This is a genomic window from Alteromonas macleodii ATCC 27126, from assembly GCF_000172635.2.
GTDB classification, from domain to species: Bacteria; Pseudomonadota; Gammaproteobacteria; order Enterobacterales; family Alteromonadaceae; genus Alteromonas; species Alteromonas macleodii.
This window is the reverse complement of record NC_018632.1, coordinates 1-57,671: the sequence shown is the minus strand read 5'-3', so window position 1 is coordinate 57,671 and position 57,671 is coordinate 1. Positions and strand designations below refer to the sequence as shown.

The window sequence follows — 57,671 nt, the reverse complement described above, 5'->3', positions numbered from 1 at the left end:
ACCAGAGGTAGTTACAGTAACAGTTTCGGTTGTACCTACGCACACACCATCAACGATTTGGTCGTCACCTTCACAAGTAGGTTGACCTGGAGTAGTGCCGCCATTTCCTGGTGCATCAGCAGAGTTGTTGTTTACAACACCCGCAACGATACCCGCAACAACAACACCAGACGCGATCATACCGCCGCTTACGCCGCCGATGCCAGTAGTACCACTACCACCTTCACCGTCTTGTGCGTTAACGCCTGCAACCATAGTTGCAGCTGCAAATAATGCAATGATTGACTTCTTCATAACAGTCCTTTAATAAAATAACCCACTAAATCCTATGCTAAATCATTTTCAACCATTTGACTAGATTATAATCGACAAATGACTTAGATTTCTTATCTTAACAAGCCTCGCTGTGCGAATGAAACAGTTTCTTTATCACCAACCACAAAATGATCTAAAACTGGCACATCGATCGACGCCATTGCGCTTTTGATCTCTGCGGTTAATCTTATATCCGCATGACTAGGCTCAGCAACGCCTGAAGGATGATTATGAACCAAAATGATCGCGGCTGCATTATCGATCATTACTTGTTTGATCAATTCTCTTGGATAGACCGCTGCACTGTTTATCGTACCGTTAAACATAGTGCGAAAAGCAATAAGCTGATGTTGGCTATCAAGCATTAAAAGCGCGAACTTCTCACGTTCACAGTCTCTTAGCTTTGCCTGTAGATAACGTTTAGTATCATCTACATTATTAAAAACGTCCTGACGCTTCAGCTTTATTTCCAAATTGCGTTTAAATATTTCAAAGCCCGCCTGAAACTGCGCATACTTGCACGGTCCAACTCCCGTTATTTTGGCAAACCGTTCTTTCGTTGCTGTTACCACACCCCGTAAGCAGCCTAGCTCGTTGAGAAGTTCATGTGCAACAGACACAGCGCTTTTTCCTTTCACACCTTTTCCCAGCAAGACAGCGATGAGTTCAGCATCACTTAAGCTTTCAGCCCCGTGCTGCAATAATTTTTCTCTTGGCCTTTCATTCTTTGGCCATACTTTTATCGACATTCATCTAGCCCGACTATTCTATAAAAGGTTGTTTATAGATGAATGGTGACAAAGAAACGACTGTATAAAAGGCGGGTTTATTATTGATTTTTGACACCTGTAGGCACTGTTTACATGCCACTGTCGAAACAAGACCTACTTTCGTTCAGCTATCCGATTTTTTGTCACCATGGTAGGCTAACGCTAATTTCGAGATTTTGTGTTCTTCTATGTCTATTGCTAATAAAAATATTTTGCTAGGTGTTACTGGCGGGATTGCCGCTTATAAAGCACCTGATCTTGTGCGCAAGCTTACTGCGTTAGGCGCAAACGTGCGTGTGGTTCTAACAGACTCTGCCGCAGAGTTCGTTAGTTCATTATCACTTCAGGCTGTGTCAGGAAATCCAGTGCATCGCCAGCTGCTTGATCCTGCTGCTGAAGCCGCAATGGGGCATATTGAATTGGCAAAGTGGGCTGATATCCTACTTGTTGCCCCCGCAACCGCAAACACCATTGCTAAGCTTGCTCACGGTATGGCAGATGACTTGCTGACTACACTGTACCTTGCAACAACAGCGAAACTCTTTATTGCTCCTGCCATGAATCAACAAATGTGGAAAGCGGTAGCAACAAAGCGCAACATCGATATTTTAAAAGAGCACGGCGTAACCTTTATTGGCCCGGCAAGTGGTGAACAAGCCTGTGGCGATGTGGGTTCAGGTCGAATGGTTGAGCCTGTTGATATTGCCAATGTAATAAATGACGCAGAGAGAGACGCTTTATCCCTTTCTTCGTCGCTAAAGGCGTTATCGGGAAAGAATATTACGATAACAGCGGGACCAACCAGAGAGCCTTTGGACCCTGTACGATATATTTCAAATCACAGCTCAGGAAAGATGGGGTTTGCCATCGCTCAGGCAGCAGCACTCGCGGGGGCAAATGTAACCTTAGTGGCAGGTCCTGTGTCGCTTGAAACGCCCGAACGCTGTGACCGTATTAATGTCACTACCGCAGATGAAATGCTTAATACTTGTCAAACGCTTAAAGCCTCCACAGATATATTTATTAGTACGGCTGCTGTAGCAGATTACAAGGCCGTGAGCGTTGCCGACAATAAAATTAAGAAAACCGGTGATGAGTTAACACTTACTTTTGTTAAAAACCCTGATATTCTAGCAACCATATCCACCAGCCAAGACAGACCATTTTGTGTGGGCTTTGCGGCCGAAAGCCAAAATGTAGAAGATTATGCGCGTTCGAAGCTAGCCAAAAAGAAGCTAGACATGATTGCGGCTAACGATATTACTGCCGAGGGTCTGGGGTTTAACAGTGATAAAAATGCACTGCACGTAATATGGCAAGATGGTGATAAACGATTACCTGCAACCAGTAAAAGCGAGTTAGCGGGTCAATTACTTGCACTTATTGCAGAGCGCTACGCTTTAAACAATAAAAACTAACAGATGCTTATTAAGTGTCGATAATAAAAACGATAAATATAAACGCTTTGGTGTAAGCCAACTTAACATGGAGCCCGAGTTGCTATAACTCGGTAGCGGAGGAAATACTTTCGTCATGCCTGCTGTCAAAAAAACAAATCGCAGAGCTCAAATTCTGCAAGCACTTGCTGGAATGTTAGAAACCAGCCCAGGTCAACGTATCACTACTGCTAAATTAGCGGAAAAAGTGGGAGTGTCTGAAGCGGCACTTTACCGTCACTTTCCAAGTAAAGCGCGAATGTTTGAAGGGCTTATCGAGTTTATTGAAGAAACACTTTTCACGCGCATCAATAAGATTGTGAATGAAGAGAAAGACTCGCTTACGCGTTGTCAGCTTATTCTTCATCTTATTTTGGGCTTTGCTGAGAAGAACCCGGGTATTACTCGAATATTAAATGGTGATGCGTTAATGGGTGAACAAGACCGGTTGCGCGCGCGCATAGCAAAGCTTTTCGAGCGTTTAGAAACGCAGCTTAAACAAGTGCTAAGAGAGCGCAAGCTACGCGAAGGTAAAACCCTTTCTGCAGATGAAGCGATTATCGCCAACATGATGATTTGCTATACCGATGGCCGTATTAATGGCTTTATCCGCAGTGGATTTACGCGTAAGCCAACTGAGCAGTTCAATGAACAATGGGCTGCTTTCAAGCAAATGTTTGTTTAGAACCCAATTAAGTTACGACTAAGGCGCTTTCAAGCGCCTTTTTTCTTGCTTGTTCCCATCCTATATTGCATTGACACCTTTCAAAATTAATGTGAAAAGTGTGATGAAATCAAATAGCTGCCGAGCTCAGCCCTCAGCGTTCCAACATGCACATAATTCATTATTTCAGTCACTGTCCGTAAGCTACAGGCACAAAAAAAGCAGCATAAAAATGCTGCTTTTTAATGTTTAATAAATATGGACTTACTTGCTAAACGTGTTTCCAAAGAAATCGCCGTCGTTCCACTTAGGCTTGTTCTTTTGGTTTGCTAGTGTCCAACCAATTTGCGCGTTAACCTTGGTGAAAGTCTCTGCCGCATTCCAGTTGAATGGCTGGTTAATGTCGTCGCTAGGCTTATGGTAGTGCGTAGATAAGAACTGACCAAACACCTTGCTGCCATCTACGTTAGGATCTTTAGACTTCAGACCCGGCACCATAAACACTGAAGGCACACCTTGCTTTACAAACGCATAGTGATCTGAGCGAGTGAATAACGCTTGCTCAGGCCATGGGTCAGGGCTTAGTTCAATGTTGGCATTCGCCGCCGCTTTTTCCACTGACTCTTGCAAATCACTGTGGTTCGCGCCAAACGCAATAACGTCTGCAAACTCGTAAGTCAAAATTGGCATATCTAGATTTACGTTCGCCACCATTGAAGTAACCGGTACAGTTGGATTACGAGCAAAATAGTCTGCACCTAGCAGGCCCTTCTCTTCACCCGTTACCGATACGAACAGAATTGAGCGCTTTGGCTTTTCTTCCATTTCGCTAAACAGGCGTGCAGTTTCTAACATCACTGACGTACCAGACGCATTGTCCATGGCGCCATTGTTAATGTTGTCTTTCTTTACGGTCTTGGCAAAACCAATATGGTCAGAGTGAGCAGAGAAAACCACATACTCGTTTTTAAGCTCTGGGTCAGAACCTTCAAGTACACCCACAACATTTGGGCTAGTGATGGTGTCGTGTACGCTCGTCTTACTGATATCAACCACACCGTTTAACGCAAAGCCTTGCGGTACTTTGTCGGCTTCAAGCTGTGCATAAACGTCATCAAGGCTCTTTTCTGCGCCTTCAAATAACTTACGCGCAGCGCCTTCACTCATGTAAGCGCCACCTTTAAGCTGAGAAAAGCTGTTTGCAGGCTGACCACTGTCGTCTAACCATGCCATACGCGGCGTATGGATGTAGTTCAAACGGCTTTGATAAGGGCGTACCTTTTCATTTTTAGGCGTTGTGATAGTGATCATGCCAATAGCGCCATTGTCTACCGCATACTTTTGCTTTTGATAGCCAGACGCAAAGTGAGCGCCCTCTTCTGATGGAAAGTCGCTTGGCTTACCAGCAAGCGCTACAACAACCTTACCTTTTACATCTAAGTCTTTGTAATCGTTGTGAGATAGCTCATCAGCCACAATGCCGTAGCCCACAAAGACCATTTCACCTTTTACATTAGCCTCAGTGCTAAGCAAGCTCGGGCTAGCTAGATATTCTTTCGGGTAGTCAAAATCGACGGTTTCGCCGTTTTGCGTGAAAGTAAACTTGGGAGACTCTTGAACCAGATTCGCTTTGCGAAACGCTACGTTTTGCATGTAGCCGTCTGTACCCGCTGGCTTCAAACCATATTTAGCAAATTCGGTCGCAATATATAGCGCCGCAATTTCATGGCCACGAGAGCCCGTGTCACGACCTTCAAGCAAATCATCTGCTAGGAAAAACAGGTGCGATTTGATTCGCTGTGTATCAGGGTTAAAAGCATTGTCTGTCGATGCGTGGTTATGGGCAGTAGCAGCAAAGGTCATTGCTGTCATTGCACTACCTATAAGGAGTTTTTTTATCATTCTAATTTCACCATATAACTAAGTGTGCATCATGGTAACGCAGTTAATAGGCGGAATACCATTAAACTGCTTACGTTTACCATGTGTTTCCTACCGTTGCTCGCATTTTATGAGCAAGGTAAAATTGCCAGTCGCATGCCGGCTCAGCTTCCGGGTGTTTTTATATTTTTTTAGTGAAGAGCAGCATCTATGTCAAAAGACGACATTCTTTACCGCGTTCAGTTCATCAGCAACGGTGAGCGCTATGAGTTATACGTGAAAAGCCTTATGCAGGGCGCTTTGTTTGGCTTTATCGAGATAGGTGACTTTGTGTGGGATACTCACACAAGTGTTGTTGTAGACCCTAGTCATGAAAGATTGAAAACCGAATTTTCTGAAGTAACAAAAACTTATGTACCGATACACAACATTTTGCGCATTGACGCCGTAAATAAAAAAGGTTCAGCCAAAATTACTAAATTAGAAAATAAATCTGATAAAGTAACTGCTTTCCCTAGTCCAATATATACACCAACGAAAGAGTAACCGCCGGGTCATTCCGGTGAAGGTTGCCGGAGACCCTTATGTATCGCTATGTTTTAGCAGCATTATTATTTATTTGCAGCGTTAGCTCATCTGCAAAGGACCTTAACGATGAAAGCTTGTATCAACTACTTGATGACATTTGGCAATACGAGCTTTCGGTTTCCCCGCTTCTAGCTTCTCGCGAAGGCGATACTTCACTCGCTCACGTATTACCAGACAACTCACCCAAAGCCCTGAAAGCGCAAAATGAACAATGGCGTACTTTTCAAAAGGCCTTAAGTCAGTATAAAAAAGAAGACATCTCTACTGATGCTTATATTGCCTTGCTGATGCAACAATATCGTTTAGCTAACTATGTGGACGAATATACGTATCGCGCGTATTTAGTGCCTATCAATTCAGAATATGGCTTTCACGGTGCAATGGCCTCGCTTCCTAATTTATCCACCTTTAAGCGCGTAGAAGATTATCAGGCCTACATTAGCCGCCTAAATGCGCTTAAGCCTTATTTTGACCAACAAATTGCGTATATGAAACAGGCGCTAAAAGAAGGCTACACGCAGCCTAAAGTCGTGCTGAAAGGGTTTGAGAACTCGGTGGCGTCATACATTGTTGAAAATGCCGAGGACAGTGGCTTTTATTCTCCATTTACCCGCTTTCCAGAGTACTTTACTGCCGAGCAAAAATCAGCGCTAACGGAGCAAGGCAAGGCTGCCATAACCAGCAGCGTATTGCCTGCGTATCAAATGTTCTACGACTTCATGGTAGATGAATACATTCCTAATGCCCGTGAAGATATTGCCGCGAATAACTGGCCTGATGGCGTTGCGTATTACGCCAATAGAGCCAAGCATTACACCACCACGGATATGACGCCTCAGGAAATCCATGATTTAGGGTTGTCTGAAGTAAAACGCATTCGCGCGCAAATGCGGCAAATTGTGGATGAGCTTGGCTTTGATGGCGACATTAACGACTTCATTGCGTTTTTACGCGAAGACCCGCAATTCTATGCCACCAGCGCTGAAGATTTACTAAAAGAGGCGTCGTTCATTGCAAAGAAAATGGACGCAAAGCTTCCTTCGCTCTTTGAGTATCTGCCAAGAACGCCTTACGGTGTAGCGCCTGTACCAGACGCTATCGCGCCCAAATATACAACGGGCCGTTACATTCATCCTAGCCGCGATGATCAGCCAGGATATTACTGGGTAAACACGTATGCCCTCGATAAGCGCCCTTTGTATGCATTGCCTGCACTGACCTTGCACGAAGCAGTGCCTGGCCACCATCTTCAAATATCGTTGGCAGCAGAGCTTGAAGACTTACCTATGGTACGTCGTAACACCTATATTTCAGCGTTTGGTGAAGGCTGGGGTCTGTACTCTGAGTTCTTAGGTATTGAAGCAGGTATTTATGAAACGCCGTACGACAACTTCGGTCGTTTAAGCTACGAAATGTGGCGAGCATGTCGTTTGGTTGTGGATACCGGTATGCACACGATGGGCTGGAGCCGTCAACAAGCGGTTGATTATATGATGGAAAATACCGCGCTTTCAGAGCACAACGTAAATACTGAAATAGACCGCTATATCTCTTGGCCAGCGCAAGCCTTGTCTTACAAGATTGGTGAAATCAAAATTAAAGGCCTTCGCAAGAAAGCAGAAGAAGCGTTAGGAGAGCGTTTTGACGTGCGCAAATTCCACCGTGCCGTGTTAGAAAACGGCTCAGTTCCACTGTTTATCTTGGAGCAAAATATCAACACGTTTATAGAAGAACAAAAGGCACAGTAAACATGATCGTTGCATTTGGTGTTATTGGATTACTTATCCTGTTTTTAATTTACTTTGTGCTGCGAGCGCAGAACTTACAGAAAGAGCTGGCGCTGTTGCGCCACTCAAATAAGCAGACCAGTAATAAGGTTACGTATGCTTACCGCAACCTTGTTCTTGTTACAGATGCGTTGGAAAAAAACCTTACTGCTCGTATTGAAAGTGCCTATAAAAGTCGCCTTATCGACCAAACTCAATACAATGCGCTGCACCCACTTATGCGCAACTTTTCAACTATTGTCATGACCTGTTGTGAAAAAGGAATGTCATTTGAGGAATCGTTAAATAAAGTGCTGCTTAATGAAGAAGTGACGCTTGAGGAAATTCGTGAAGTGGTAAAGGCTCTACCTAGCAACGTTCGCATGGTGTGGGCAAAAAATACCGCAGATGGATTTATTGCTTTTTGCCAAACCGTTACAGCAACAGTAAGCGGCACGACAGCAAAGGCTCAAAAAGAACTATCATCTGAAGAGTAACATTTTACTCTGTGTCTCTCGTTAGCGCTGATGCAGCGCTAACTGTACAACAGGGTCGCCCGCTTTGCTATGTAGTAAGGTCAGCGACCCTAGCCATGTTCCTACACTTTTAAAAGTTTAATCTTTTTACCTTTCCAAACTAATCAGTAAGTTAGCGCTTAAAACAACAAGCCAAAAACCTTTTGTCTTGAAAAGGGTTATTGCTGCACTATAATACTGTATAAAAATACAGTTTATTTTGAGTGCCATGAATAAATCGTTATCCGTGCTTAATAACCACCCGCATATTTGGCGGGCCAGAGATCAGAGACAAAGTGAAACCAAGTTTTCACTGGGTTTTCCGCGTCTGGATAAAGCACTTAACGGTGGCGTTACATCTACAGGTCTTGTCCGTATCTCTTCGTTAACCGGCATGGGTGAACTTTCACTCTTTAAACAGGTTATATGCCAACACCGTACGCATAAGCTGGTGGTATTTATTAACCCTCCCGGGCTACTACAGTCGCCGTGGTTAGAAAACTTGGGGCTTAAAGCGCAACAAGTGCTGGTAGTAAAACCAAGTTCTGAACAAGAGTCTTTGTGGGCAGCAGAGCAATGTTTAAAAAGTACGGCTTGCCATTGCGTAGTGCTGTGGAGTAATGCTGTAAATCAAAAAGAAGCGCGACGCCTGCAGGTAGCGGCAACGCATAATGATGCGCTGTGCTTGCTGTATACTCCACCGCAACAGCAGGCCTCACAGTTAGGTTACCCAAAGGCTAACATGGGGAGCGATTCACAAGCCAACCTGACGAATGAAAGCGACAGTGCATTACCCATTACTTTGGATATCGCGCTAAAGGGTAAACCCCACGCTTTGGCGGTGAACATACGCAAGCAGCGTCATGGGTGGCCCAAAGATAACATTGTTATTTCCCATCGGTGGACCCCCGACAATCACGCCATTAAATGGGCCATGGCACACAACACGCTTTCCGATCAGGCATTACACTCTGTGAGCTAATGATGCTGTGGGCTTATATTTACTGCTATCAACTAACTTTAGACAGCCATATCAAAGCGGCTAGAAGTAAGCGTGCACATAGCCAATTGCCGAAGCACGAAACTAACAACCAGTATTCAGCGTTAGCGTCGAATACTCCCGTTGCAGTGTACTGCAGTAAAACAAACAAAATTACGCAGTGTAATGATATTGCGAAAAAAGAAGGCATTGAAATTGGGCATGGGCTAGCCCAAGCAGCGGCGTTATGCCCTTACGTGCATATTCTGCCTTTCAGTGAAGAAGCCGAAAAGCATATGCTGACGCAGTTAGCCCATCGGCTTTATCCACTGGCTTCTGATATCGTATTAGACAACCACATTCACTCAAATAGTTTCAGCGGTCTGGCAGTAAGGCTAGATAACCTAACTCATTACTATGGCGGTCATAAGCCACTGTGGAAAACTTTAACCCAAGCTCTGGCAGAAGCAGATATTCGTTATCATTTTGCTAGCGCATGGACAATTGAGGCCGCAAAAGTATTAGCGCTTCATAAATTTAATACCCACTTACATACACCCGATGACATAAAAAAAGCGCTAAGTACGTGCCCGCTTTCTATTACGGCTCTATCCCCTAAAGTCATTGACTCGTTGGCAAGGGTGGGCGTTTCCTGCGTACAACAGCTACTGGCCATGCCGGTACAAGAACTGGGTCGGCGCTTTGATAATAACACTATTATGTATCTTACTGCGTTAAGGGGAGAAACCTTTCCACGCGTTACGTTATTTAGGCCTTTGGAGCACTTCGATAACTTTATCTTATTGCCTTTTGATATTGAAAACACGCAGCATCTAACCCCTTTTGTCACCCAACAGTTTGAGCATTTGTCTCACTATTTACGGGCAAGAAACTTATATACATCCAGCATCAGTGTACATATTCATTTCAGAGAAGCACCTGTAATGGATATTAATATACGTTCGGCACTGCCTCAGTCCTCAGTACAAAGTTGGCTGCCCTTGTTTAGTCTTAAAACTGAGAATCTGGTGTTGCCTGAGCCAGCCACAGCCATTGCGCTTACCTGTCAGCAATTTGAAGAAATGGATACGCAGAATGGCGACTTTTTTAGCGACAGATTTAACGATATTGCACAAAAGCAATTAATTGGGCGCTTAAACGCGAAGCTAGGCGATAACAGTACGTTTCAACCTCGCGCTGCCGACAGCCATCAGTTTGAATATATGACAGTGACAGAGTCGAGCACCGGTAACTGTGCCGGTAATTACGCTTATAGCAGTGACATTACGCCCACCTTCACCTTTGATGTACCTAAACCGCTTATTCAGGCTACCCAAATTTGCTTTGGCCCCGTGCGATTACACAGCGAGTGGTGGCATGACAGCCCAACAAAGCGCGATTATTTCATCGCCCAAACTGAGCAATGCGTAAGGCTTTTAGTGTTTAAAGATGAAGAGAGCCGCTGGTGGGTGCAGGGCCTTTTTTGCTAGCGGTATGCGGTTAAAGAAAAAGGTAAAGGCAATATCATGAAATACAGTGAGCTCTTTTGCCAAAGCAATTATAGTTTTCTTTGCGGTGCCTCTTCCCCCGCAGAGCTTGTTACCACGGCTTCTTTCCTTGGTTACGACGCACTTGCCATTACCGATGAATGCTCAGTAGCGGGAGTGGTACGGGCTTTCGACGAAATTAAGCATCAGGGCCTACCGATTACGCTTATTGTGGGTAGTTACTTTGTATTTGATGACACTTTATCTTTTGTGCTGTTGTGCCCGAACAAAGCGGCCTATAGCGAACTATGCCGAATTATTACTAACGCGAGGCGTCGCTCTGATAAAGGTGAATACCAACTAGCTGAGTGGGACTTGCGTACCATTCGCCATTGCAAATTCATTTGGCTACCAAGCGGCAAAGAAGCTAAAGACAAGCATTGGGCTGAATGGCTGCAAAAACACCCTAGTATTGATGCCTATATTGGCGCTCAGCGCCTATTAGACGGAAGGGATCACCACAGGTTTGCGCATTACAATCATCTGCAGTCTGCCTATCCTTTTCCTGTTATTGCCTGTACAGGTGTACTCATGCATCACGCTGACAGACTGCCGCTTCAACATGTATTGCATGCTATTAACGTGCATACCAGTGTAGACAAAATAGGTCGGGATGCGTTGAGTAATGCAGAGCGTAGTCTGCGAACCGTACAAAAAATTAAGAAGCTTTACCCTGAGAAATGGATTGCCAATACCAATGCCCTTGCTCACGCTTTCACATTTTCTTTAGAAGAGCTGCGCTACCACTATCCTGCGGAGCTTGTACCTGAAGGGTATACGCCCACTTCGTATTTGCGGGAACGTGTAGAGGCCGGTATAAAAGTGCGCTTTCCTGAAGGTATAACCCCTGATATTCGCCAAACCATAGAAAAAGAACTTACGCTTATTGACGAGCAAGAGTATGAGTATTTCTTTTTAACCATTTACGACATTGTTCAGTTTGCCAAGCGACAACGTATTTTGTATCAAGGGCGCGGCTCTGCGGCCAACTCGGTAGTGTGCTATTGCTTGGAAATAACCGCAGTAGACCCAAGGCAAATAAGTGTGCTGTTCGAGCGCTTTATTTCCAAAGAGCGTAACGAACCGCCAGATATTGATGTGGATTTTGAGCATCAACGCCGTGAAGAGGTCATCCAATACATTTATCAAAAGTACGGCCGGGAAAGAACCGCTATCGCGGCTACGGTTATTTGCTATCGCTTTAAGTCGGCTTTTAAAGATGTGGGCAAGGCGCTGGGCTTTAGCGAATCACAGCTTGATTTTGTGGTAAAGCAGATTAATCGCCGAGACAGCGTTATTCCGTGGAAATCTCAGCTGGCGGGGCTTGGGCTAAACCCTAAAGAGCCTAGGGTGCAGCAGTTAATTACCCTTACCGAAGCTTTACTGGGCACGCCCCGACATTTGTCGCAACATGTAGGCGGTTTTGTTATTAGCGCAGGGCCGCTCTACGATCTTGTTCCTGTTGAGAACGCCGCGATGGAAGAGCGTACTATTATTCAGTGGGATAAGGACGACATTGAAACCTTAGGCCTTTTAAAAGTGGATGTACTGGCGCTTGGGATGTTGAGCGCTATACGTCGTGCATTCTCTCTTATCAATAAACAATACCCTGTTGAAACCAGTATTCCGTTCATTACTAAGCTCGGAGATGACAAACAGGTTTTCGATATGATTTGTCGGGCCGATACGGTAGGCGTTTTTCAAATAGAATCACGGGCTCAGATGTCTATGCTGCCAAGGCTAAAACCTCGTCGCTATTACGATTTGGTCGTACAAATAGCCATTGTACGGCCAGGTCCGATTCAGGGTGATATGGTCCACCCTTATTTGATACGCCGACACGGCAACGAAACCATTAGCTACCCATCTAAAGATGTGGAGAAAGTTCTGTCTCGCACCATGGGCGTGCCTATCTTTCAAGAGCAAGTGATTCAGCTTGCTATGGTTGCAGCAGGCTTTAGTGGCGGAGAAGCGGACCAGCTGCGGCGGGCTATGGCGAGCTGGAAAAAGGACGGCAGAATTTTTGAATTCAGAGACAAGCTTATTAAAGGTATGACGGACAAAGGCTATGACAGTACGTTCGCCCACAACTTATTTGAACAAATAAAAGGCTTTGCAGGTTACGGCTTTCCTGAATCTCACTCAGCGTCTTTTGCCGTATTAGCTTATGTATCTTGCTGGTTGAAGTTTTACTTTCCCGTTGAGTTTTACGTAGCGCTGTTAAATAGTTGGCCCATGGGGTTTTATTCCCCGTCCCAATTAGTTCAAGACGCTAAGCGTCATCACATACGGGTAGAAGCGCCCTGTGTTAACCAGTCTGACGTTGAGCATTCTCTGGTGGTACAAGGCCAAGAAAAATACATTCAGCTTGGCCTTAAGCTCATTAAAGGCTTAAGTGAAGCATCGTCTCAGCTTATCGTGGAAAACCGCTCAGATAAGGGCTATACCAATGTTGAACAATTACAGCAGCTATCACTTAAAAGTAATGAACTAGAGGCACTGGCTAGCGCCGATGCCCTTCGCACTATTTCAGGCAATCGATATGAAACTCGCTGGCGAATTATGGATACTCAAACGCGTTTACCACTGTTTGATACTGACGATTTTTATGCAGATAAAAATGCCACACCACTGGATGCTGCACCGACCGAGGCAGAAAACTTACTTGAAGACTATGCCTCAACCGGCTTATCAGTAAATAACCACCCTATTTCTTTACTCAAGAAGCAGCATAAGCTTAAAGACATAAGCTGGTCCAATTCACTTAAAGACAAGACCAATAAATCTGTTGTAAAAGTGCTTGGCGCAGTAACAGGTCGTCAAGCACCAGGCACTGCCGCAGGTGTTACCTTTCTGACTTTGGAAGATGATATAGGCAATATGAACGTTGTGGTGTGGCAAGCTACCGCTCGTGCTCAGCAACAAACATTCTTAAAAGCTAAACTGTTACAGGTAAATGGTATTATTGAACGCTCCAAAGAGGGAGTTATTCATATCATCGCAGGTAAGCTTATTGATCGGACGCCGTGGCTCGAAAAGCTGTCATTAAGTTCAAGAGATTTTCACTGAATATTTTACACCCGCAAAACGATAAATTATGGTGTATAGATACGCGACTTATTTTTGTATTAAAAAACTTCCTCTCAAGGAAATGCTTCAAAGATAATTTATTTGTATATTGTAAATTGCTGTAGTCATTTGGAGTTTAGAATGATGCGATGTATTGGGCTTTTCATTGGCTGTTTGTTTAGCCTTAATATTTATGCAGATAAATATGTGATTGGCGCACAAAACTTAGCTTATTTCCCCCATTACGATTTTGCATCATCAACAGATAAAGGGGTTGCCTGGTCAATTTTAGAAGCTTTTTCTGAAGCTTCGGGACACGAGTTTGTGTATTTAAGCTTGCCTATAAGACGGCTTCAACTCGAGTTAGTTAAAGGTAATGTTGACTTTGTATACCCTGATAATAGAGGCTGGTATAACAGCATTACCACTTCAAATGACAAGTACTTTTCCCTCCCATTAACCAGCGCAGTAACGGGGACAATTGTAAAACGACAGAACGCTGGGAAAGGCATCGAAAAGATAAAAAACCTCGCTATGCCGTTAGGCTTTACACCGGTAAATTGGCAAGAAAGAATAGACACTCAACGTACCCAAATAACTTGGGTTACGGATATTCAACAAGGCTTGGCGCTTTTGTACCAAGCACGTGTAGACGGGTTAGATTTAGAGTATTTCGTTAGCCAGCGATCTGCTCCTCTATCATATGAGCAAGATGCATTTACTTTAGATTTGACGCTTCCACATAATGAAATTCCTTTTTCCCTATCTACGCTTTATCATCAAGACATTATTAGTGAACTTAATAAGTTCATATCCTCAAATCCAGAATTAATTGATAGTATAAAAACAAAATACGGAATAACCCCTTTCGAGCAGTTGTCTCAGAAGCTTTTGATAGAACAAGGATTGAAAATTGAAGAGGTTTGGAAATAGTATTCGTCGCTTTGTGCAAATGGTTGTACTACCAGTTGCATGCACACTTTCAAGTCCTTTTGTTTCAGCCGACACCTATATCGTAGGCGCTCAAAATATTGAATATTATCCGTATTACAACTTTTCATCGGATCATGAAAAGGGGTTGGGTTGGGCTATTCTTGAAGCATTCTCAAAGCAAAGCGGACATCGCTTTGTATACTTGAGCATGCCAGTTAAACGCCTTCAGATAGAATTGAAAAAAGGCAATGTAGACTTTGTCTTTCCTGATAACGCCAGATGGTATGATCAAATAACCCATAGCCTTAACAAAGTATATTCTGAACCTCTGGCAGAAACATTCGCCGTGACTTTGGTTAAAACAGATAACCTTGGTAAAGGAATTACTCATATAACAAAACTTGCCACGCCAGACGGATTTTCCCCTGTAAAGTGGGAACAGCAAATTAAGAACGGTACCGTTAAGGTAACAGGCGTAAACAGTATTTATGATGGGCTTAACCTTCTACAGAGCGATAAAGTAGATGCTTTAGATGTGGAATATAATGCCGCTAAAAACGTTGCTCGTCGCTTTCCGCAAATGGGACCATTTGCCGCTGATTTAACCCTGCCACACAACGTTGTCTCATTTTCGCTATCAACCTTAAGACACCCCGAGATCATTGCCGAGCTCAATACATTCATACTTTCAGAATCTGAAAGCATAAATAAAATTAAAGCGAAGTATGGTATTGAAGATACAAAGCAACTGATCGAGCGTCTGATGGAAGAGCAACATGTAAGTGCAGATACACGCTGGACACCTTTGTAAAAACTTCAACAGTGTCAGTAAATTACACTACTCGCGTGGAATAGTTCGGCATTTAGTTTTTATTATCTCTTTGAAATTAAAATAATTTTTAATTGGAAAAAATTTTGCTTGTTGATTATCAGATCAAGGAGCAATTATGAAACAGGCATCACTACTTCTATTTTATTTTTTCATTATTTTCACCGCAAGTAGCGTACAAGCGAAACAAACCGTGAGTGTAGATTATATGCACGGCTTTGACGATATCGATGGTATGCGCTTCGCGTACAGGCCACTTGAACAAACGCTTACTACTGATTGGTTTGGCGACCTAAAGCTATACTGGGAAGTGAGTGCCGTAGTGTGGGAGTATGGTGAAAACGATACACATAGTACAAGCTACGGCGCGTCATTAACTCCTGTATTTATGAAACAGGTTTCAACGCTCTATGACAAATATCCCGTATATATAGAAGCAGGGATAGGAGCGAGTTACATAGGTAATCAGAAAGTCGCTGGTAAAGATATTGGATCTAACTATCAGTTCGAAGACAGATTAGGTGTGTTTGTAGAGATCGATAAGAAACAACATGTCGCACTGCGCTATATGCACTTTTCAAACGGCGGCTTCAACAACGACAATCCCGGATTAGACTTCCTGAACCTATCCTACGCCTATCACTTTTAAAGAAATGGGGTCAGAGTACATTTTCATTTCTCGAGCATTTCGTTAAGGGCTGTTTTGATTTCGAGAGGTGATCCAACCCCAGGTTCCCCTAGGGTTACCTTGTTACGACTTCACCCCAGTCATGAAACACAAAGTGGTAATCGTCCTCCCGAAGGTTAGACTAACTACTTCTTTTGCATCCCACTCCCATGGTGTGACGGGCGGTGTGTACAAGGCCCGGGAACGTATTCACCGCAGTATTCTGACCTGCGATTACTAGCGATTCCGACTTCATGGAGTCGAGTTGCAGACTCCAATCCGGACTACGACATTCTTTAAGGGGTCCGCTCCACATCACTGTCTCGCTTCCCTCTGTAAATGCCATTGTAGCACGTGTGTAGCCCTACACGTAAGGGCCATGATGACTTGACGTCGTCCCCACCTTCCTCCGGTTTGTCACCGGCAGTCTCCTTAGAGTGCCCAACTTAAGGCTGGCAACTAAGGACAAGGGTTGCGCTCGTTGCGGGACTTAACCCAACATCTCACGACACGAGCTGACGACAGCCATGCAGCACCTGTGTCTGAGTTCCCGAAGGCACGAAACTATCTCTAGTAACTTCTCAGCATGTCAAGTGTAGGTAAGGTTCTTCGCGTTGCATCGAATTAAACCACATGCTCCACCGCTTGTGCGGGCCCCCGTCAATTCATTTGAGTTTTAACCTTGCGGCCGTACTCCCCAGGCGGTCTACTTAGCGCGTTAGCTTCGCTACGCACGCCTTAAAGGCACACACAGCTAGTAGACAGCGTTTACGGTGTGGACTACCAGGGTATCTAATCCTGTTCGCTACCCACACTTTCGCACATGAGCGTCAGTCTTTGGCCAGGGAGTCGCCTTCGCCACTGATGTTCCTCCAGATATCTACGCATTTCACCGCTACACCTGGAATTCCACTCCCCTCTCCAAGACTCTAGTCTGCCAGTTCTAAATGACCATCCCAGGTTGAGCCCAGGGCTTTCACATCTAGCTTAACAAACCGCCTGCGTGCGCTTTACGCCCAGTAATTCCGATTAACGCTCGCACCCTCCGTATTACCGCGGCTGCTGGCACGGAGTTAGCCGGTGCTTCTTCTGTTGTTAACGTCACGGCTAGCAGGTATTAACTACTAACTTTTCCTCACAACTGAAAGTGCTTTACAACCCGAAGGCCTTCTTCACACACGCGGCATGGCTGCATCAGGGTTTCCCCCATTGTGCAATATTCCCCACTGCTGCCTCCCGTAGGAGTCTGGGCCGTGTCTCAGTCCCAGTGTGGCTGATCTTCCTCTCAGAACAGCTAGAGATCGTCGCCTTGGTAAGCCGTTACCTTACCAACTAGCTAATCTCACTTGGGCCTCTCTTTGCGCCGGAGCCGAAGCCCCGTTTGGTCCGAAGACATTATGCGGTATTAGCAGTCGTTTCCAACTGTTATCCCCCTCGCAAAGGCAAGTTCCCAAGCATTACTCACCCGTCCGCCACTCGTCATCTTCTAGCAAGCTAGAAATGTTACCGTTCGACTTGCATGTGTTAGGCCTGCCGCCAGCGTTCAATCTGAGCCATGATCAAACTCTGATAGCAAGGCAATTCTTCCGATTAGCTTGTCATTCATGCAACGTAACTTAGACAGAAGTCAAAAGGCTGTTTGGGGTTGTATGGATGGTTAAGCCTCTCGGGCAATTAGTACAGGTTAGCTTAACGCCTTACAACGCTTCCACACCCTGCCTATCAACGTCATCGTCTATAACAACCCTTCCAGACCTTAAAGGTCAGGGATGACTCATCTTTGGGCCGGCTTCCCGCTTAGATGCTTTCAGCGGTTATCCGTTCCGAACATAGCTACCGGGCAATGCCATTGGCATGACAACCCGAACACCAGCGGTTCGTCCACTCCGGTCCTCTCGTACTAGGAGCAGCTCCCATCAATCATCCAACGCCCACACCAGATAGGGACCGAACTGTCTCACGACGTTCTAAACCCAGCTCGCGTACCACTTTAAATGGCGAACAGCCATACCCTTGGGACCGACTTCAGCCCCAGGATGTGATGAGCCGACATCGAGGTGCCAAACACCGCCGTCGATATGAACTCTTGGGCGGTATCAGCCTGTTATCCCCGGAGTACCTTTTATCCGTTGAGCGATGGCCCTTCCATACAGAACCACCGGATCACTATGACCTACTTTCGTACCTGCTCGACGTGTCTGTCTCGCAGTTAAGCTAGCTTATGCCATTGCACTAACCTCACGATGTCCGACCGTGATTAGCTAACCTTCGTGCTCCTCCGTTACTATTTGGGAGGAGACCGCCCCAGTCAAACTACCCACCAGACACTGTCCACATTCCCGATAAGGGAACAATGTTAGAACATCAAACATACAAGGGTGGTATTTCAAGGACGGCTCCACACAATCTAGCGACTGTGCTTCAAAGCCTCCCACCTATCCTACACATGTAGGTTCAATGTTCAGTGCCAAGCTGTAGTAAAGGTTCACGGGGTCTTTCCGTCTAGGTGCGGGTACACAGCATCTTCACTGCGATTTCAATTTCACTGAGTCTCGGGTGGAGACAGCGTGGCCATGGTTACACCATTCGTGCAGGTCGGAACTTACCCGACAAGGAATTTCGCTACCTTAGGACCGTTATAGTTACGGCCGCCGTTTACCGGGGCTTCGATCAAGAGCTTCGTCCGAAAACTAACCCCATCAATTAACCTTCCGGCACCGGGCAGGTGTCACACCCTATACGTCCTCTTACGAGTTTGCAGAGTGCTGTGTTTTTAATAAACAGTCCCAGCCACCTGGTCACTGCGGCCTCCATTTGCTTACCACGCGAAGTGTTCACAAACAGAGGCGTACCTTCTCCCGAAGTTACGGTACAATTTTGCCGAGTTCCTTCACCCGAGTTCTCTCAAGCGCCTTAGTATTCTCTACCTGACCACCTGTGTCGGTTTGGGGTACGGTTCATATAATCATAAGTTTAGAAGCTTTTCCTGGAAGCAGGGCATCAACAACTTCACTCCCTTGGGAGCTCGTCTCGTGTCTCGGCCTTAGAATTCCGGATTTACCTAAAATTCCAGCCTACTCACTTTCACTTGGACAACCAACGCCAAGCTTGCCTAGCCTTCTCCGTCCCTCCATCACTGATTATATAAGTACGGGAATATTAACCCGTTTCCCATCGACTACGCATTTCTGCCTCGCCTTAGGGGCCGACTTACCCTGCCCTGATTAGCATGGGACAGGAAACCTTGGTCTTCCGGCGTGGGAGTTTTTCACTCCCATTATCGTTACTCATGTCAGCATTCGCACTTGTGATATGTCCAGCAAGCTTTACAACTCACCTTCATCCACTTACACAACGCTCCCCTACCCAGCATGTAAACATGCTGCCGCAGCTTCGGTATATTGCTTAGCCCCGTTACATCTTCCGCGCAGGCCGACTCGACTAGTGAGCTATTACGCTTTCTTTAAAGGGTGGCTGCTTCTAAGCCAACCTCCTAGCTGTCTATGCCTTCCCACATCGTTTCCCACTTAGCAATATTTTGGGACCTTAGCTGGCGGTCTGGGTTGTTTCCCTCTCCACGACGGACGTTAGCACCCGCCGTGTGTCTCCCGGATAGTTCTCATTGGTATTCGGAGTTTGCAAAGGGTTGGTAAGTCGGGATGACCCCCTAGCCTTAACAGTGCTCTACCCCCAATGGAATTCGTCCGAGGCTCTACCTAAATAGATTTCGGGGAGAACCAGCTATCTCCCGGTTTGATTGGCCTTTCACCCCCAGCCACAAGTCATCCCCTAACTTTTCAACGTTAGTGGGTTCGGTCCTCCAGTTGATGTTACTCAACCTTCAACCTGCTCATGGCTAGATCACCGGGTTTCGGGTCTATACCTAGCAACTAAACGCGCAGTTAACACTCGCTTTCGCTACGGCTCCGTTATTCACTTAACCTTGCTACTAAATATAAGTCGCTGACCCATTATACAAAAGGTACGCAGTCACCACACGAAGTGGCTCCCACTGCTTGTACGTATACGGTTTCAGGTTCTATTTCACTCCCCTCACAGGGGTTCTTTTCGCCTTTCCCTCACGGTACTGGTTCACTATCGGTCAGTTAGGAGTATTTAGCCTTGGAGGATGGTCCCCCCATATTCAGTCAAGATAACACGTGTCCCGACCTACTCGATTTCACTGTAAAGAATCCGTCGTGTACAGGGCTATCACCTTGTATCGCTCCTCTTCCCAAAGGATTCCACTAAATTCTAAACAGCTTAAGGGCTGCTCCCCGTTCGCTCGCCGCTACTAGGGGAATCTCGGTTGATTTCTTTTCCTAAGGGTACTTAGATGTTTCAGTTCCCCTCGTTTGCCTCGTTAACCTATGTATTCAGTTAACGATACCTGTAAACAGGTGGGTTTCCCCATTCGGACATCTGTGGCTCAAATGCATTTTGTCGGCTCACCACAGCTTTTCGCAGACTTACACGTCCTTCATCGCCTCTAACTGCCAAGGCATCCACCGTATACGCTTCGTCACTTAAACAACGCCCAAGAAGCTTTAGGCTTCTGAGTGTTGTAGACAAGCTAAGCTCTGAAAAATGAGCCGCAAGTAGAGTGAAAAGACAGTTACTCACTGATTGAATTGATATCCAGTTTTCTAGATTGTTACCAGTTTTTCCGACCTGGCAGTGTCCTACTCTCACATGGGGAAGCCCCACACTACCATCGGCGCTAATACGTTTCACTTCTGAGTTCGGAATGGAGTCAGGTGGTACCGTATCGCTATGGCTGCCACCATTAAGAAGAACCCGCCTAACGGCGGGTTTTTTGCGTTTGGAAGAAACAAAAAAATGGGGTCAGAGTACATTAATCCCCACTTCCCCCAGCAAAACCTCAAATTGGGGTCAGAGTACTTTATTGCTTTAAACATCAGAACATAATTATTCCCTTATCCCCCAATGCCGTTAAATCAGAGTACTTTTAAGAACAAACGAATTTAACTATACGTGATTTCAAAACTGTGGGGGAGAAACTCTGAAATTCGTCAGCATGCCTTATTAGAGAAATGTACTCTGACCCCAGAATTAAGGCGAGTTACTCTTCGGCCGCTTTTAATGCTTCTAAACTCCCGTCTTTACTGGCCTATAAAGGTAGTAGAGACTTACTTCAGGAGGCTTGCTGTTTTGCTTTTCCCCCGAAGCGGATGCGCATTTTAGGGAAATGAGCGCTCACGTCAACACTTATTTTAAAAAAAGTGTCATATTCGTTTTGAACGCTCCTATTTCCAGTATTTCAGCTTATTCCTTAACCTGAACTTGCGCCACAGGTTAAGCGGCTTAGCTTTTATCTTACCTTTATAGTTACTATTAAAGTCATCGACTGCATCTAAAATACGTTCGCAATTATGTCCATCTCTATAGGCTTCATGATAATGGGCAAAGTCATTAACCTCTTTCATTAATGATGCTGGTCGCGTTAATGCAGTTTCAATGGCGTTTTCTACTTCGCTTACTTCTGTGACATTAAGTAAATGTTGTCCGGGGTTTGTATTGCGATAAGTGACAACAGGTTTGTTCATCATCATAAACTCTAAAATTATAGAGCTGCTGTCACACAACATGACATCTGATTGCTGAAAGTCTTCAAGACGCACATTATCGACAAACGTAACGTTACTATATTCATCTGCCAGCGCACGATATCTATCTAATAGTGCTTGATCGTTGAGTTTGGGATGGAATGTTAAACGCCAATTCCATTTCTTTTCTTTCACTAACCTACTAATTGTATCGACAAGTACAGGAGCGGAGGTAATGCCTTTAGAAAAAGTGGTGGCGTAGAGAATAGTGGGAACATCGTTTTCCTTCTTATATGAAGAAAAGTAGTCATCCACTTTAGCCCAACCTGTTTGATACACTTTAAAAAACTGATGCTTTGCTTCAAGCTGCTTAAAATACTCTGTGCTACTTGGCCCCTGAGTACAGTACATATCAAACCACCCGCGAATAGAGAAGTGATCATCTGTAGCGCTACTCTTCTCCCCTCGCTTGCCAATCGGATAACCGTGAAAGACTGATACCTTTATGCCTGGCAAAAAGTGATAGATGATATTTCCACACGCAAATATGGCTAAGGGGTTGTATTCAATAACATCATTAATAGTATGAAGGCGAATTTCATCAGGCTTCAATAGATCGGGACATTCTCCTTCCAAAAACCACGCTACTTCGTCACCTCTAGCCCTAATGGCCTCTTGTAGTGGTCTATAAATAGGATACGCATAGGAAAGGGCAGTGAAAAATACATAGCGCTTGGGCATTACAACGTCTCGATAAATTCTATTAGCAAGCTACATTATCATTTTTCTCCTTGTTATTTACTACCCTCCTCTTCGCGTTTTGCTACCCCAAGATAGTTACCTGTTGCTTAAAGCATTACAGGTAGGCTCTGTAACCACCCTACTAGTACCAACTCATCGGCATTGCTGTTAGAGTTTGCGTAATTCACTTTCTGCGCAATTTATATGAGTGTGTAATGCATAAATCGATTGATAGTTTTAAAGGTGTTTCTCCTACATTAGGAAAGAATGTCTATGTTGATGGCTCGGCAAGAATCGTCGGTGATGTAGTTTTAGAAGATGATGCGAGTATTTGGCCGCTGGTTGCAGCTCGTGGCGACGTGAACAAAATTCGTATTGGCGCCCGTTCTAATATTCAAGATGGCAGTGTTTTACACGTTACTCGTAAATCTGAGAAGAACCCCAACGGCTTCCCTCTTATCATTGGTGAGGACGTTACCGTTGGGCATAAGTGTATGCTGCACGGCTGTCAGTTGGGTAATCGAATTCTCGTTGGCATGGGCGCTATTGTAATGGATGGTGTTGTTGTTGAAGACGATGTGTTTATTGGTGCAGGTACATTAGTGCCGCCGAACAAAAGGTTAGAAAGCGGATTTCTTTACGTGGGAAACCCCATGCAAAAGAAAAGACCACTCAACGACGCTGAAATGGCATTCCTGAAACAGTCTGCCGTTAACTATGTTGTATTGAAAGATGAGTACCTTGAAGAAGCGAACTAGTTTCGCTTCTCACCTTGCTCAACGATAGCCCTGACACGTTTTACAATATCTGAAGTATCGGGGCGCTTTTGTGTCCATATGTAGAATGCTTCAGCCGCTTGCTCAACCAGCATCCCTAATCCATCGATTTGTGTCTTAACACCAAGTTCGGCCGCATCTCTCATAAAGCGCGTGGGTGAGTTTTTATAAACCATGTCATACACCACTTCACAATTTTGTAAAACACCATCATTTAAACGGCACGGCAATTCATTGCTTAAACTGGCGGCTGTTGAATTAATAATAATATGAGGCGCAACATCTGCGATATCTTCAAGCGCAGCCACCTGCACTTTAGCGTTTGAAGCGGCACTTGCCACTTCCTCTGCTTTCGCTTTGGTTCTATTGGTGATGGTTAAAGAGGCGGCCCCTGCTTTTAATAACGGGGAGATTACGCCACGGGCGGCGCCGCCGGCACCAATAAGCAACACGCGCTTACCCTTAATTTCCACACCACTGTTAAGCAGATCGTTTACCAGCCCTACACCATCAGTGTTGTATCCCCACACTTCACCGCTGTCACCATTCATTAGCGTATTAACAGCTTGTGCATCTTTGGCTGCTTGGTCATCTACCTTTGCCAAGTTGAATGCATCAAGCTTAAAAGGCATAGTGACGTTACAACCTACCGCGCCTTCCTGAGCTAAAAACGCGTTGGCGGCATCTACAAAACCATCTACTGGCGCAAGTATCTTTTCATAAGAAATCTTTTCTCCCACTTGTTCAGCAAACATTTGATGGATAGTTGGTGATAAACTCTGTGCAATAGGATTTCCGAATACAGCGAATTTTTTCATGGGAATACGAGACTTATTTAATATAAAGAAGAAAAGCGATAATCGTGCTTCGCAGAGTACACCATATGAACGTATAGGTGGAGAGGAGAAAGTACGGGAATTAGCAAATACGTTTTACGACATAATGGAAACCGATCCACTCGCCAATGAATTGCTAGCTATTCACCCCCAGCCATTAGACAGAATTCGCCACGTGTTCTTTCTCTATTTAAGTTTATGGCTTGGTGGTCCTGATGATTATCAGCAGCAGTATGGCCACCCGCGTCTGCGTGCACGCCACCTACCTTATACCGTAACACCGGAGTTAAAAGCGCAGTGGATGTACTGCATGCGAAAAGCCATGTTTAAAACGGTTGAAGATATCGCCTTAGCTCAACAGTTGATAGACGCACTTGATCAACTCGCCAATCACATGGTGAATACAAAATAAAAAAGCGCGTTGAAAGGATTAACCTTTTAACGCGCAACTCCCCTGTTACTGTCTACGCTCTTTATGGCGCATAAAGTAGTGCAATTGTGAAAGCCTAATAGTTAATAAGGCGTGAAACTAAGAATTAGAATGTGTAACCCACCGATAAGGTATACACCCAAGGATCTATTTCAATATCACTTACCTTTCCAGCAGCATCACCCACTTTGAAGGTTGCTTCGGTATCTATATCAATGAATCGAACCGATGCATTAACATGCCATTTGGTATCAATTTGGTAATCCATTCCCACCTGTGCTGACAAGCCAAATGAATTATCAAGCGATAGGTCGCTTAAGCCAGCTGTTTCATTCGCACCTGTAAACTCTTCATCAAAGATAAAGGTATAGTTGATACCTGCACCAATGTATGGCTGAAACGCAGAGCTGGCATCATTAAAATAGTAGTTTGCGGTAAGCGTAGGAGGAAGATGCGTGACTTCACCAAGCTGATTACCCGTCCCTAACGGATCAGCTACAGAAAAATTAACGTCGTGCTTAAACGGCGTTGCGGCAAGCAGCTCGATATTAATATTGTCAGTAATAAAGTACGCTACATTTAAACCTAGCTGAGTATCGTTATCGATATTAAGAGCCACGCCAAGATCAGTTCCACCCGCGACGATGTTAGAGGTAGATTCGTCAGGAGCAACGGTCGTAAGACCGCCACGAACGATCCAGTCGCCCTGCTGGTGAGCGCTAGCTAAAGGTGAGAGTGCAGCAAGTGTAAGGCAAAGTGCAGATGCAGATAAAAAGTGTTTGCGCATGATGTGTCTCTTTTGTGTTTAACTAAGATGGCGCTACTTTACGCCTGTGGTTAAGAGAAACATTGATCCAGCGCAAGTTTGATAACTCACTGAAACACAGATGATATTCCACCTTGATTTAGATCAAAAAAACGCCGCATTAACGTTAATACGGCGTTTTTTAGTCATTAAAGATGAAAGCTGCTATCGGCGGTCCGCGTAAGGATTTAAGCGGAGCCTTATTTAATAATTAATCACCAATCAGTAGGTTTTAACCAGTCTGTCAGCTTGGCTTCGGCGCTACCCGGTGCAGGTGTATAACAATACTCCCAGCGCGCGAGCGGCGGCATCGACATTAGAATTGATTCCGTACGCCCGCCGGTTTGCAGTCCAAATAAAGTGCCTCGGTCGAATACAAGGTTAAACTCAACGTAGCGGCCCCGGCGGTAAAGTTGGAAATCACGCTCTCTTTCGCCGAAATCGGTTTGCTTACGACGTTCAACAATAGGAACGTAAGCATCGATGAAGCCATTACCAACAGCCTGCATAAATGCAAATGACTGTTCAAAGCCCCATTCATTCAGGTCGTCGAAGAATAAACCGCCCACTCCGCGAGTTTCATTGCGATGCTTTAAGTAAAAGTAGTCGTCGCACCACTTTTTGTACTTAGGGTAGACATCATCGCCAAACGGCTTACATAATTTTTTAGCAGTATCATGCCAGTGTAAAACGTCATCTTTAAACGGATAAAATGGCGTCAAGTCGAAGCCGCCGCCAAACCACCAGATAGGTGTTTCGCCCTCTTTTTCTGCAATAAAAAAGCGAACATTAGCATGTGACGTTGGAATATACGGGTTATGTGGATGAATAACGAGTGATACACCCATTGCTTGAAAGTTTCTTCCCGCAAGCTCAGGGCGGTTAGCCGTTGCTGAGGCAGGCATTTGACTGCCAAACACATGAGAAAAGTTAACGCCGCCTTGTTCTATCACCGCACCATTTTTTAGTACTCGAGAACGGCCACCGCCACCTTCTTCTCGCTGCCAGCTGTCTTCAACAAACTGGCCCTTACCGTCGGCAAGTTCAAGGGTTTGGCAAATGGTGTCTTGCAGCCCTAGTAAATAGCTTTTTACTTGTTCTATTACTTCAGCGGCATTTTTACCGTCCAGTAATTCTGCTGATGTCATGCTCTTATTACCTCTGCTGTGTCACCATCGCGAATGGTACTGGGTTTAGTTGCACCGCCTACTTCCCCTTCGACATAGAAAACGGAGTCAGCGAATACGGCTTTTGCTTCTTCAGTGGTGGTGGCTGGCGGTTGGCCGGTCAGGTTAGCGCTTGTAGAGACTAACGGTTTACCTAACTTGTTGCACAATTCCACTACTACAGGGTGATTAGTTACGCGCACTGCTATTTTACTATGCTTGCCGGTTAACCAAACTGGCGCAGATGACGACTTAGGTAATAGCCAAGTATTAGGGCCTGGCCAGCTCGAAAAAATATCGGTGCGTCTGTCAGGGCGAATGGCGTTGTCGTTAACATAAGGCAGTAGCTGACTGTAGTTTGCTGCAATCAAGATCACGCCCTTTTCTACCGGTCGCTGTTTTATCTCTAACAGCGCATTTACAGCGGCTTCATTGTCGGGGTCACATCCGATGCCCATTACCGCTTCGGTTGGATAAACGATTAAACTGCCAGCTTGGAATGCGGCAACAACAGGGTCTACTTCAGGTGAGTTAGCCTCAACGGGGGTAAACGTGTTTACGTTCCCATTTTGGATATCAGACATGGTTTTAATCTCTACGTATAGTTCTTCTTTAGTTGTTCGTATAATTACTTTTTAAAGCCACAACTAGGCTGAGGACACTGTAACTGCCCCTTTTTGTCTATCAATACTCCCCAACCGCAGTCTGGGCAGCTTTCATTAACCGGCGTGAAATTTAGCACATATCGACATTGTGGATAATGGTTGCACGCAAAAAACTGTTTGCCGTATTTGTTAGTACGCGAGATTAGATGCCCTCTCTTACACTTTGGACAATCCACCAAAGTATCCTCTTTTTCTTTAATGGGCTCTATGTGATGGCATGAAGGAAAATTGGTACAGCCGATAAACATGCCAAACCGCCCTTTCTTTATGGCTAAGTCGGATGCGCATTCAGGGCAGGCTACACCGTCTAAGGTTTTCAGTATGGTGGTTTGTTTATCGTGAAGTGGCTTACTAAAGCTACATTCCGGATAGCCCGTACACCCGATAAAAGGGCCGGATTTACTGTTCTTTATATGAAGAGGTTTACCGCACTCGGGGCAATCTCCGAAATTATCATCGAGAGCATGCTCGCGCGCTGAAAAGAGTGAATGGTCTATTTTAGACATGTATTGGACGTTAAGGCCTTAAACGCGCTGTAATTTCACAGCGCATTTTTAAGTAAAGATTCAAATACCAGTGACTACAACTGCATTAATGCAGAACACCATCTGGCTCTTCGAACAAAAGATCTTCCATTTGTGCGTAGGCTTTCTCTTTGCCAGGTACGTTGAATAGTACCATTAGCACAACCCACTTCAGGTCTTCCAAGCAAAATTCATTGGAATCAATTTCCATAACGCGATCTATAACCATTTCGCGTGTGGAGGCATCCAACACATTAACCTGTTCTAAGAACATAAGAAAACCGCGACATTCCACATCTAAACGCATTTGTTCTTCATGCGTGTAAATACGGCTTAAGCTAGTGCTAATACCTTTGCAAAAGTACGGTTTGATGTCCGTCTCTTGCAGTGCCGCTAACTTTTCTAACCATGCGAGGGCTTTATAAATCTCATCGTGATGAAATCCTGCGCGCACAAGCTCTTCCGTTAACTCGTCTTGGTCAACACGAATTTCCGTTTCACTGTGAATGAAGTTTTCAAACAGATACATGAGGATATCGAACATATTATTTTCCCCTCAATTTAACGTAACCACCAGGGACAGCGGCCACTAAACCACGCAACTCATATTCTAATAATGATGCCATTGCTTGCGATACAGATATGGCATTGCGCTGGGCTATGACATCAATAGCGGTGATGTCACAATCCACACTAGCTAATAATTTATCGGTTGCCAAGCTATTCGCTGTACTTTTTTCGTTTTGCTCGTCAACATTCAAGCCTAGTTGTTCAGGCTGAACGCCAACTTCATCGAGAATATCGCTTATATTTGTTACTAATTTGGCGCCCTGTTGGATTAACCAGTGGCAACCTTCAGCGTAAGCGTTAGCGATATTGCCTGGCACAGCGAATACTTCTCGCCCCATATCTGCGGCCAAATTCGCAGTTATCAAGGTGCCACTCTTAATTTTTGCCTCTACCACTAAGGTTCCAAGGGATAACGCTGCGATAATTCGATTTCGCCTTGGAAAATGCCAAGGCTTAGGTCCCTGCCCCGGAAAAAACTCTGTAACGGTGACACCTCCGTCATTGTTGATAGCTTCATAGAGCTTACTATTTTTAGCCGGATATACCTTTTCAGGTCCCGTACCCATTACCGCAATGGTTCCGGTGCTACCAGACAGGGCGCCTTGGTGTGCGGCGCTATCAATGCCCATGGCAAGGCCGCTCGTCACTACAACTCCGCTACTAGATAACCCATAAGCAATGTCGGTTGCGGTACGCTTACCCTGAAGGCTGGCCCTTCTGCTTCCCACTATAGCAATCTGTGGTTTTTGAAATAGCGCTTTGTTTCCCGTGGCAAATAGCGCGAGGGGCGGACTATCCAATTGCTTAAGTAATTCTGGATAGTGAGGCGATGACAACGGCACGATGTGTCTATTTTCGCTCGCTTGCAGCCAGTTTATTGCTGCATCAATAAGAGGCGGTGAAATGTTGTTGGTGAGTTGTTTAACCTCGTTAGGCAGCGAAGACGTGTTGCTGCCTAAATCGACAGTAGAAAGTTGATATTTTTCGAGAGCCTGTAGCCATAGTTTAGGTGAAACACGCTGAGCGGAAGCCAGCGCTATCCATGCTAATGTTTCGCTGTCTAACTGAGAAGATTGTGGTGCCATTATCGCTCCTAATGCGAGCGACAATGAACCATGCAACGCTTAGGGCTTTGCGACAATAAAGCCGCGCTTTATCCCTTTGTTCGCTCGCGTTATTAATCCGTAACTTGCCGCATCAAATGTTTTAAACACAACAACTTCACCTACTTTAAGCGCGGGTTGCGATACTGTATCGATAAACCACTCACCACCAGTGTTAGCGCCGGGTTCATCTACATAGCGTGGACTTTCTTCGTCAATAATGGCTGGACCTTGTGAGTAAAGCCCCAGGACCGTACCTGGCGCTACTTCCATACTGCCTAAATCAAGAATGACAACGTCGTATTTGCCAAGTAAATCGTGATCATGCAAATCTCCAACTATTGCGCCTCGCTGCGAAGTAGCCGGAACAAGTTCAAAGCCTTCAGGATGTTCAAATCCACCCGCCATTAACTTATCACCGCGCTTAGCTTCTTGGTTCGCATCGTCGATGAAAAGCAACATCGTGTTGCTACCTTCATCTTTTTCCACTAGTGAAGCTGTTGAAACATGGGTAACTTGAATACCAAGGATTTCCCCATCAAGATTTCTAATCGTAGCGTGCTTTCTTACTACTCTGTACTGATCGTCGGTACTGAATTGTTGCTGGCTTAACACAAAATCATCAGACGCAAACCTTACGTTTCCATCCTGATTACCCAGCAATTTAGGTAGCGAAGCATAGCTTTCCTCGTCTAGCAGCATATGTTGCCTAATGAATGGAGAGATAGTTGTCCACGACAACACATCAACAGGCTTCGGTTTTACTCGCTTATCGGTAGCCGGAGAAAGCTTATAGGAAGGCTTGTCGCGCTTTACACTTAATACAGGCTGCCCATCAACATACCCAACGACGATAACATCGCCCGGGTAAATAAGGTGTGGATTGTCGATTTGGGTGTTGGTTCGCCATAATTCAGGCCAGAGCCAAGGCTCATTGAGAAAAACGTTAGCGATTGCCCATAGCGTGTCCCCACGCTTTACTGTGTAGGTTTCTGGCGCGCTCTCTTTTAGCTGCAGCGCAAAGGTAGGCAAAGAAAGCAGTACACCTAAGATAAACAATGCTGCACGACGCGCGTAAATCAATCGCTTTTTCAAATTAACCACCTGCAAATTATTCACTGTCACTCATTGTTGATTTTTCAGACAATAGCACTATATCGGCATAACTAGGTATTCTAATAGGGTTTCGGTAAAAAACTGCACGAAACAGCCCGATATACGTTAGAATAGTAACTTAATAAGCACTGTAAAGTGTGCTGGCAATTAGATCGTATATGAATTTATACAGCGAAAAGGTGAAGTAAGCGAGAAATGGCAATTTTAGACGTATTAAGTTTTCCTGATGAACGTCTTCGCACGGTAGCTAAGCCGGTTGAAGAGGTTAACGACGAAATTAAACAATTGGTATCGGACATGTTCGAAACCATGAAAGACGAGAACGGTATTGGCCTTGCTGCAACGCAAGTTAACCGCCACGTTCAAGTTGTTGTAATGGACGTATCGGAAGATCAAAACGAGCCACGCGTATTTATTAACCCTGAAATCATTCGTAAAGATGGCTCCACGATTAGCGAAGAAGGCTGTTTATCAGTGCCGGGTAATTACGCGAAAGTTGAGCGCGCCGAATCAATTACCGTAAAAGCGCTAGATCAGAATGGCGAAAGCTTTGAGTTGGATGCAGAAGGTTTGTTAGCGATTTGTATTCAGCACGAGCTGGATCATCTAAAAGGCAAATTGTTTATTGATTACCTTTCACCGCTTAAGCGCCAACGTATTCGTAAAAAGCTTGAGAAAGAAGCGCGTCTTGCTGCAAAAGCCTAAGGAATAACGTGACAACTCCATTGAAAGTGATTTTTGCCGGTACTCCGGATTTTGCAGCTAAACATCTATCAGCGTTACTCGAGAGCGAGCACGAAGTCATTGCTGTTTACACTCAGCCTGATAGACCCGCAGGGCGAGGTAAAAAGCTTACCGCCAGTCCGGTTAAAGTATTAGCAGAAGAAAACGCCATTCCAGTTTACCAGCCTCAGTCGCTTAAAGCTCAAGACGCTCAGGAAGAATTAGCCTCGCTCAATGCCGATTTAATGGTAGTTGTTGCTTACGGACTGATACTGCCTACTGCGGTGTTAAATGCACCTAAGCTAGGGTGCATTAACGTGCACGGCTCTATTCTGCCTAAGTGGCGAGGCGCGGCACCAATACAGCGTTCAATCTGGGCGGGTGACGCTGAGACCGGCGTAACTATAATGCAAATGGACGAAGGTTTAGATACGGGTGACATGCTTCACATAGCAACATTACCTATTACCTCTGAAGATACCAGCGCCACCTTATATGAAAAGCTTGCAGAGCTAGGACCACAAGCGTTGGTTGAGGTCGTTAATGAATTTGATCGTTACACGCCCACCAAACAAGACGACTCTCAAGCGACCTACGCGAAAAAGCTATCAAAAGAAGAAGCCCTGATTAATTGGGCAGACGATGCTGAGCAAATAGAGCGAAATATCCGCGCCTTCAACCCTTGGCCTGTAGCGTGGATGCAGGTCGAAGATCAGAACGTTAAAGTATGGTCTGCCAGCGTTGTTCCTTTAAATAAAGGTGCCACGCCAGGTACGGTAGTCAGTGCCAATAAAGAGGGCATTACTATCGCTACGGGGCGCGATGCGCTTTGCATTACAACTCTTCAAATTCCTGGCAAAAAGGCGCTTCCAGCGTCAGACGTTATCAATGCTCGCCAAACGTGGTTTGAAGTGGGCCGTTGTCTGACACAAGCGGACTAAACGTGAAACCATTACCCCTTCCCAAACAAAAGAACCTGCGCGCAGATTGCGCGTGGGTCATCTACCAAATTTTAGAACAAGGCAAGTCATCGCGTGAGTGCTTAGAGCGCGTTCAGCGCAGACACAACGCCAAAGATAACGCATGGATTCAAGAGATGTCACTAGGGGTAATGCGTCGCCTTCCCCTTTTACAGCACTGGCTGCGCTCTTTGTTGGATAGGCCTCTAAAAGGCAACAAGAAAGTCATAGAACATCTTATTCTTCTTGGTTTGTACCAGCTTAATTTTTCCCGTGTTAGCAACCACGCCGCCGTTGGCGAAACCGTCGCCGCAGCATCTTATTTAAATGCCGCAGGGTTAAAAGGGTTAGTTAATGCGGTACTGCGTAATTTTCAGCGAGAAAACCTTGCAGACAAACCTGTAGACGACGCAATCATAAACAGCGGCTTGCCAAAGTGGTTGTTTAAGGCAATAGAGAACGCCTATGGTGACGACGCCGAGCAGGTTCGTAACGAAACGAATGCCATGGCCCCCATTTGGCTTCGCGTAAATAAGTTGCAAACATCGTTGGCAGCATTTACTCAGGCGTTAGATAAAGCAGGGGTTGAATATACCCTTAGCGCAAACCATGCTGATGCCGTAATTCTGACTAAGCGGGTAGACATTACTGCCCTGCCTGGTTTTGAAAAAGGTCACTTTGCGGTACAAGATGGGGCAGCGCAATTAGCTGCGCATTACCTAAAGCCTCAAGCGAACGAACGCATTCTAGACTGTTGCGCCGCACCAGGCGGAAAAACAGGGCACATTGTTGAGTGTGCACCTGATACACAGTACGTATTAGCGCTTGATGCTGATGCTACCCGCCTAAAACGGGTAGAAGAAAACATGACTCGCCTTAAGCACACTGTCGATATTAAGCAAGGTGATGCAGCTAATCCTGATACCTGGTGGGACGGAAAGCCCTTCGACAGAATATTACTGGATGCCCCCTGCTCTGCTACCGGCGTGATTCGACGTCACCCAGATATTCGCTGGCTTCGAAAAGCCAATGACATCGACAACTTAGCACAGCTTCAACGGCGCATATTAGATACGCTCTGGGGCCTGTTAAAACCAGGCGGCACACTACTTTATGCAACCTGTTCTATTTTGCCAAAAGAGAACATGGCGCAAATACAGCAGTTTTTGTCCGACACACCGGATGCCACCTTATCGCCCATACTGAAAACAGAAACCGTTGATAAACCAGGGCGCCAGATAACGCCAGGAGAGCAACAAATGGATGGTTTCTATTATGCGAGGCTGGTAAAGTCAGCAGACTGAGTTCAATAGTTGTGCAACGTCACACAGTTAAGACTTGCACGAATATGAAGGCAAAATAATAACGATGAAGATCATCATTTTAGGGGCCGGCCAAGTAGGCGGAACACTTGCTGAAAACTTAGTGGGTGAGAATAACGAAATAACAGTTATTGACTCTGACCCCACTATATTGCGCGCACTTCAAGACCGTCTTGATTTACAAGTAGTAACAGGCGTGGGCTCACACCCTGATGTGTTGCGTAAGGCCGGTGCGGAAGATGCAGATATGCTGATTGCCGTAACCAATAGTGATGAAAGCAATATGTTGGCCTGTCAGGTGGCCTACAGCCTATTTAAAACCCCCACTAAAATCGCTCGCGTACGCTCTGAACAGTACATCATTTACCAAGAGCAGCTATATAAGCAGCAAGACATTCCCGTTGACCACATTATCGCTCCCGAGCAGTTGGTAACTAAGGCCATCAAACGTCTTATCGACTACCCGGGTGCACTTCAGGTGGTTGAGTTTGCTGAAGGCAAAGCCAGCCTTGTTGCGGTTAAAGCCTATTACGGTGGCTTATTGGTAGGCCACGCGTTATCTGCGCTTAAAGACCACATGCCTAACGTTGAAACCCGGGTTGCTGCCATTTACCGACGCGGCCGCCCTATTCGCCCGTTAGGTACCACGGTTATTGAGGCCGATGATGAAGTGTTCTTTATTGCCGCTACCAAGCACATTCGCGCAGTAATGAGTGAGCTTCAAAAGCTCGAATCAAGCTACAAACGAATTATGATAGCCGGTGGTGGCTTGATTGGCGCAGGCCTTGCGAAAAAGTTAGAGCACAATCATAACGTTAAGCTTATTGAATACAGCCCAGAAAGGGCCAAATATTTATCTGCGAACTTAGATAAAACCATTGTATTTAGCGGTGACGCGTCTGACCCTGAATTGCTAAGTGAAGAAAACATCGAGCAAGTTGACGCTTTCATAGCCGTTACCAACGACGATGAAGCGAATATCATGTCGGCCATGCTGGCAAAGCGTATGGGTGCACAAAAAGCCATGGTGCTTATCCAGCGAAGTGCTTATGTGGACTTGGTGCAAGGCGGTGAGATAGATATCGCGTTTTCACCTCAACAAGCCACTATCTCGGCGCTACTGACTCACGTACGTCGAGGTGACATTGTAAACGTGTACTCATTACGACGAGGTGCTGCCGAGGCTATTGAAGCGATAGCGCACGGTGATGAAAATACCTCTAAGGTGGTTGGCAAACAAATAGGCGATATTAAACTACCGCCAGGTACCACGATTGGGGCTATTGTTCGAGACGATCAGGTGATTATTGCTCACAGCGATACCAAGATTGAAGCAAACGACCATGTAATTTTGTTCTTGGTTGATAAGAAGTACATCAACGACGTGGAAAAGCTGTTCCAACCCAGCGCATTTTTCTTTGGCTAGCGCTTTTGCAAAGCGTCATAGGTGCCGCAAGATTAAAAGTTGAAGACATAAAAATAAAGGGCGATATTTATCGCCCTTTTTTTTAGCTCGTATCAAAACTACCGGTTTATTTGTTAACTGCGCCAGAACGTTGGTGAGAACAAGACCAGCAATGAGAAGACCTCTAGTCGCCCAAATACCATGGCAATCACCAGTATCCATTTGCCTGCGTCAGTAACATCAGCATAGTTGGCCGCTACGCTCCCCAATCCCGGACCTAAGTTATTCAGCATGGCCGCAGTAGCGGTAAAGGCGCTTAGGTTATCTAAACCCGTGGCAATCAAGCCTATCATAATGATAACAAACACCACTGCATAAGCTGAAAAGAACCCCCATACGGCCTCTACTACTCTGTCAGGCATGGCACGGTCGCCAAACTTAACGCTGTATACCGCTTTCGGGTGAATTAGCCTATCAACCTCACGCTTGCCTTGTAGAAACAGTAAGCAGACGCGTACTACTTTTAAGCCCCCACCCGTGGAACTTGCGCACCCGCCGATAAAGCTTGAAAAAATAAGCATAATAGGGAGGAATGCCGGCCAGACTGAAAAATCAGTGGTTGCAAACCCGGCAGTGGTACTAATAGATACCGCTTGGATCATAGCTTGGTCTAAAGCCTGCTCTGCCGAGCTATAGTAGCCTGATAGCGTAAGTACTAGGAAACAAATCCCGATGAGTGAGGCTTGAATGATAAAAAACGCCTTAAACTCTGGATCGTTAAAATAGCCTTTAACCGAACGAGAGCTCACCGCCGCATAGTGTAATGAGAAGTTTAACGCAGCAATAAGCAAAAACACGGTACACACCACGTTTACCATAGGACTATTAAAATAGCCTAAGCTGGCGTCGTGGTTCGAAAAGCCACCAATAGCAACCGTTGAGAAAGAATGGCAAATCGCATCAAAAACATTCATTCCCGCAAGCCAGTATGCACCGGCACATGCAATGGTTATGGATAGGTAGATGTACCACAAATGCTTTGCCGTATCGGCAATACGCGGAGTCATTTTATTATCTTTAACTGGGCCAGGAGTTTCTGCCCGATAAAGCTGCATTCCCCCTACTCCAAGGATAGGTAAAATGGCAACTGCGAGTACGATGATACCCATGCCACCTAACCACTGAAGTTGTTGACGGTAAAACTGTACTGAGTGAGGAAGAAAATCTATCCCCTCAATAACCGTAGCTCCAGTGGTAGTCAGGCCAGAAAATGACTCAAAGAAAGCATCGGTTACCGTCATGCTTGGTTGCTCTAGCAAGATAAGTGGAATTGCCCCCACGCTTGCTAGTACTGACCAAAACAGCGCAACAATCAGAAACCCTTCTCGTGCTCTTAAGTCATTTTTCTGCTGACGGTTGGGATACCACAATGCCATACCGCCGATGACACAAAATATAAATGCGAGGATAAAAGGCAGGCCACTGCCATCTTGATAAATCAACGACACGATAGCGGGTGGGATCATGGTTACGCTAAAAAGCGCAATTAATAACCCAAGTATTCGTATGATGGCACGGTAGTGCATTGTTTGTTATGCCTTTATTTTTATAGTGCGCATAAGGACTACTGAGCCCTAGTTACAATGTGCTTTTTGATATGGTTTCAAAAAGCGAATCTATCTACGTGAAACAAGGTAGATGAAATCCTATACGTTACGCATAGGGTTTTGATTATAGGACTATAATGAACAAGGGGAAACCTTTGTCTCCCCACTACATTAGGCTAATTACACATAAAGGCACCTGATCTTTTCACTAGGAAAAAACCAACCACTTTTATTTTTTAGTTTCCTATTTCATAGCAAGCACGGTTTTAACCATTTTAGTAATACTCGCATTGGCTTCACTAATGCTTTGCGCCAGCATATACGCAGGTGTAGTAACAAGCTTTGCGTCATTATCAACAACCACCTCATCAACTGGGCACTCTACATGCGTGGCTCCTAATGCATTCAACCCACCAGCCGTGGCTTCGTCATTGCCAATGGTCAGTTTAGTTTTGTTGCCATACACTTTTGCTGCTAGCGCAGGTGCAATACACGCGTACGCTGCGGGCTTTTTAGCTTGTGCGAAGGCTTTGCACACTGTCAGCACCTCTTCGTTAAAGGTACAATTTTCACCGTCTACAGCAAACGTACACAGGTTCTTCGCAGCGCCAAAGCCACCAGGTAAAATAAGTGTATCAAAAGCAGTTACGTCGCACTCAGTCACGGGTTTTATATCACCTCGGGCAATACGGGCCGATTCTACTAACACATTTCGTGCTTCACCTTCTGATACCTCACCGGTTAAGTGATTGACTACATGCAGTTGGTTTACATCTGGAGCAAAACACTGATAAGACGCGCCTTCTTGCTCAATGGCTAAAAGTGTCAATACCGCTTCGTGTAACTCAGCCCCGTCAAACACACCACTACCACTTAAAATAACGGCTACTTGTTTCATATTGTCCTCCTAGACGCTATGCCATCTACTTATTCAAAATTTGGCTATTAAACACACAACTGTTCAAAAAAAGTTCTTAATAATACGTGTATACATTGTTAATGGTTATGCTACATTACTTGACCAACTTGGTTAAACCAAAAATAAACGTACACCAAGTTATCCACATAAAATGGAATGGTAAGTAGCAGGTACGCTGTTTTCACACCTAAGTCTCATTCCCTTATTTTTCTTGATTTGAAAGGTGATCTTTAACTTGACAAAGATCATCCGGATCACTGTGCCCAAAATTTTAGATCACAAAGTTATCCACAGGCGAAATGCGATCCGCTATCGACCTTAATGTTCCTTCATGATATGGCGATCTGCCCTAGCCTGTGGCATCCTTGCGCTCATATTCTCTATTGGAAAATCGCCATCTATGCCTGATTCTAAAAAGCCTCCATTTATTCTTGTCGATGGATCGTCATATCTTTTTCGTGCCTTTCACGGTTTACCACCATTAACCAACTCAAAAGGCCAAGACACCGGTGCTATTTATGGTGTTGTGAACATGCTTAAAAGCTTGATCAAACAATACAACCCGACGCATATGGCGGTGATTTTTGATGCTAAAGGCAAGACCTTTCGCGATGACATCTATAAAGAGTACAAAGCGAACCGTCCTCCGATGCCGGATGAGCTAAGAAGCCAAATCGAACCGTTGCACGCCATCATTAAGGCAATGGGATTACCTGTTATTGTTGAATCGGGTGTAGAAGCTGATGACGTGATTGGCACGTTAGCCAAACACGCCACAGAAAAAGGTATTGATACCCTTATCAGCACCGGCGATAAAGACATGGCGCAACTAGTAAATGAACATGTCACCTTAATCAACACCATGACAAACCAACTGATGGATGTCGAAGGTGTAAATACGAAGTTTGGTATTCCACCGGAGCTTGTGATCGACTTCCTTGCGCTTAAGGGCGATAAAGTCGATAACATCCCAGGTGTACCTGGTGTAGGTGATAAAAGTGCTCAAGCCTTGTTAAACGGTATTGGCGGTATCGACGACATATATAAGAACCTGGATAAAATTGCAGATCTGTCGTTTAGAGGCAGTAAGTCGATGGCGGCTAAAATGCAGGAATACGAAGAGCAAGCTCGGCTTTCTTATACCCTAGCTACTATCAGCATCGATCTTGACCTTGACTATGATGTCGAAGCTCTTATGCCTTGCCAAGCCGATAACGAACAACTTCGCGATCTGTTTGCCGAATACGAGTTCAAACGCTGGCATGCAGAAGTAAGCGCGCTAATAGCCGGCGGAGATACCTCTGGTGCCAATGCAAACACCAACGAAGAAAAGAGCGATAGCGCAGAAGAGAGCGAACAAAGTGAATCGGTAGAGATAGATAAGTCGAAGTATGAGACAGTGCTTGAAGAGGAACACTTTAATGCGTGGGTCGCGAAGCTAGAAAAAGCCGAGCTAATCGCTTTTGATACCGAGACAACCAGCCTTAACTACATGGATGCGGAGTTAGTTGGTGTTTCATTTTGTATAGAGGAAGGTGAAGCAGCTTATGTGCCTGTTGCTCACGATTACCCAGATGCACCCGCCCAGCTATCACGAGAATTCGTATTAGACGCATTAAAACCTATTTTAGAATCGGACACCGTGATCAAAGTAGGTCAACACATAAAATACGACAAAAACGTATTAGCGAACTATGACATTACCTTAAACGGCATTGGCTTTGACACCATGCTTGAGAGCTATGTACTAAACAGTACCGCGCAGCGCCATGATATGGACTCACTTGCCCTAGCCTACCTTGGTCATAAAACTATTCACTTCGAAGAGATTGCGGGTAAAGGCGCAAAGCAGCTAACATTTAATCAAATTAGCCTTGAAGAAGCTGGGCCTTATGCCGCAGAAGATGCTGATATCACGCTTCGCTTACACAACGCTATTTGGACGAAGTTGAAAGAAATTCCTGAGCTTAAAAATCTATTGATAGATGTTGAGGTTCCCCTAGCCTGTGTACTTTCTCGTATGGAACAGGAAGGTGTATTGATAGACAGCCAAAGGCTGCGTCAGCAAAGCCAGGATCTTGCCACCCGGATTGCCGAGCTTGAAAGTGAAGTACATGAGGAAGCTGGCGAGCCATTCAACTTAGGTTCTACTAAACAGCTTCAACATGTCTTGTTCGAAAAAATGTCGCTACCGATCATAAAGAAAACGCCTAAAGGGGCGCCGTCTACTTCTGAGGACGTACTGCAAGAACTTGCGCTTGAGTACCCGTTGCCGAAGAAGATCATGGAATACCGTGGCCTAACCAAGCTAAAGAATACCTACACGGATAAACTTCCTAAGATGATCAATCATCGTACGGGTCGAGTGCATACTTCTTATCACCAAGCAGTAACCGCCACGGGACGACTCTCTTCTACCGATCCTAACTTACAGAACATCCCTATCCGAAATGAGGAAGGTCGCCGCGTGCGTCAGGCATTTGTACCCAGAGAAGGAAATAAGTTCGTCGCAGCCGACTACTCACAAATTGAGCTGCGCATTATGGCGCACCTTTCTGGCGATAAAGGTCTGTTAGATGCCTTTGCGCATGGTAAAGATATTCATAAAGCAACCGCTGCGGAAGTTTTTGGTGTGCCACTTGATGAAGTAACCACTGAACAGCGTCGCAGTGCAAAAGCGATTAACTTTGGCTTAATTTACGGTATGAGTGCCTTTGGGTTGTCGAAGCAACTTAATATTCCACGTAATGAAGCACAAAAATATATGGATCTTTACTTCGAACGCTACCCAGGCGTGCTTGAGTACATGGATTCAACACGTGAGAGCGCGAAAGAAAAAGGTTATGTAGAAACCGTATTTGGTCGCAGACTTTATTTGCCAGACATTAAAGCTAGTAATGGAGCACGTCGAAAAGGCGCAGAGCGCGCGGCGATTAATGCGCCTATGCAAGGCACGGCTGCGGACATCATTAAGATGGCAATGATCAAAGTTGATGACTGGATCAGGAAAAATGCATCTGATGATGTGACCATGATGATGCAGGTACACGATGAATTGGTTTTTGAGATAAGAGAAGACAAAGTGGAAACCTATGTCTCTACTATTACTGCTCTTATGGAAAGCGCAGCTACGCTAAATGTTCCGCTGGTTGTCGAGGCAGGTGTGGGCGAAAACTGGGATGAAGCGCACTAGTTTGGTAATTAGATTACAGTTTTTACATTAAAAGGCGCGTTATATTCATTAAATTTGGTAATTTAATTACATAACACCCTTGCCTTTTCTGTGCTTTGTTGTAATATTACACATGTAGGGTACAGAGGTGAGAAAGCTGTTTTCAAACCTTTGCTTTAACCCCGACAGTTTTGTCGGGGTTTTTTTACATCTGCGGAAAATAAATAATTCTTAAATATCAATAACTTAAAAAATAAAGCGAATTTTATTTTAATTTTTCTGAACTTCTCTATTTATCACGACTCTATATCTACGGTTTTTATGTGTTTTCTCTCAGTTTACGCCTCGCTCTATGCGGGGCGTTCTTTTTTCTAACACCCCATCATACCTATCCATCGGGCACGTCAGATCAGCACAAACGGTAAGGGTGAATTGCGCTACTGTACTTCGCTATCAGACTCTTCTGTTTCGTCTTGTTTATCTAAGCCAAACCACGTATCCAAAATACGCTCTAATTCGGGTAACCCGTGCTTATTTAATGACGAGAAGGTTTGCACGGTAACATCGCCCATAAATGCCATCGCAGCTTCACGCGCCATTAACAGCTGTGCCTTTCGCTTACCGCTTTTAAGTTTGTCGGCTTTAGTGAGAAGTGCCAGTACTGGAATATTTGAGGCTACTGCCCAATGGATAAGATCTTGGTCTAAATCTTTGAAGGGATGACGAATATCCATTAAAACGACTAACCCTTTAAGGGACTTGCGCTTTTGAAGATATTCACCAAGTGACGCCTGCCACTTCTTTTTCATGGCTACTGGCACTTTTGCAAAGCCATATCCTGGCAAATCAACCAAGCGTAAGTCTTCTTCTAATTCAAAGACGTTGATCAATTGGGTGCGACCCGGTGTTTTACTGGTTCTTGCCAAGTTCTTCTGACGAGTTAACGTGTTAAGTGCACTCGATTTACCCGCATTAGAGCGGCCCGCAAACGCTACTTCAATTCCGGTATCATTCTTTAAATGACGAATATCAGGTGCGCTCGTAAAGAATTTTGCTTTGGTGTAATACGACATCTAGACTTACCTCCACATGCGTCTCAACCTTCGGTTTACAGTTTTTTAATGAATAAACCAACTAAAAACCATAGTTTTATCATGGAATAGGTTTTTCTGACGCGTTAAATGTGTAAAATACGCATGATATCACGTATATCACGCGAGCCGTTGGATCCATTTAAGAGATTTATTATGAAAAAACTGTGTTTGTTGGTATGTATGTCTTTAGGTTTAAGCGCAACTGCTATGGCAGAAGGCGACGCCGAGGCAGGTAAAGCGAAATCTGCAGTATGTGCAGCCTGTCATGGCCCTGATGGCAACAGCATGATTGACATGAACCCAAAGATTGCTGGCCAGCATGAGAAGTACATTGTTAAGCAATTAACCGAATTTAAACTTGCCTCTCAAACAGGTGGCGAGGAAGGTCGTAACAATGCTGTGATGAACGGCATGGCTGCCCCACTTTCAGAGCAAGACATGAAAGACCTAGCCGCTTATTTCTCAAGCCAAGAGCCAAAGGCGGGTGAAACACCAGAGCAATACGTTGAAGCTGGCCGTGCATTGTACCAAGGTGGCGACGAGTCTCGAGGCGTAACTGCATGTATCGCGTGTCACGGTCCTAAGGGCAACGGCATGGGCTTAGCAGGTTTCCCTGATATCAGCGGTCAACATGCAACTTACACTGCAGCTCAATTGAAAGCATTCCGTTCAGGCCAACGTCACAATGACATGAATGGCATGATGCGTGATATTGCGATGAAATTAACCGACGAAGATATTGAGATTTTATCTAACTATATCGCGGGCTTACACTAAGCATTACCGTTTTTGCACATTGTTGTTAAAAATTTGTTACCGAAAAAGTTGTATTTTGAAATTATTCGTGTAATCTAACGGCGTAGTTTGTAGGTGCCTTTGAAAAGCTACAAGCTAAATAACAAGAATAATAATAAAAATGCAGCATGGAAGACGGGATAAAGAGCCACGAGGGCCAAAAACAACAATACAGCTCTGCTAACAATAAAAATAAGGGGAGCACGGCTAGGGAAGCAAAATACACATAGAAGTGTATAACGGGAGAGGTGTCATCTGACACTCATACAATGTAAGGTGATGGTGAGAACCATCACCTTTTTCTTTTTTAAGCCCCTTATTATTGTTCACTTTCCTATGTACTGTCCTTTATGCAAAAGCGCTAACGCGCCATCTCACTATCACTCAGATAAAAAGCGCGATTACCTTCAATGTAATCAATGCAAACTCGTTTATGTTTCTCCTGAATTCTTGCCATCGAAAGAAGTAGAAAAGCAGGAGTATGACCTTCACGAGAATAGCTTTGAAGACGAAGGGTATCGAAAGTTTTTAGGAAAGGTTTTAACGCCACTTACACCTTTTATAAAAGACATGAAATTTGGTGAACTCCGAGGACTAGACTTTGGCTGTGGCCCTGCGCCTGTTTTAGCAAGTATGCTGGAAGAAGAAGGCGTTAGGATGAATATGTACGATCCCTTCTATGCACACAACTTATCGGTACTTGAGCAAAGCTATGACATAGTGACATGTACAGAGGCTATAGAACACTTTCACGCCCCTCATGTGGAATGGGCGCTTTTTAACAAACTTGTAGCTTCTGGTGGCGTTCTTGCCATCATGACCAAGCGCGTACTTGATAAAGCCAGGTTTGCAAATTGGCACTATAAAAACGACGTCACCCACGTTAGCTTTTTCAGCGAAGCAACCTTTCAATATTTGGCACAACGAGATGGCTATGATGTCACTTTTCCTGCCAGCGATGTCGCTCTATTGAGAAAGCGCTGAAACAAATTCCCGTAATACTTTATGTTCCCCGTATTGATTTTGCACTGCATACCCAAAGATCAATACGTAGACACTAATTCGCGCTATAATAGCGCTGTTTTTTCACTCTCTTTGTTATTTGGAAATTATGGCACGTTCAAAGAAATCACGTAAAGTCGGCCTAATCGGCGTTCGTAAAGATCCTGACTTTAAACCAAGCGAAAACCGTAAATCAGACTCGCCTCGCCCTAAAAAGCATAAAGGTAAGCCCGCTGGTAATCGCCACAATGTTGAACAGAAAAAAGTGACGGGCAAAAAGAGTGCTGAGAATAAAGATCCGCGCCACGGCAGTAAAAAGCCTATTCAGCTTGTAAAAGCAGTGACGCCCACCCCTGCTCAAAAGAAAAAGTACGCCACACCAGCCCAAGAACTGGCAGCGCTTGAAGCAGATCAACGCTTGTCAGATTTACTCGACAAACTTGACGACGATAAACCGCTCACCCGTGAGCAACAAGCTTATGTCGACGAGAAGATGGCACGCCACCGCATTCTTTGTGACCTATTAGGAATAGTAGAAGAGGATGATGAAGACGACGATATGGATCCGTTTAATGATTTAGACGCTATTAATATCGACGACTTTAAGCACTAATAAAAAACGGGAAAGAGTCATGCTTTGGGCAGTACTTTCAGGCATCGCGCTACTAATTATTCTTGCGCTAGGTTTTTACGCAGGCAAACTGCTGTTTATGTTAAAACAACAAAAAGAGCGACAAGAAGCGGCAAGGCAGTCACGCGTAGCCACTATAACAGACAGTATTATAGTAATAGCTAAGGCGATGGAGCAGCAGCAATGTGATTTGTCAGAAGGTGTAATTCGCATCGTGAACCTGCTTAACGCGCTTCCAATAAGTACTCCGCCTGATTTTAAAGCGCAGTATCCCAACATTCATGCATTATTCACAGAGGTAAGCGGATTTGCGATTTTAGAAGCAAGGCAACAGCTACCTAAGAATGAGCGAAGAAAGCAAGATATCGCTCGCGAGCAGATTGAATCGGAATACGAATCTAAGGTATTGGACGAATTACCACCGCTGAAGTCGTATTGTGAGACACTTATAGCCACTAAATAACGAGTAAGCGCGACGCTGATTTAAAAGATAAAAACTAATGCAATCAATATCGAAAATGGCCGAGTACAGTATGTAGTCGGCCATTTTTTTAACCCGGCTACCTTTGCCTATGTCACTTTATCGCGAGCTCGCAGGTACGTTCGTAGCAATGACACCCTACCTCGTGGTCATTGACCATACCTACAGCTTGCATAAAAGCGTAGCAAATCGTTTCACCTACGAAATTAAATCCGTGCTTTTTAAGTGCTTTTGACATTGCTTTAGACGCATCGGTTGATGTGGGTGCTTGCCTGAAGTCTTCCCATGCATTAATGACCGTACGTCCATCTGTAAATTGCCAAATAAAATCACTGAATGGCTGCGACGCTTCGATAGCTAAAAAAACCTTGGCATTTTTGATAACCGACTCTATTTTGAGCTTGTTTCTGATTATGCCGCTATCTTGCATAAGTCTGTCGACATCAGCGGGGCCCATCTTCGAAATTTTCTCAGGGTCGAACTGATAGAATGCCTGTTCAAAATTCTGCTGTTTTTTCAAAATGGTCAGCCAAGATAAACCAGCCTGTTGTCCATCGAGGCATAACTTAGCAAACAACGCGCGACTATCTAGCTCGGGTACACCCCATTCGTTATCATGATACGCTAAATAAATAGGGTCGCTGCTTACCCAACCGCAGCGATGCAAAGGCATATTTTTTTCTATTTTTGTTTGATTGGGCATGGCTTAAGATTAAATCCTTGTTGTGAAGTGGCATATTGGCTTTATTCGTGACGTTTTTTCACCCTTTACACCTACATACTATGCCTCACAAATTGTATACTATCCCACCTTTATTTTAAGTCAGATAACTAATAAGCAGCGGATGTATGCAGAAATACGATATTAAGACCTTTCAAGGGTTGATCCTTGCGCTTCAAGATTATTGGGCGCGTCAGGGCTGCGTTATTATTCAGCCTCTGGATATGGAAGTGGGTGCCGGTACTTTTCACCCTATGACGTTCCTACGTTCTTTAGGTCCAGAGCCAATGAGTAGCGCCTATGTTCAACCGTGCCGTAGACCAACCGATGGTCGTTACGGTGAGAACCCAAACCGCTTACAACATTACTATCAGTTCCAAGTAATGCTTAAGCCTTCACCTGACAATATTCAGGAGTTGTACTTGGGCTCTTTGAAAGAGTTAGGATTCGATCCGCTGGTTCATGACATTCGCTTCGTAGAAGACAACTGGGAATCACCCACGCTTGGTGCGTGGGGTCTAGGTTGGGAAGTGTGGCTAAACGGTATGGAAGTAACTCAGTTTACCTACTTCCAGCAGGTAGGCGGTCTAGAGTGTAAGCCTGTTACCGGCGAAATTACCTACGGCTTAGAGCGACTCGCCATGTACGTTCAAGGTGTAGATAGTATCTACGACCTGGTTTGGACTGACGGCCCTATGGGCAAAGTGACCTATGGCGATGTGTTCCATCAAAATGAAGTAGAACAATCGACGTATAACTTCGAACACGCCAACGTTGAAGCCTTATTTAGAACCTTCGACGAATGTGAAGCAGAAAGCAAAAAGCTTATCGAAAACAACCTTCCACTTCCTGCCTATGAGCAGGTTATGAAAGCGTCACACGCATTTAACTTGCTTGATGCTCGTCATGCTATCTCAGTGACTGAACGCCAGCGCTATATTCTTCGCGTTCGAACGCTAGCCAAAGCGTGTGCAGAAAGCTATTACCAAGCACGTGAAGCACTTGGCTTCCCACTATGTAACAAGGAGGCATAAGCGTGCGTACAGAAAATTGTTTAGTTGAATTAGGTACTGAAGAACTCCCACCAAAAGCGCTTAAGTCTTTAGGTGAAGCCTTCGCCACGCAGTTTGAAGCTGCGCTTACGCAAGCTGACTTAAGCTTTGATTCAGTCAGCTGGTTTGCAGCCCCTCGCCGCTTAGCCGTTTATGTTTCAGGTCTTGCTGAAGGTCAGGCTGACAAAGTAGTAGAGAAACGCGGCCCAGCAGTATCAGCCGCGTTTGACGCCGACGGTAACCCTACTAAAGCAGCACAAGGTTGGGCTCGCGGTAACGGCATTGACGTTGCTGACGCAGAGCGTCTTGTAACTGACAAAGGAGAGTGGTTACTTCATAAAGCCCACGTTCCAGGGCAATCAGTTGCAGAGCTTCTAGAAGGGCTGATAAACCAAGCAGTAAGCAAGCTACCTATTCCAAAGCCAATGCGTTGGGGTAATTACAACACTCAGTTTATACGCCCGGTTCACACCCTTTGCGTGCTTTACGGAAGCGAAGTGGTTAACGTTTCTGTATTGGGCCTAACAAGCGGCCGCGTTGTTCAGGGTCACCGATTCCACGGCGAAGGTCGCTTTGAACTGGATCATGCTGACAATTACGCCTCTGCCCTAGAGCAACAATATGTGCTGGCAGATTTTGAGGCGCGTAAAGATAAAGTGCGTCAGCAGCTTGAAGACGCAGCGCAAAGCTTGTCGCTTAAGCCAGACTATAATGAAGACTTACTAGAAGAAATCGCGTCACTTGTAGAGTGGCCGGTTGTACTTCAAGCTGGGTTTGATGAGGCTTTCTTGGCAGTACCGAAAGAAGCGCTTATCTATACCATGAAAGACGACCAAAAATATGTGCCGCTGCTAGATAGCGATGGTGCACTTTCAAACACTTTCTTATTTGTAACGAATATCGAAAGTCGCGATGCGTCTCAAGTTATTTCTGGCAATGAAAAGGTTATCCGCCCTCGTCTTGCAGACGCTGAGTTCTTCTTTAACAGCGATAAAAAGACGACATTAGAAAGCCGCCTTGAAAGCTTAGAAACCGTGTTGTTCCAAAAACAGCTTGGTACGCTAAAAGAAAAGTCTGAGCGTATATCCGCCCTATCGGCGTTTATCGCGTCGCAAATAGATGCGAATGAAACACAAGCTGCACGAGCAGGTCTTCTAGCTAAAACCGACTTGATGTCGAACATGGTTATGGAGTTCCCTGACGTTCAAGGTGTTATGGGTAAATACTATGCGCTAAACGACGGTGAAGATGCGCCTGTTGCAGAAGCACTGTATGAACAATACATGCCGCGTTTTGCTGGTGACGCACTTCCTAGTTCAGGCGTTAGCGCGTCGGTCGCGCTTGCTGACAAACTAGATACTCTTGTGGGTATTTTTGGTATTGGCCAGTTACCTAAGGGTGATAAAGACCCATTTGCGCTTCGTCGTGCAGCTATCGGTGTACTACGTATTGTCACTGAGCTGTCACTGCCGCTAGATCTTGAAACGCTAGTAAGCAAAGCTATCGATGTGTATGGCGATAAGTTAACAAATGCTGAAACACAAGCTCAGGTTGTTGATTTTGTATTGGGTCGATTTACTGCGCTCCTACAAGATCAAGCTATCGCCATTGACGTTATTCAGGCAGTTGCTGCTCGTCGCCCTACTAAGCCAGCTGACTACTTAGCCCGAGTTCATGCAGTAGATAAGTTCAGAGCATTGGAAGAAGCCGAAGCGCTAGCTGCGGCTAACAAGCGTGTTGCAAACATCCTTGCTAAGCAAAACGTTGAAGTAACAGACTCAGTGAATATTGATGAGTCACTGTTAGCCGAAGAAGCTGAAAAAGCGCTTTATGTTGAGCTGAAAGCCGCACAGAAAGAAGTTGATATTGCTGTTCCTTCACAGGACTATACGCGTATTCTTACTGCGCTTGCAACCTTACGTAATGTAATCGATAACTTCTTCGATAACGTAATGGTTATGGCTGATGACGAAGCGGTTAAGAATAACCGACTTGCTTTACTGTCGCTTTTAAGGCAACTTTTCCTTACTACCGCAGATATATCTATTCTCGCGAAGTCGTAGGCTAGTAAGAGTTAACGCGGTTTTATGCCGTGAAAAACAAAGAGCCCAGCCTTAACGTTGGGCTTTTTATAAATGGAGACGCTGTGAAAAAGTTACTAACTATTGCTTCTATGTGCATAACACTTTCAGCATGCTCAAGCAGTGGAAGTTTTAAAATTCCAGAAGTAGCACCGGACGTGCCTCGTATTCAATTCGAAAACATGTTTCTTAGAGGTGTATTTAACTGGTGGGAGGCTGACCCAAGTTACAAGTTTAAACGATCAAATTCAGGCTGGACAGTAGACGTTGAACTCATAGCCGACGGACAACCTTATGATTTTAGGTTGTCAGATGCAAAATGGACGCCCTCACAAAGCTGTGGCGGCAAATATAAAGGGCAGCCTGTAATGTTAGGCTCCACTGTTTATTTAGTCTGCGAACAGGGCTCAGAGAACTTGCAATTTACCCCCTCCTCAACTGGCACCTATCGCTTTACAGCAACAGCACCAAGTGCGGGGGAAGTCGCCTTGGTCGTGTCTAAATTGTAGTTAGCTTAGGTTTAACTATTCACCTTCTGCGAGAAAGATCGCTTTTAGTCTTTTTCGCAGCAGGTATTTAAAAGAATTCTATTTCAAGTTCGGCTAGCATCATTGTCCCATCATCGTTTTCAACGAAATATAGATCGTACTTTGCATCATCTAGAAATACCTGCCAATAATCGTCATTACCCATTACTTCATCACCGTAAAGCGCCTTAACCTCAGTGCTAGGTTGTTCAAAATAGTGCTCTGCAAACTTCCAATCTTCTAGATTCTGTTTGTTTCTAAACACACTTTCGTAAACAGATAACTTACTTAGTTCTTGATAACTAAAGTTCAGTACAAGATGGTTGCCATATACTTGAATAACATCACCGTTATCCGCATAAGCATCAAAAATTGGACGAAAGCCCTGCTCATCTAATTGCTTTATCGTTATGGTTTGACCCTGATTACGCTTACTGTCAACAAAGGCGATAACTTCATTGTATTGATTTGCCTTCTCAGTTTCATTGCTTGAATCTTTTATATAAGCAGTATCCGTATATCCATACTCGAAGCCGTTAACTAGCCATTCCTTTTCACCGTTTATAATTTTCAAATCTATTATTACATCAAGATTTACATCAGCTTCCTTTTTCAGAGTAAATCGGTATTTGTCTCTTTCAATTTGATTCCCCTCAGGCAACTGTTTTAACAATTCCGCCTTTTTAGTCTCGTAGCCGACTTTCTCTTCTATAAGCCAATCGCTGTTAAACCGATTATCAAAGGCAATAGAATTAGTAAGGGTTGTTGATACCCAGTGATTTTCTGTAGTCACTTTTTTTACTATTCCTTTGTGGGTCACCACCCAAAGGTTTCTCCCATAAGAATACAGCACGGTGTCGTTGTTAACGCTATACGTTGACGTAGGTGTACCGAGTACGCGCAGCATACTTGTTACACTTTCATTGATTGTTAAGCCAAATACACCACCTTTAAGGGAAATATTATTGTTCTGTAGCGGTGGCTGGGATTTATTGATACTTGGTGTTCGAGATATAGAAAACTTTACCTCGTCTTCAATGACTAGCACTGTTTCTTTTTCTGCTCCTTTTGTCACTGTTACCGATTTATCGGCATTATCTACAATCTTATAATTAGTTTGTGCTAATGCGCTTGGTACCGCATGGAGCATTAGCAATCCCATGCATGCAATGACTGTTTTTTCCATAATATTTTCCATCCCTTTAAGTCCATTATTTAACGTTTATTTGCTGATTGAGTGTTTTTATATTGTTCACCTATCGCATTTATTTCATTTTTGTATTTCTTCGCGGTTTCAGGGTGTCTTAAGACGCTTGATAATCTTACCTCTACATTCGCAATCATTTTTCTTAACGGGTAATGCTCCAGCTCGTCTACTTGACTCAAAAATATGGCGATATCTTTCAAATCAGATATACAACATGATTTAATATCAACGCTGTATTGCTTTGCCAAAAATTTCACCATGCCGTCACTTGTCGACGTACTATTACTGGTTAGTGGCTGTAATGGCATATCTTCTATGTCTTTCTTGAAGCTTACCGTCATATCTACTGACTGGTGCAGGAGCTTTACTGCTGTTAGGCCTGCACTATTTACATAAGAACCAATTCGATTATCAAGGGCTGCTAAGCTTTCGCTCTTAAGGTTAATTTTGGCATCAATAAATACTTGCTTAGCACGAAGTGCTATTTCACTCGCATAAGAAATGTGGTTTAAATCTTCTAGGAAAATACCCTTAACTTTGGTATCTAGAATGATGTTCGCTTTTTCAATGAGAACAGCCTGGGCTTTCTTGGCCTCTGATAGTCGAATCTGAGACTCTGTAAGTCCAGCCTGTTTTGAACAGCCTATTATTAAAAACGTTACGATGATGGAAATAATACACAAACGTCCTGTCATTTATATGTCCCTGTTTTAGTTGATAAGACCACTTATCAGCTTGTCACATAAATTTATACTAGAACAACTTTTACTCTTTTGTAAGGCTCTTCAATATTTCGTTAAGATACATTTTTGTACACAAAAAAAAACGACCCTACCTGGGTCGTTTTTAAAATATGCATCATTAAATAAATAATCTACACGTCTAAGTTTTCCACTTTAAGCGCATTAGCTTCGATAAACTCTCTACGAGGCTCAACTTGGTCACCCATCAATGTAGTGAACAGCTGATCACAACCAATGGCATCCTCAATGGTAACTTGAAGCATACGGCGGCTTTCTGGGTCCATGGTGGTTTCCCAGAGTTGCTCAGGGTTCATCTCACCTAGCCCTTTATAGCGCTGAATGTATTGGCCGCGTTTCGCTTCGTTCATTAGCCACTCTAGTGCTTCTTTGAAAGACTCAACTGGCTGTCTACGCTCGCCACGCTGAATATAGGCGTCTTTGCCCATCATGTCGTTAATGGCAAGGTTAAGCTCTTTAAGGCGCTGGTATTCAGACGACTCGATGAACTCATGATCGATAATGTACTCATAATCAATTCCGTGCATACGCATAATGATTGTAATGTAGTACTCGCTAAGTTCAGCATCAGTGCGAATTTCATAACGGTATGTAGCACCATCATTTTCGCGCTCTGTAAGCTGCTCTACGAAGTGTTTCGCCACATGCTCTAGTGCAGACTCATCTTTAAGGTCTTCAAGGTTTAGCGTAGGCGTGTAAAGCATTCTGTAGAGGATAGATGCAGGCATAAGACGTTTCATACGTGCAATCATCTTCTCTACCGATTGGTACTGCTTAACAAGGTTTTCAAGGCCTACACCACTAATACCTGGGTCTTCATCGCTGGTGTGCAAAGACGCACCGTCAATTGCGATTGATGTTAGGTAGTTAGTTAGCGCATCGTCATCTTTAAGATACTGCTCTTGTTTACCCTTCTTCACTTTGTATAGCGGTGGCTGTGCAATATATACATATCCACGCTCAATGATTTCAGGCATTTGACGATAGAAAAATGTGAGTAGAAGCGTACGAATGTGAGAACCATCTACGTCAGCATCGGTCATGATAATGATGCTGTGATAGCGTAATTTTTCAGGGTCATACTCGTCACGACCGATACCACAACCTAGTGCCGTGATAAGCGTCGCAACTTCCTGAGAAGAAAGCATCTTATCAAAGCGCGCTTTCTCAACGTTTAGGATTTTACCTTTAAGCGGCAGAATAGCTTGGTTTTTACGGTTACGACCCTGCTTAGCTGAACCGCCCGCAGAGTCACCCTCCACTATGTATAGTTCACTAAGTGCAGGATCTTTTTCCTGACAGTCAGCTAGCTTACCTGGTAGGCCAGCCAAATCTAGCGCACCTTTACGGCGTGTCATTTCACGGGCCTTTCGTGCAGCTTCACGAGCACGAGCAGCATCAATAATTTTACCCGCAATGATTTTACTTTCTGCAGGGTTTTCTAATAAAAACTCTGCTAGCTTTTCGTTCATTGCCGACTCAACTGCTGGACGAACTTCAGAAGATACAAGCTTATCTTTTGTCTGTGAGCTGAATTTCGGATCTGGTACTTTAACGGAAATAACCGCGGTAAGACCTTCACGCGCATCGTCACCACTGGCATTCGTTTTTGCCTTTTTGTTCAGGCCTTCCTTTTCCATGTAGTTATTCAATGTACGCGTTAAGGCTCCACGGAAGCCCGCCAAGTGAGTACCGCCGTCGCGCTGAGGAATGTTGTTGGTGAAACAGAACACGTTCTCTTGGAAACTATCGTTCCATTGCATCGCTACTTCTACTGCAATACCGTCTTCTTGTTCACTGCTGAAATGAAACACTTTCTGGTGAACAGGTGTTTTCTTTTCATTTAGGTACTCAACGAAAGCTTTGATACCACCTTCGTACATGAAGTGGTCTTCTTTTCCATCGCGTTCGTCTTTCAAGCGAATAGACACACCAGAGTTCAAAAATGATAGTTCACGAAGACGTTTAGCAAGAATATCGTAGTGGTAAAGCGTATCTGTGAAGGTGTCTGAACTTGGCCAGAAACGGATCATAGTTCCCGTTTTGTCAGTATCGCCAGTTACCGCTAGTGGCGCTTGTGGAACACCATGATGATATTCTTGTTCATGCGCTTTACCACCGCGACGGATACGAAGCTTCAGTCGACTTGAAAGTGCGTTTACTACTGATACACCTACACCGTGCAAACCGCCCGACACTTTATAAGAGTTATCGTCGAACTTACCGCCGGCGTGAAGAACCGTCATAATAACTTCAGCTGCAGACACACCCTCTTCTGGGTGCAATTCAGTTGGTATACCACGTCCATCGTCAGACACAGATACTGAGCCATCGCTGTGAATGAGCACAGTAATCTCAGAACAATGTCCAGCAAGTGCTTCATCGATAGAGTTATCGACCACCTCGAAAACCATGTGGTGTAATCCGGTACCATCATCAGTATCACCGATATACATACCAGGACGCTTTCTTACGGCATCTAATCCTTTAAGTACTTTAATACTGGACGAGTCGTAGTTGTTCTCTGCTGACATACTAGCTTTTACTCCTCTTTCACGCTTCCATGTTCCACGTGAAACATTTTCTTTTCGTTGTATTTTTGTATAAAAGCGAGTTGCGTGGATTCTATTGCAGTAACGAAAACCTGCGTATCCATTTTGAGCAACCCATCAATAAATTGTTCTCTTTTATCGGCATCTAATTCGGCACCTACATCATCAAGTAAAAAGATACTTTTGCGCTGCGTTGCCTTATTAAATAGCTTAGTCTGTGACATTTGAAGCGCTGCCACAGCCATTCTAAGCTGTCCTCTTGATAAAAGCTCCTGAGCGTTTACTCCATTCACTTTAAGCCTTAAATCGGCTTTATGGGGCCCAGAAGAGGTATGTCCTATTTTACCATCATACTCACGTTTTTTAACTAGGCTTTCTGATAAACCGACATCTTTTTCCCACCCTTTATAGTAACTTAATTCCACATCGAAGTTAGGAAGAAATTCTTGCGCGTACTGCTTAAAAATAGGGGTAAGGGTATCCACATATTCCTGACGAGTAGCCGATAAAGACTCACCTAGTTCTGAGAACTGAGACTCCCAATATTGATTTTGTGGTGCGCTTAAATTTGCCTGCTGTTTCAGTAAGGCATTTCTATGTTTTAAAAATTTACCATACTGATTAGCAAGTGATTGAAACTGATGTTCCACGTGAAACAATCCCCAATCACAAAAACGTCGACGCTCGGAAGGCGAACCAATTATAAGGTCAGTACTCTGCGGAGTAAAAAGTTGAAGTGGTACCAAGCTAACTAAATCTGATAACTTATTTGAATGTTCACCGTTAATACTACAGGTGAATGTCTCATTTCTACTTCGTTGAAAACCTAGCTTTAATTCATCCCCTTCTTCGGTTTTGCATGATGCGAAAACACTGAAGCTGTCCTTCTCATTTTGAATAACAGAACTGTGTTTATTTGTTCTAAAAGAACGTCCAAAGCCCAGGTAATAAAGTGCTTCGATTAACGAGGATTTTCCACTCCCATTCTCGCCTTTAATGATAGTCAACGCTGGTGAAGGAGAAAGTGATACGGAAGTAAGATTACGAAACTGTGTAATCTGGACGCGGTCCAGTTTCATGAGGTCACACTGATGAAAGAAAAGAAGCGAGGAGTATCAACACTCATCGCTTCTTGAATTGATAATTTAAATAACAAAATAACGTGGAATATGCGAAACGCTGCAAACACTTAATGTAGTAGTGACTACAGTCGCATTGGCATAATAACGTATAACGCGGCGTCATCAGCATCATCTTCGATTAGCGCACTTGCGTTTGAGTCTGATAGGCTAACTTTAACACCATCAGATCCAAGCGCATTCAATACGTCAATTAAATAGGCAACGTTAAAGCCAATTTCTAAATCGTCACCTTGATATTGAACATCAACGATTTCTTCCGCTTCTTCTTGCTCTGGGTTATTAGCCGTTATCTTAAGCTCACCAGAAGACAAGTTTAATCGTACGCCTCTAAACTTTTCGTTAGATAGAATGGCCGCACGTGAAAATGCTTCTTTTAATACGGCTTTGCTCGCAATAATTTCCTTGTCGCCATTTTGAGGTAAAACACGGCGATAATCAGGAAATCTGCCATCAACTAATTTCGAAGTGAAAATGAAATCGTTTGAGAAAATTCGAAGATGGTTGGCGCCTATTTGCACCTTAAGAGATTTGTCATCTTCGCTAATAAGACGAGAAATTTCTAACACGCCTTTACGTGGAATAATCACCTGACGAGATGGCAAAGCGGTCTCGTAGTTTAGGCGACAAAGAGCAAGACGGTGACCGTCTGTTGCAACGGTACGAATGATATTCTCTTCCGTTTCAAGGGACATACCATTTAAGTAATAACGTACGTCTTGTTGAGCCATTGAAAAGCTCGTTGCATCGATAAGACGTTTTAGATCACTGCACGATAATTCAAACTCAACTTCACCTTCCCAGTCTTCTAAATTTGGGTAGTCGTTGGCAGATAAAGTAGAAAGCGTATAACGACCTCGACCGGCACGAATAAGTGCTTTGCTGCCGTCTAACGAGAAATGAATATCTGTTCCTTCAGAAATACCGCGAATAATATCAAACAGCTTTTTAGCAGGAACAGTAATTTCACCTTCCGTGAATTCACCTTCTAATTTCACGCTAGAAATTAGTTCTACCTCTAAATCTGTACCAGTAAGCCAAAGTGCGTCCTCACTTACTTTGATGAGAACATTGGAAAGAATTGGCAGTGTGTGTCTACGCTCTACAGCACCAGATACCAACTGTAGGGGTTGTAAAAATTGTTCGCGGCTTATAGTAAATTTCATCGCAGTGCTATCTCGCCTCTAAGGTCGTGGTGTTAGGAAGACAAAGTCCTAATGAGGTTCTTATAGTCCTCTTTTATATCATGACTTTCTTCTCTTAGCTGCTCTATTTTTCTACAAGCGTGTAAAACCGTAGTGTGGTCTCGTCCACCAAACGCGTTTCCTAGTTCAGGTAAACTGTGGTTGGTAAGTTCTTTGGCCAGCGCCATCGCGACTTGGCGAGGACGCGCCACACTACGACTACGTCGTTTAGACAAAATATCAGCTACTTTTATCTTATAATAATCTGCGACGGTTTTCTGAATATTATCAACGGTTACCAATTTTTCTTGAAGTGCGAGAAGGTCTCGAAGCGCTTCGCGAACGAAATCAATAGTGATAGGGCGACCGGTAAAGTTTGCGTTAGCAATAACACGGTTAAGTGCCCCCTCGAGCTCACGTACGTTTGAACGCAATCGCTTAGCTATAAAGAACGCCACTTCATTAGGTAAGTGAATCCGGTTCTCTGCCGCTTTGCGCATCAAAATAGCCACTCGGGTTTCAAGCTCTGGTGGCTCTATAGCAATAGTTAAACCCCAACCGAAGCGCGATTTCAATCGATCCTCTACCCCATCAATCTCTTTAGGATATCTATCAGAAGTAAGGATGATTTGTTGGTTACCTTCAAGAAGCGCATTGAACGTGTGGAAGAACTCTTCTTGTGAACGCTCTTTATTAGCAAAGAATTGAATATCATCGATAAGTAACGCATCAACGCTGCGATAGAAGCGCTTAAAGTCCTCTATAGCGTTATTTTGTAGTGCCTTAACCATATCCTGCACGAAACGCTCTGAATGCATATACACAATTTTAGCGTCACCGTTATTAGCTACGATGCCATTACCCACTGCATGTAATAAGTGAGTTTTACCTAAGCCCGTACCACCGTAAATAAACAGTGGGTTGTAAGAACCGCCTGGGTTATTTGCGACTTGAGTTGCAGCCGCACGTGCTAGCTGGTTAGATTTACCTTCGACAAAGTTGTCGAATTGATAAGTCGGATTAATATTACTTTTATGCTTCATCGCCTCAGGGATCGGGATCACTTTCGGCGGTGTAGACGATCTTGGCGCTTGATCTGCGTATGCATTATATCCATTACGGTCGTGGTTTTGAGCACCGCGATCATTTAAATCCATACCCTGTGTGTATGAAGGTGATTTTGAAAACGCATTGTTTTGTCCTTGATCACCCGCTTGGCTTGCCGATGATGGCATACCGCTATTCGACATTGGTGAATAAGACGATGTGTGCTGCCCATTACTGCCGCTGTGAACAGGCTGATTACTAGTATTATAGTTCTGATACCCTTGACCGCCCGCAGGTGCACTAGGCTTACTTGGTTGATTATTAGGCGTATTTGGAGCAGGCGAAGATCCACTGGTACTTACAGGCTGACTACGGCTTACGCTATGACGATTCATCACTTCTAAACGCAATTGTGGTGCGTCACTACCGGCAAACTCTTTTAGTAGTGCGGTAATATTATTCAGGTACTTGTCTCTTACCCAATCAAGTACAAAACGATTGGGAGCATAGAGTGCAACCACGCCTTGTTGTTCTTCACAAACAAGCGGTCGTATCCACATACTAAACTGCTGCGTTGGTAATTCTTGACGCAATCTTTCAAGGCATTGGTTCCACAAGGACATGGTACGTAGTTAGCTCCCGTAACTCGCTAGAAAAACCAACTCCTAAAAAGCCAAGCATAGAGAAAGCAGGCACTAAAAAGCGCCATTAGAAGAAAATAGCGTTGGAAGTGTTGGGTAGCAGCGAGAAATTAAGTTATCGTTTTAATCGCTGTGGATTATCTTACGTTATCAACACAATGTAAATGGCGATCCCGATCGATCTTTTCGATCAAAACGACAAACCACTGATTAATAGCGCTTTTTCTTTTAGATCAAATCAAACTATAACGAGAAAAATTCATTCTAAATTTGTGCTAAAAAACCGTTAGATCACCTTGCTTTTTATATCTATCTCTGTGTTTTTCACAACGCACTGTGGATAACCTAACCAAATTTTACGCGTTATTCACAGACGATTTGTACGAAAACT

47 protein-coding genes and 3 rRNA genes (1 of these 50 running past the window's edge) are annotated in these 57,671 nt (G+C 44.5%); 25 read left to right on the top strand and 25 right to left on the bottom strand.

The features are described from left to right. Positions 1-294, bottom strand: partial view of a hypothetical protein gene (locus MASE_RS00250; protein WP_014947753.1) — the 5' portion only. It extends 60 nt beyond the left edge of the window; 294 of the gene's 354 nt are visible here — the first part of the coding sequence; the start codon lies at positions 292-294; its stop codon lies beyond the left edge, outside the window. A 92-nt stretch (positions 295-386) separates the two neighbouring features. Further along, a complete protein-coding gene (gene radC, locus MASE_RS00245) occupies positions 387-1,064 on the bottom strand; it encodes a RadC family protein (RefSeq protein ID WP_014947752.1) in 678 nt (225 codons plus the stop codon). A gap of 209 nt (positions 1,065-1,273) precedes the next feature. On the opposite strand from radC, the gene coaBC reads away from it, so the two are divergent. Together coaBC and slmA are read left to right on the top strand one after the other, a co-directional pair. After that, on the top strand, positions 1,274-2,503 hold the full coding sequence (gene coaBC, locus MASE_RS00240; protein WP_014947751.1) for a bifunctional phosphopantothenoylcysteine decarboxylase/phosphopantothenate--cysteine ligase CoaBC: 1,230 nt from the start codon (positions 1,274-1,276) through the stop codon (positions 2,501-2,503). A 115-nt stretch (positions 2,504-2,618) separates the two neighbouring features. Beyond that, positions 2,619-3,206 (top strand): nucleoid occlusion factor SlmA, encoded by a 588-nt coding sequence (gene slmA, locus MASE_RS00235; protein WP_012516568.1) that lies wholly within the window; start codon positions 2,619-2,621, stop codon positions 3,204-3,206. 243 nt (positions 3,207-3,449) lie between these two features. On the opposite strand, the gene MASE_RS00230 is transcribed toward slmA, so the two are convergent. Next, positions 3,450-5,087, bottom strand: a complete 1,638-nt coding sequence (locus MASE_RS00230) for a M28 family metallopeptidase (RefSeq protein WP_014947750.1) — start codon at positions 5,085-5,087, stop codon at positions 3,450-3,452. 189 nt (positions 5,088-5,276) lie between these two features. On the opposite strand from MASE_RS00230, the gene MASE_RS00225 reads away from it, so the two are divergent. The 9 genes from MASE_RS00225 to MASE_RS00185 all read left to right on the top strand — a co-directional run bounded on the left by MASE_RS00225 (position 5,277) and on the right by MASE_RS00185 (position 15,941). Continuing rightward, entirely contained in the window at positions 5,277-5,612 is a 336-nt protein-coding gene (locus tag MASE_RS00225) for a DUF1820 family protein (RefSeq protein ID WP_014947749.1), read from the top strand. 38 nt (positions 5,613-5,650) lie between these two features. Then, a complete protein-coding gene (locus MASE_RS00220) occupies positions 5,651-7,402 on the top strand; it encodes a DUF885 domain-containing protein (RefSeq protein ID WP_014947748.1) in 1,752 nt (583 codons plus the stop codon). Between the two features lie 2 nt (positions 7,403-7,404). Further along, a complete protein-coding gene (locus tag MASE_RS00215; RefSeq protein ID WP_014947747.1) occupies positions 7,405-7,917 on the top strand; it encodes a hypothetical protein in 513 nt (170 codons plus the stop codon). Between the two features lie 247 nt (positions 7,918-8,164). Further along, the gene (locus MASE_RS00210) at positions 8,165-8,917 is read left to right on the top strand and encodes a recombinase RecA (RefSeq protein WP_014947746.1); all 753 of its coding nucleotides are present in this window, start codon (positions 8,165-8,167) and stop codon (positions 8,915-8,917) included. Further along, positions 8,917-10,404 carry a Y-family DNA polymerase gene (locus MASE_RS00205; protein WP_014947745.1) on the top strand — a complete coding sequence of 496 codons (1,488 nt, stop codon included), beginning with the start codon at positions 8,917-8,919 and terminating at the stop codon, positions 10,402-10,404. Before MASE_RS00210 ends, MASE_RS00205 begins: the two co-directional genes overlap by 1 nt. 36 nt (positions 10,405-10,440) lie before the next feature. Then, a complete protein-coding gene (locus tag MASE_RS00200; protein WP_014947744.1) occupies positions 10,441-13,530 on the top strand; it encodes an error-prone DNA polymerase in 3,090 nt (1,029 codons plus the stop codon). Positions 13,531-13,671: 141 nt separating this feature from the next. Next, positions 13,672-14,463, top strand: a complete 792-nt coding sequence (locus MASE_RS00195) for a hypothetical protein (RefSeq protein ID WP_014947743.1) — start codon at positions 13,672-13,674, stop codon at positions 14,461-14,463. Further along, positions 14,444-15,274, top strand: coding sequence for a substrate-binding periplasmic protein (locus MASE_RS00190; protein ID WP_014947742.1), 831 nt, complete (start codon positions 14,444-14,446; stop codon positions 15,272-15,274). Before MASE_RS00195 ends, MASE_RS00190 begins: the two co-directional genes overlap by 20 nt. Before the next feature lie 136 nt (positions 15,275-15,410). After that, on the top strand, positions 15,411-15,941 hold the full coding sequence (locus MASE_RS00185) for an acyloxyacyl hydrolase (protein ID WP_014947741.1): 531 nt from the start codon (positions 15,411-15,413) through the stop codon (positions 15,939-15,941). Between the two features lie 60 nt (positions 15,942-16,001). Here the strand turns inward: MASE_RS00185 and MASE_RS00180 are convergent. The 4 genes from MASE_RS00180 to MASE_RS00165 all read right to left on the bottom strand — a co-directional run bounded on the left by MASE_RS00180 (position 16,002) and on the right by MASE_RS00165 (position 22,138). Continuing rightward, a 16S ribosomal RNA gene (locus MASE_RS00180) occupies positions 16,002-17,534 on the bottom strand. A gap of 78 nt (positions 17,535-17,612) precedes the next feature. Continuing rightward, positions 17,613-20,491 (bottom strand): 23S ribosomal RNA (locus MASE_RS00175). A gap of 137 nt (positions 20,492-20,628) precedes the next feature. Continuing rightward, positions 20,629-20,744: ribosomal RNA gene (gene rrf / locus MASE_RS00170) — 5S ribosomal RNA — on the bottom strand. Between the two features lie 482 nt (positions 20,745-21,226). Next, positions 21,227-22,138, bottom strand: a complete 912-nt coding sequence (locus MASE_RS00165; RefSeq protein ID WP_014947740.1) for a UDP-N-acetylglucosamine 2-epimerase — start codon at positions 22,136-22,138, stop codon at positions 21,227-21,229. 344 nt (positions 22,139-22,482) lie between these two features. On the opposite strand from MASE_RS00165, the gene MASE_RS00160 reads away from it, so the two are divergent. After that, a complete protein-coding gene (locus tag MASE_RS00160) occupies positions 22,483-23,025 on the top strand; it encodes a gamma carbonic anhydrase family protein (RefSeq protein WP_014947739.1) in 543 nt (180 codons plus the stop codon). On the opposite strand, the gene aroE is transcribed toward MASE_RS00160, so the two are convergent. After that, complete coding sequence (gene aroE / locus MASE_RS00155; RefSeq protein WP_014947738.1) at positions 23,022-23,861, bottom strand: shikimate dehydrogenase; 840 nt, start codon at positions 23,859-23,861, stop codon at positions 23,022-23,024. The genes MASE_RS00160 and aroE overlap by 4 nt on opposite strands. On the opposite strand from aroE, the gene MASE_RS00150 reads away from it, so the two are divergent. After that, on the top strand, positions 23,860-24,291 hold the full coding sequence (locus MASE_RS00150) for a group II truncated hemoglobin (protein ID WP_014947737.1): 432 nt from the start codon (positions 23,860-23,862) through the stop codon (positions 24,289-24,291). The genes aroE and MASE_RS00150 overlap by 2 nt on opposite strands. Before the next feature lie 124 nt (positions 24,292-24,415). Here MASE_RS00150 and MASE_RS00145 read toward each other — a convergent pair whose 3' ends face one another. The 7 genes from MASE_RS00145 to MASE_RS00115 form a co-directional block, all read right to left on the bottom strand. Then, a complete protein-coding gene (locus tag MASE_RS00145; protein ID WP_014947736.1) occupies positions 24,416-25,096 on the bottom strand; it encodes an OmpW family outer membrane protein in 681 nt (226 codons plus the stop codon). 233 nt (positions 25,097-25,329) lie between these two features. After that, a complete protein-coding gene (gene hemF / locus MASE_RS00140) occupies positions 25,330-26,262 on the bottom strand; it encodes an oxygen-dependent coproporphyrinogen oxidase (RefSeq protein WP_014947735.1) in 933 nt (310 codons plus the stop codon). After that, positions 26,259-26,864 carry an L-threonylcarbamoyladenylate synthase type 1 TsaC gene (gene tsaC / locus MASE_RS00135; protein WP_014947734.1) on the bottom strand — a complete coding sequence of 202 codons (606 nt, stop codon included), beginning with the start codon at positions 26,862-26,864 and terminating at the stop codon, positions 26,259-26,261. The genes hemF and tsaC overlap by 4 nt, the downstream gene beginning before the upstream one ends. Positions 26,865-26,908: 44 nt before the next feature. Continuing rightward, positions 26,909-27,451 (bottom strand): DNA topoisomerase family protein, encoded by a 543-nt coding sequence (locus MASE_RS00130; protein WP_014947733.1) that lies wholly within the window; start codon positions 27,449-27,451, stop codon positions 26,909-26,911. Between the two features lie 85 nt (positions 27,452-27,536). Beyond that, complete coding sequence (locus tag MASE_RS00125) at positions 27,537-28,013, bottom strand: DUF494 family protein (RefSeq protein ID WP_014947732.1); 477 nt, start codon at positions 28,011-28,013, stop codon at positions 27,537-27,539. A 1-nt stretch (position 28,014) separates the two neighbouring features. Continuing rightward, a complete protein-coding gene (gene dprA / locus MASE_RS00120) occupies positions 28,015-29,124 on the bottom strand; it encodes a DNA-processing protein DprA (RefSeq protein WP_014947731.1) in 1,110 nt (369 codons plus the stop codon). A 39-nt stretch (positions 29,125-29,163) separates the two neighbouring features. Continuing rightward, entirely contained in the window at positions 29,164-30,237 is a 1,074-nt protein-coding gene (locus MASE_RS00115) for a LysM peptidoglycan-binding domain-containing protein (protein ID WP_014947730.1), read from the bottom strand. A gap of 216 nt (positions 30,238-30,453) precedes the next feature. Here MASE_RS00115 and def point away from each other — a divergent pair, with 216 nt between their 5' ends. The 4 genes from def (at position 30,454) to trkA (ending at position 34,688) form a co-directional block, all read left to right on the top strand. After that, on the top strand, positions 30,454-30,963 hold the full coding sequence (def, locus tag MASE_RS00110; RefSeq protein ID WP_014947729.1) for a peptide deformylase: 510 nt from the start codon (positions 30,454-30,456) through the stop codon (positions 30,961-30,963). A gap of 8 nt (positions 30,964-30,971) precedes the next feature. Beyond that, entirely contained in the window at positions 30,972-31,922 is a 951-nt protein-coding gene (gene fmt, locus MASE_RS00105) for a methionyl-tRNA formyltransferase (protein WP_014947728.1), read from the top strand. 2 nt (positions 31,923-31,924) lie between these two features. Beyond that, positions 31,925-33,244, top strand: a complete 1,320-nt coding sequence (rsmB, locus tag MASE_RS00100) for a 16S rRNA (cytosine(967)-C(5))-methyltransferase RsmB (protein WP_014947727.1) — start codon at positions 31,925-31,927, stop codon at positions 33,242-33,244. 64 nt (positions 33,245-33,308) lie between these two features. Next, entirely contained in the window at positions 33,309-34,688 is a 1,380-nt protein-coding gene (trkA, locus tag MASE_RS00095) for a Trk system potassium transporter TrkA (protein ID WP_014947726.1), read from the top strand. A 113-nt stretch (positions 34,689-34,801) separates the two neighbouring features. Here the strand turns inward: trkA and MASE_RS00090 are convergent, their stop codons facing one another. Together MASE_RS00090 and elbB are read right to left on the bottom strand one after the other, a co-directional pair. Beyond that, a complete protein-coding gene (locus MASE_RS00090; RefSeq protein WP_014947725.1) occupies positions 34,802-36,253 on the bottom strand; it encodes a TrkH family potassium uptake protein in 1,452 nt (483 codons plus the stop codon). Between the two features lie 265 nt (positions 36,254-36,518). Next, on the bottom strand, positions 36,519-37,172 hold the full coding sequence (gene elbB / locus MASE_RS00085) for an isoprenoid biosynthesis glyoxalase ElbB (RefSeq protein ID WP_014947724.1): 654 nt from the start codon (positions 37,170-37,172) through the stop codon (positions 36,519-36,521). 421 nt (positions 37,173-37,593) lie between these two features. Here elbB and polA point away from each other — a divergent pair, with 421 nt between their 5' ends. Further along, entirely contained in the window at positions 37,594-40,386 is a 2,793-nt protein-coding gene (polA, locus tag MASE_RS00080) for a DNA polymerase I (RefSeq protein ID WP_014947723.1), read from the top strand. A gap of 416 nt (positions 40,387-40,802) precedes the next feature. Here the strand turns inward: polA and yihA are convergent, their stop codons facing one another. After that, on the bottom strand, positions 40,803-41,438 hold the full coding sequence (gene yihA, locus MASE_RS00075) for a ribosome biogenesis GTP-binding protein YihA/YsxC (RefSeq protein ID WP_014947722.1): 636 nt from the start codon (positions 41,436-41,438) through the stop codon (positions 40,803-40,805). Between the two features lie 174 nt (positions 41,439-41,612). Between yihA and MASE_RS00070 the strand changes: the two genes are divergently transcribed. The 4 genes from MASE_RS00070 (at position 41,613) to MASE_RS00055 (ending at position 44,350) form a co-directional block, all read left to right on the top strand. Further along, positions 41,613-42,236: a c-type cytochrome gene (locus MASE_RS00070; RefSeq protein WP_014947721.1), complete on the top strand. Its 624-nt coding sequence runs from the start codon at positions 41,613-41,615 to the stop codon at positions 42,234-42,236. A 300-nt stretch (positions 42,237-42,536) separates the two neighbouring features. After that, entirely contained in the window at positions 42,537-43,238 is a 702-nt protein-coding gene (locus tag MASE_RS00065; protein ID WP_014947720.1) for a class I SAM-dependent methyltransferase, read from the top strand. A 127-nt stretch (positions 43,239-43,365) separates the two neighbouring features. Then, positions 43,366-43,869: a Der GTPase-activating protein YihI gene (yihI, locus tag MASE_RS00060; RefSeq protein WP_014947719.1), complete on the top strand. Its 504-nt coding sequence runs from the start codon at positions 43,366-43,368 to the stop codon at positions 43,867-43,869. Positions 43,870-43,888: 19 nt separating this feature from the next. After that, complete coding sequence (locus MASE_RS00055; RefSeq protein ID WP_014947718.1) at positions 43,889-44,350, top strand: DUF2489 domain-containing protein; 462 nt, start codon at positions 43,889-43,891, stop codon at positions 44,348-44,350. Positions 44,351-44,462: 112 nt separating this feature from the next. On the opposite strand, the gene MASE_RS00050 is transcribed toward MASE_RS00055, so the two are convergent. Continuing rightward, positions 44,463-45,071 (bottom strand): DNA-3-methyladenine glycosylase I, encoded by a 609-nt coding sequence (locus MASE_RS00050; RefSeq protein WP_014947717.1) that lies wholly within the window; start codon positions 45,069-45,071, stop codon positions 44,463-44,465. Positions 45,072-45,217: 146 nt separating this feature from the next. On the opposite strand from MASE_RS00050, the gene glyQ reads away from it, so the two are divergent. The 3 genes from glyQ to MASE_RS00035 all read left to right on the top strand — a co-directional run bounded on the left by glyQ (position 45,218) and on the right by MASE_RS00035 (position 48,731). Further along, on the top strand, positions 45,218-46,123 hold the full coding sequence (glyQ, locus tag MASE_RS00045) for a glycine--tRNA ligase subunit alpha (RefSeq protein ID WP_014947716.1): 906 nt from the start codon (positions 45,218-45,220) through the stop codon (positions 46,121-46,123). Positions 46,124-46,125: 2 nt separating this feature from the next. Continuing rightward, complete coding sequence (gene glyS, locus MASE_RS00040) at positions 46,126-48,204, top strand: glycine--tRNA ligase subunit beta (RefSeq protein WP_014947715.1); 2,079 nt, start codon at positions 46,126-46,128, stop codon at positions 48,202-48,204. Positions 48,205-48,287: 83 nt separating this feature from the next. After that, positions 48,288-48,731, top strand: a complete 444-nt coding sequence (locus MASE_RS00035) for a putative periplasmic lipoprotein (RefSeq protein ID WP_041693640.1) — start codon at positions 48,288-48,290, stop codon at positions 48,729-48,731. Between the two features lie 67 nt (positions 48,732-48,798). Here the strand turns inward: MASE_RS00035 and MASE_RS00030 are convergent, their stop codons facing one another. The 6 genes from MASE_RS00030 to dnaA all read right to left on the bottom strand — a co-directional run bounded on the left by MASE_RS00030 (position 48,799) and on the right by dnaA (position 57,262). Continuing rightward, positions 48,799-49,935, bottom strand: coding sequence for a hypothetical protein (locus MASE_RS00030; RefSeq protein WP_014947713.1), 1,137 nt, complete (start codon positions 49,933-49,935; stop codon positions 48,799-48,801). Between the two features lie 29 nt (positions 49,936-49,964). Next, positions 49,965-50,651, bottom strand: a complete 687-nt coding sequence (locus tag MASE_RS00025; RefSeq protein ID WP_014947712.1) for a hypothetical protein — start codon at positions 50,649-50,651, stop codon at positions 49,965-49,967. A 179-nt stretch (positions 50,652-50,830) separates the two neighbouring features. Beyond that, positions 50,831-53,251 (bottom strand): DNA topoisomerase (ATP-hydrolyzing) subunit B, encoded by a 2,421-nt coding sequence (gene gyrB / locus MASE_RS00020; protein WP_014947711.1) that lies wholly within the window; start codon positions 53,249-53,251, stop codon positions 50,831-50,833. An 8-nt stretch (positions 53,252-53,259) separates the two neighbouring features. Continuing rightward, a complete protein-coding gene (gene recF / locus MASE_RS00015; RefSeq protein ID WP_014947710.1) occupies positions 53,260-54,348 on the bottom strand; it encodes a DNA replication/repair protein RecF in 1,089 nt (362 codons plus the stop codon). A gap of 125 nt (positions 54,349-54,473) precedes the next feature. Then, positions 54,474-55,574, bottom strand: a complete 1,101-nt coding sequence (gene dnaN / locus MASE_RS00010; protein WP_012516526.1) for a DNA polymerase III subunit beta — start codon at positions 55,572-55,574, stop codon at positions 54,474-54,476. Between the two features lie 32 nt (positions 55,575-55,606). Then, positions 55,607-57,262: a chromosomal replication initiator protein DnaA gene (dnaA, locus tag MASE_RS00005; RefSeq protein WP_039228897.1), complete on the bottom strand. Its 1,656-nt coding sequence runs from the start codon at positions 57,260-57,262 to the stop codon at positions 55,607-55,609. Between the last annotated feature and the right edge of the window lie 409 nt (positions 57,263-57,671).

Excerpts from the sequence above, each read along its gene's own strand:
- radC (WP_014947752.1), bottom strand. The coding sequence starts at position 1,064 with ATGTCGATAAAAGTATGGCCAAAGAATGAAAGGCCAAGAGAAAAATTA.
- coaBC (WP_014947751.1), top strand. The coding sequence starts at position 1,274 with ATGTCTATTGCTAATAAAAATATTTTGCTAGGTGTTACTGGCGGGATT.
- slmA (WP_012516568.1), top strand. The coding sequence starts at position 2,619 with ATGCCTGCTGTCAAAAAAACAAATCGCAGAGCTCAAATTCTGCAAGCA.
- MASE_RS00230 (WP_014947750.1), bottom strand. The coding sequence starts at position 5,087 with ATGATAAAAAAACTCCTTATAGGTAGTGCAATGACAGCAATGACCTTT.
- MASE_RS00225 (WP_014947749.1), top strand. The coding sequence starts at position 5,277 with ATGTCAAAAGACGACATTCTTTACCGCGTTCAGTTCATCAGCAACGGT.
- MASE_RS00220 (WP_014947748.1), top strand. The coding sequence starts at position 5,651 with ATGTATCGCTATGTTTTAGCAGCATTATTATTTATTTGCAGCGTTAGC.
- MASE_RS00215 (WP_014947747.1), top strand. The coding sequence starts at position 7,405 with ATGATCGTTGCATTTGGTGTTATTGGATTACTTATCCTGTTTTTAATT.
- MASE_RS00210 (WP_014947746.1), top strand. The coding sequence starts at position 8,165 with ATGAATAAATCGTTATCCGTGCTTAATAACCACCCGCATATTTGGCGG.
- MASE_RS00205 (WP_014947745.1), top strand. The coding sequence starts at position 8,917 with ATGATGCTGTGGGCTTATATTTACTGCTATCAACTAACTTTAGACAGC.
- MASE_RS00200 (WP_014947744.1), top strand. The coding sequence starts at position 10,441 with ATGAAATACAGTGAGCTCTTTTGCCAAAGCAATTATAGTTTTCTTTGC.
- MASE_RS00195 (WP_014947743.1), top strand. The coding sequence starts at position 13,672 with ATGATGCGATGTATTGGGCTTTTCATTGGCTGTTTGTTTAGCCTTAAT.
- MASE_RS00185 (WP_014947741.1), top strand. The coding sequence starts at position 15,411 with ATGAAACAGGCATCACTACTTCTATTTTATTTTTTCATTATTTTCACC.
- MASE_RS00160 (WP_014947739.1), top strand. The coding sequence starts at position 22,483 with ATGCATAAATCGATTGATAGTTTTAAAGGTGTTTCTCCTACATTAGGA.
- MASE_RS00150 (WP_014947737.1), top strand. The coding sequence starts at position 23,860 with ATGGGAATACGAGACTTATTTAATATAAAGAAGAAAAGCGATAATCGT.
- aroE (WP_014947738.1), bottom strand. The coding sequence starts at position 23,861 with ATGAAAAAATTCGCTGTATTCGGAAATCCTATTGCACAGAGTTTATCA.
- MASE_RS00145 (WP_014947736.1), bottom strand. The coding sequence starts at position 25,096 with ATGCGCAAACACTTTTTATCTGCATCTGCACTTTGCCTTACACTTGCT.
- hemF (WP_014947735.1), bottom strand. The coding sequence starts at position 26,262 with ATGACATCAGCAGAATTACTGGACGGTAAAAATGCCGCTGAAGTAATA.
- tsaC (WP_014947734.1), bottom strand. The coding sequence starts at position 26,864 with ATGTCTGATATCCAAAATGGGAACGTAAACACGTTTACCCCCGTTGAG.
- MASE_RS00130 (WP_014947733.1), bottom strand. The coding sequence starts at position 27,451 with ATGTCTAAAATAGACCATTCACTCTTTTCAGCGCGCGAGCATGCTCTC.
- MASE_RS00125 (WP_014947732.1), bottom strand. The coding sequence starts at position 28,013 with ATGTTCGATATCCTCATGTATCTGTTTGAAAACTTCATTCACAGTGAA.
- dprA (WP_014947731.1), bottom strand. The coding sequence starts at position 29,124 with ATGGCACCACAATCTTCTCAGTTAGACAGCGAAACATTAGCATGGATA.
- def (WP_014947729.1), top strand. The coding sequence starts at position 30,454 with ATGGCAATTTTAGACGTATTAAGTTTTCCTGATGAACGTCTTCGCACG.
- trkA (WP_014947726.1), top strand. The coding sequence starts at position 33,309 with ATGAAGATCATCATTTTAGGGGCCGGCCAAGTAGGCGGAACACTTGCT.
- MASE_RS00090 (WP_014947725.1), bottom strand. The coding sequence starts at position 36,253 with ATGCACTACCGTGCCATCATACGAATACTTGGGTTATTAATTGCGCTT.
- elbB (WP_014947724.1), bottom strand. The coding sequence starts at position 37,172 with ATGAAACAAGTAGCCGTTATTTTAAGTGGTAGTGGTGTGTTTGACGGG.
- polA (WP_014947723.1), top strand. The coding sequence starts at position 37,594 with ATGCCTGATTCTAAAAAGCCTCCATTTATTCTTGTCGATGGATCGTCA.
- yihA (WP_014947722.1), bottom strand. The coding sequence starts at position 41,438 with ATGTCGTATTACACCAAAGCAAAATTCTTTACGAGCGCACCTGATATT.
- MASE_RS00070 (WP_014947721.1), top strand. The coding sequence starts at position 41,613 with ATGAAAAAACTGTGTTTGTTGGTATGTATGTCTTTAGGTTTAAGCGCA.
- yihI (WP_014947719.1), top strand. The coding sequence starts at position 43,366 with ATGGCACGTTCAAAGAAATCACGTAAAGTCGGCCTAATCGGCGTTCGT.
- MASE_RS00055 (WP_014947718.1), top strand. The coding sequence starts at position 43,889 with ATGCTTTGGGCAGTACTTTCAGGCATCGCGCTACTAATTATTCTTGCG.
- MASE_RS00050 (WP_014947717.1), bottom strand. The coding sequence starts at position 45,071 with ATGCCCAATCAAACAAAAATAGAAAAAAATATGCCTTTGCATCGCTGC.
- glyQ (WP_014947716.1), top strand. The coding sequence starts at position 45,218 with ATGCAGAAATACGATATTAAGACCTTTCAAGGGTTGATCCTTGCGCTT.
- MASE_RS00030 (WP_014947713.1), bottom strand. The coding sequence starts at position 49,935 with ATGGAAAAAACAGTCATTGCATGCATGGGATTGCTAATGCTCCATGCG.
- MASE_RS00025 (WP_014947712.1), bottom strand. The coding sequence starts at position 50,651 with ATGACAGGACGTTTGTGTATTATTTCCATCATCGTAACGTTTTTAATA.
- gyrB (WP_014947711.1), bottom strand. The coding sequence starts at position 53,251 with ATGTCAGCAGAGAACAACTACGACTCGTCCAGTATTAAAGTACTTAAA.
- recF (WP_014947710.1), bottom strand. The coding sequence starts at position 54,348 with ATGAAACTGGACCGCGTCCAGATTACACAGTTTCGTAATCTTACTTCC.
- dnaN (WP_012516526.1), bottom strand. The coding sequence starts at position 55,574 with ATGAAATTTACTATAAGCCGCGAACAATTTTTACAACCCCTACAGTTG.
- dnaA (WP_039228897.1), bottom strand. The coding sequence starts at position 57,262 with ATGTCCTTGTGGAACCAATGCCTTGAAAGATTGCGTCAAGAATTACCA.